Here is a 57,671-nt window from a genome sequence, read left to right on the forward strand (position 1 = left end):
GAGTTCCACTGTGTTCCAAATGAACAGTGCAATGAGGAGCCATATCGGAATACCCATGCCTGGGTGCTCCGTAACCCCTGTCTTTTTGAAACACCCCTTCCGTATGATCACCCAAAAGGCGCTGTCATTTGGGTTGATCTTTCTGAACATGAGGAGTTGAAGGATCTCTGTCTCCAAACATCCTGATGAAAGTAGCATACCTAAGATTCAAGTGGGGGTGTCCGAAACGAGACTTCGGACACCCCCTTTCCATTGGTCCAGCTTATGTCCAAGCAAAAAAACAGCCAGCACCTTATAAGGTATCGGCTTATACCATGTCACGCATCTTATTTCTGATAATTAAGGTTCCAGGTAATTCCGAAAGCGTCCTTGACAAGTGCATATCTCGCTCCCCAGAATGTATCCTGCAATTCCATCAAAATCGTCCCATTTTCCTTTAAACGATCATATAGACGTTGAAGTTCATCTTCATTTTCAGGTTCGATGACTACTGATACGTTGCTTTCCTTTGGAACACTTTGTCCTGGGAAAGTGTCAGACACCATGAAGACCATATCTCCTTTTTTGAAGTAAGCATGCATAATCCGATCATCCGCTTCAGGCGGAGTCTCGAACTCAGCATCTCCGAACGTCATCGATTCAACTACTTCTCCTCCAAACACATCCGTATAGAAATCCAGTGCTGATTTTCCATCCCCGTCGAACGTAAAATAAGGTGTAAGGTGTTTCAACGCAATCACTCTCCTGAAATTATCAATTTTTTACCACCAATCACATTATAATGCCTAAACATGAATAAAACAAGAACAATTGTTCGTGTTTTGCAATAAATTTACCAGTTGTCCACCTAAATCACCGATAATTTTGGAAATTGCACCGATATTTTTAAACTTTGCACTGATAAATCTTGATTTTGCTCTGATATATTTGAACTTTGCACCGATAAATATCGGATTTGCTCCGATATTAAACCTACTCACACCCTCTCAAAAAGAAAAAACTGCCACATTTGTAGCAGTTCATCGTAAATCATTTTATACTACTTCACGTTCCCAGTGGCGATGTTCAGCAATCGCTCCAAGGAATTCGTTTGTAAATTCGCTGATGTCTTTACCGAGTACGACACCTGGACTCTTGTCAAACTCCATTTTCTTAAGCCACTTCGTTCCTTCATGGGTCGCACCGATCGGTTTGAAATGCATGAATGCTTCGTTGATGAAGTAGGCTGCGTCATTATAGAATTTCTTACTTTCATTTTTCCCACCTACTGCATAAACCGCATCGAACAAGACAGAGTCAGCCGTCAGGAACGTGTGGTCAACTTCAAGCGTAGAACCATCCGACCCTTTCACCTCACCAAGCTTTGCACTGATGATTTCAGGCTGCGCGCCGTTATCCTTCAATCCATCCAGTACTGACTTAATTTCTTTCCCGTCAAACTCATCGGCAACAATGACAGCAACTTTACGTGTATCAGGTTTTTTCACGGTATTATCCATGCTTAGTGCAGGAGACGATTTCGTGACATTAGAATCCTCTCCTTGAGGTTTTTCCGCACCGATTGCTTCTGCTACCTCAGTGGCAAGTTCCATACTGACATTTGCGAACATATCAACCACTTGCTGTTGGACCGATTTACTTTCTACTTTTCCCAATTCAAAACTGAACGCTTGCTTGATATCCTCTTTTTCGTGATTGCTCATGCTGTTCCAGAACAAGGTTGCTTGTGAGAAGTGGTCCTTGAAGCTGTCACTTCTAGCGCGGATTTTGTGCCCTTCGACTTTTTCCTGGTAGTGTTTGAAGCCGCCTTCTTCTTCACTCGATGGTTCCGGAGTATTTTGAGCAAGGGAATTTTTATGATAGCTCACTTGTCCTTTGTTGATCGTATGACGTCCGTATCCATCACGCTGGTTGTTATGGAATGGACAGACAGGTTTATTGATAGGCAGCTCATGGAAATTCGGTCCGCCTAAACGGATCAACTGTGTATCGGTATATGAGAATAAACGTCCTTGCAGTAACGGATCGTTTGAAAAATCAATTCCTGGAACGACATGTCCGGGATGGAAAGCTACCTGCTCCGTTTCTGCAAATACATTATCCACATTGCGGTTCAATGTCATTTTACCAATCAACTTCACTGGCACATCTTCTTCAGGCCAGATTTTAGTTGGATCCAGGACGTCGAAATCGAACTTGAACTCGTCTTCTTCTTTAATGATTTGAACGCCTAATTCGTATTCAGGGAAGTCTCCATTTTCAATCGATTCATATAGGTCTCCGCGGTGGAAATCTGCATCCTTACCTGAGATTTTTTGTGCTTCATCCCATACAAGTGCGTGTGTTCCGAGTACGGGCTTCCAGTGGAACTTGATGAAATGTGCCTCACCTTTTTCGTTAACGAATCTGAATGTATGGACACCGAATCCTTCCATCATACGGAAACTCCGTGGAATTGCACGGCCAGACATCGCCCACATCACCATATGAGCGGATTCCTGGTTATTCGCGACGAAATCCCAAAACGTATCATGGGCAGAAGCTGCTTGCGGCATTTCATTATGGGGTTCTGGTTTCAGGGCATGTACGAGATCAGGGAATTTCATTGCGTCCTGAATGAAGAAAACCGGGATATTGTTCCCTACGAGATCGAAGTTTCCTTCATCTGTATAAAATTTCGTTGCAAAGCCACGTGCATCACGCACGGTCTCAGCTGAACCCTTGGATCCAGCAACGGTTGAAAAACGCACGAATACAGGCGTTTTCTTGGATGGATCCTGCAAGAAACCTGCTTTCGTATATTCCTTCATCGATTCATACACCTGAAATTCACCGTGTGCGGCAAATCCGCGCGCATGGACAATTCGTTCCGGGATGCGCTCATGATCAAAGTGCGTCATCTTTTCGCGGAAATGGAAGTCCTCCATCAAAGTCGGACCACGTTCACCTGCTTTCAGTGAGAATTCATCCTCTGAAACTTTGACACCTTGATTGGTCGTCATTTTTTTATCTTTATCATCAAAACGGTCTTTTTCAAGCTGTCGATTCTTTTTGTTTTCCTCACTCATCTCGCGATTCCTCCTTAGGACGTTTATTATGTAATAATCATTACATATAAGTGACGTACCCTACTGGAGTCATCACAAAACAAGTTTCAGTTATATGATTCAATGTTACTATGTTGAGAATTTTGACGGGTCTTGAAGTTGTTTGTAGGGGGGATTCATTGGGGGTGAGATGAAGGTTTATTTAATTCCCATTAACGTTTTGAGCCTGTTGATGTCCTTTTCATTATTCCATGTTTTAGAGGCTAAAAGGTCAATGTTACTTTCGATCTTATCCAACTTCTCGTTCGTTTCTTTTCTGAAGTCTTCAAAATCCTTCCTTAATCCGCCAACCCCTTTACCTAAATCGGATAAGTCATCTTTCATACCAAGCATGACGCTGAGAAGTTTGTCCAATTTTTCTTCTGACATGATCTCAACCACCTTTTTTAATAATTAGTTTCATTATAACAAGTTCCACCATAAAAAGGGAGAAAAGTATCAGACGCCTCCAACACTACATTTTGGACAAAAACCGATTTTTCTCATAATGTTGTTTAGTTCGGAGAGCCTCTGACACTTTTTTTGACAAGCTTCATCAAGCTGCCTTTTTCGATATGTTCCTATGTTTCTTACCTAACCCATTCACGACGATGACACCAGAAATTGCAACGAGACCACCGATCAAGGATAGTGTGCTCGGCCATTCGTTCAGCCAGAGCCATGCAACGAAAATCGCGATCACAGGCTCAACATAAAGCATACTCGTCACAGTGCTTGCGCGTCCTAATGAAAGTGCAGTCGCCCATGTGATATACGCAATAGCTGCAGGAAATATTCCTGTATAAAGCGCTGATAAGTTTGCTTCGAGCGTCGCCTGTTGAATCGATTCGAAAAGACCTGGTGTGAAAATGACAAACGGCAAAGTCCCTGTCCATGTAAAATAAGCAGTCAATTCAAGCGGTGTATATCTGTAGTGAAGAGACTTTTGAAAAACGAAAAAAACAGATGTCGCAACAGCTGCCATCAACACCAATAAAGCGCCCTGGGAAATACTGAAGGAGGATCCTGAAGTACCTAAAGTAATTAAAACGATGCCGAGGAAGCCGATGCTGAGTCCTATCCATCCAGCGGCTCCGGGACGTTCTTTTAAAACAAGGACGGCTATCAATGCGGTGAATACTGGCGTCGATCCGATCAGCATTCCAGCCGTTCCTGCAGATACAGTCAATTCCCCGAATGTTACACCAATATTGTAAAGGGTGATGCCTACGAATCCGAGCAGCATGATTTTGACCAGATCTCTTTTATCTGGGACACGAATCCGGATTCCTGGTAAAAGAGCCAGGATGAGGAAGATCATTGATGCAATAAAATAACGTGTGAACACTAGATGTCCGGCTGTATAGCCACCATGTAGACTTGCACGAATCGCAGCGAACGTCGATCCCCAGATGACGACAGTTGTAAGTGCCATCATGAATGCTTTTGCGTTCATGCCCCTCCCCCTAACATATGTAAATATCCCTCTTTAACTCGAAGGTATCACCAGTGGAGATGAAAAGCAATGAAAGAGATTTATGATATGCAACTTCCTTTACATAAAGGAGGAATAAGTTTTAGATTTAAGGTGATACCTATAAGCAGGTGAAACCATAATGGATATAAAACATTTACAATATTTCATTGAAGTGACCCGTTTGCGTAGTTTCAGCAAAGCTGCTGAGCATATGTATGTCACTCAACCGACCATCAGTAAAATGCTGAAAAACCTGGAAAACGAACTCGGTGTCCATCTTTTCGATCGAAAAAGCAAAAAGGTGGAATTGACCGATGCCGGAAAAGTGATTTATGAACAGGCGCTCGTTATTGATAAAGCTTTCAAAGATCTGCAATACCAATTGGATAACTTGCAAGAATTAAAAAAAGGGCATATCCGTATCGGTTTGCCTCCTATGATCGGGTCTCTTCATTTTCCAAATATAATCGGTCGATTCCAAGAACGATACCCTGAAATTTCGATTCAATTGGTTGAAAAAGGATCAAAAAGGATTGAGGAAGATATCGATAAAGGCGATCTCGATCTTGGGGTTGTCGTTCTACCGGTGAATGAAAACCTGTTTGAATTCTATTCTTTTGAACGTGAGAAACTGAAACTTGTCATTCCACCTGATCATCCTTTTTCAAAAAGTGAAAAGATCGAACTGGCCAAATTGAAGGATGAAAACTTCATTCTTTTCACTGAAGATTTTGCTCTACATAACCGGATCATATCATCGTGTGCTGTTGCTGGGTTTAAACCATCCATTGTTTCTGAAAGTTCCCAGTGGGATTTTATCGGAAAAATGGTTGCTTCCAAATTAGGTATTGCGTTTATGCCAGAGAGCATTTGTAAAGCTGTGCATAGTGATGTCGCCATTCTCGATGTGATTGATCCAAGTATTAGCTGGGAGCTCGCCATCATTTGGCGTAAAAAGGCGTACCTTTCTTTTGCTGCGAGAGAATGGTTGGACTTTACAATAGAAAAATTGAAAGCTTGAAAGGAGGAATCCACTTCACATTAGGAGTGGATTTTTTCATTGGTTCTATTTATAGCTGTAAGCATTTTCATAGCCGATATCTATACCACCTATGGAAATAATCAATTTTACTTCACGAATAATGAGGCTTACAATCACTTCTGTAAGAATTTTATAGAACAAACCAGGAATTCCTGTATTGATAAAATTCAGAAAGGTGATTGGATATGGAAATGAAAAAAGCACGACATAGCCGGATCATAAATACAGATCAAGTGATGACTTGTGATTTGAATAACTACAATACACTATTTGGCGGGGTATTGATGAAGAAATTGGATGGAGTCGCGACAATTTCCGCTCGCCGTCATTCCAGAGCTAAAGAATGTGTAACAGCTTCAATTGATTCAATCGATTTTTTGGCACCGATCCATCAAAGTGATTCGGTATGTATTGAATCTTATGTTTCTTTTACTGGAAAAACATCGATGGAGATTTTTTGTAAAGTAATCGCAGAGGACATGATGACTGGTGATCGCCGTATAGCAGCGACAGCTTTCTTGACATTCGTGGCTTTGGATGAAAACAAAAAACCGATGGAAGTTCCAGGGGTTATTCCTGAGACGGAAGAAGAGAAGACATTATTTGAGACTGGAGCTGATCGTGCTGAAGTCCGAAAAATAAGAAGAAAGAAAAGTAAAGAGTTAGCTGCGTCCATCTCTGTAAAAAAACCCTGGGATGAGGACATCGAGTCGATAGAAAGTGAGGGGCTGAAGATATGATTTCTTTATCAAGCCTTCAAGACTTGCAAAATATCAAGACTAGAATTGAACAATTCAAAAAAGAGATACCCGATTTATACAACAGGATGGTTCATTTGACCAGTTTGACAAGACAATTGCAATTCCGCTACTCCTATTTAGCATGCTTATTGACTAATGAAGATGCAACTGAGCATTATCCGAATTTTGCTAGTGAATCTGTAATGAATCTCTTCCACCAGGAAGTAAGTAAGATGAAGATGTCAGATGATATACATGTTGTGTCAGAATTACTTCAGTCACATAAACATTGTGGTTACGACAAAATTTGCTTATTGTTTCTAGGAATTTCGCCTGAGCATTTAAAGGGATTACAATAACAGAAAAGAAGCTTACTCAAAAGCACTCCTTTACGAGGCTTTTTGGGTAAGCTTCCTTTTTTATTACGTTTTAATTTTCACCGACGAGGTTTGCACTGATTGCTTGTTGCAGGTTTCCTCTCACTTCTGCTTTATCTCTGAACGATAGTCCTTCTTTCACCATCTTGCTGGCAATTTCAGCCCGCATTCCTGTAATGATCGCCTTACATCCCATCAATGAAATACCATCAATGACTTTAAGAAGATGGTGAGTCACATCAGCTTCCATCTGCGCAACCCCAGAAAGATCGATGATCAATGTCTCGATTCGCCCTCTGCTTACTTCTTCCAAAACCTTATCTTCTATCGTTTCCGAACGGGAATCATCAATTGCGCCAATCAATGGAAAAATAGCGGTGGAAATGTTGATCGGGATGATTTGGACAGAGAGATTTTCAACAAGACTCTTTTCTCTTTCAAGCAATTTATCTTTGAACGTAGAATAGCTGATAAAGAAATTGTTCAGGAAAAGATCGATATGTTCATTGACCGTTCTTTCCGTGGAATAGAATTCTTCTCGATTTTCCGATTTATTTAGAGATTTGTCATATTGATAGAGGAAACTCCACAATGTTCTACGGATTGCATGGACCCAGTCCAATTTGAACGTCAAAGTCATCGAATATTTGGCCCATACGATACCTTCTTGTTCCGCAAAAGCAATTAATTCTTCAGTTTCTTGATTGACGACATACCCGATGAGTCTATGAGCATTTTCCACAAGATTGATGTTCCCGATCACCTGGATCTCTGCAATCTTATCTCTTACTTTATCGGCTTCCGTGAGTAAGTTTTCCTCGACTTCTTCTTTATGTTTCTCAAGGAATTCTGTAATTTCCTTTCCTTCTTGTAAAACCAAACTCAAACCAATCACCCTTTCCAATGAGAGAAGTCTGTTTTATATACCAAGCATAGTGATGTGTAAAAAGGATTGAATATATGTATCACTATAATAATTTTTATCTTACCAAAGTCTGAGAATTTCGTAAATAAAGAAGACTTTTGAATACATGTTTTGAGGGTACAGTAGAAACACTAACTACGTAAACTACACATTCGGGAGGAATAGATTGTGCAAAATCAGATGAATCCAAATGGTTTCCAGCAACAGCAGGGAAACACAAAAATGCAGCAGAATGTTAAGCCATTTGCACCACCTGCTGGGAACATGCCACAAAACCAAACCCCGCCTCAATCAATGCAGCAGAATCCAGCTCAACAGCAGAATCGGATGGCGCCGAGTATGAATCATGGCGGCCATGAAATGTTCGACAGCCATGAAGTTCTTTCTTCTATCATCGGGATGTTGGATCAGTATCTTATTTATGATCAATTCGTTAAAGATCAAGAGCTGCGAACTATTTTATATCGTCAGCATAGTTTCATCACGGACCTGTACAACACCATCGTTGAAGCCTTTTCGACCGGACAAAAACCGACTCACTCTACTCGTGTTTATAAAATGCAGCAAAACAATGACACGATGTATGGTCTGAGTCCGGGCCAACCGAAAAAGCCCTTCACTTCAGCAAATCAGGTTAATGATGAAAGCGTTTCAGGATACATGCTCGGTCTGGCGAAGTCTACCTCTTCTTTATTAGCAATGACTGCTCTGGAAATGACGAACCCTGTATTAAGAAGAGTGATTGCGGACAGCGTTCCGAATTTTATTGAAATGTCCTATGAAATCTTCCTGTATCAGAACAAACATCACTACTACCAAGTTCCGCAGCTTGCACAACAAGATATGTCACAAATGCTCCAAAGCTATGCGCCCGCTCAAAATATGCAACCAAATCAGTACAGACAATAGTGTTTTCAATAAGGAAGCTGGCCATCTCGGCCAGCTTTTTTCATTTATTTGGGTGTTTGTGTGTGTTTTAGAAGTGGTTTGAGCAAAATTGGAGTCAATTTGAACAATTTCGATGCCATCTTGAGCAATTCGGTACGATCTTACTACGAGCAATAGCTCCACCTCTCAACAAATTCACCGCACCAACACAACAATCAAATCGCCTTTTCAGGTTCTTCCATGTCCATCGGTGTCGTGGAGTGGGTCAGGTGTTCTTCAAGTTCGACTTCATAAATCTGTCTCTCATCATCAGTCCAGTCCAATTGTGCTGCCATTGATTCGATGACTGGTGTTTTCCACTTGAAGACCCACTCAATATCGAAAAAGAGTGCTCCGGTCCTGCGGATGAAGAAGTCGATCGGTTTTGTCGCCATTTCTTCATCTATGCTGTATTGCAAAACAGCCCGTAAATACTTCGGCATTCCATCTCCATCTTCCAAACCTTTGTAGATTTCATAAATAGGATCAATGTTCGAGCCATAGCGTTGTACGAGGATTTCAGCCAGGTTTTCCTTCAATCCCAGATTCACACCTTGTTCAACCTTCTCTTTTTTAAATATTTCAAATCCAGTTGAACCGCCGACATCACCACCTGAAATCGGTAAGTGTTTCGTTTTGCATTCGGGATAAGTACCGACTCCCTCTTCACTTAACTGTTCTGCAACAAGGTTGACGATGCTGTCGGCCATTTTTCGATATCCTGTCAATTTCCCGCCGGCAATCGTGATCAAACCGGAATTTGAAATGAAGATTTCATCTTTACGTGAAATCTCTGACGGGTCTTTCCCTTCCTCATGGATAAGTGGTCGCAATCCTGCCCAGCTCGATTCCACATCATCAGCGGTTATTTTCAAGTCAGGGAACATGAAGTCGATCGCGCTTAACACATACTCGCGGTCTTCATTTGTCATTCTTGGTTTGGCGATATCTTCATCGTACGTCGTATCGGTCGTTCCTACATACGTCTTCCTATCTCTCGGAATCGCGAAAACCATCCGTCCATCCGGTGTATCAAAATAGATCGCCTGCCGCAAAGGGAAACGCTCCTGATCAAAGACGAGATGAATTCCTTTCGTCAAATGCAACGTTTTCCCTTCCTTCGACTTGTCACGATCTCTCAAAGTATCCACCCAGGGGCCAGCAGCATTGATGATTTTTTTCGTACGGACCTTGTACGTTCCCCCACCCAGTTGATCCTTCAAAACAACCCCCACGGCTCGACCGTTTTCATAGATGAAATCTTCCACTTTTACATAATTGGCTGCGTTTACACCATGTTCTACAGCTTTTTTATGAACTTCGATTGTAAGACGGGCATCGTCGGTCCGGTATTCGACGTAGTAGCCGCCGCCCTTCAAGCCTTCCTTTTTCAAAGTCGGTTCTTTCTCAAGCGTTTCTGCAGCACTCAGCATTTTCCTTCGTTCACTTCGTTTCACTCCTGCCAAAAAATCATATACACGCAGGCCGAGCGAGGTGCTGAATTTTCCGAACGTCCCGCCTTTATAAATCGGCAGCAGCATCCATTCCGGTGTTGTCACATGTGGTCCGTTCTCATAGACGATTGCACGTTCTTTACCGACTTCAGCCACCATCTTGATTTCAAATTGCTTTAGATACCGAAGCCCACCGTGAACCAATTTTGTTGAGCGGCTTGACGTTCCCGCGGCAAAATCCTGCATATCGACAAGGGCTGTTTTCATGCCCCGCGTTGCAGCGTCCAGAGCTACACCGGCACCTGTAATACCTCCTCCGACAATGAACACATCATATTCTTCTTGTTCCATGGCTTCCAGTTTCTCTATCCGGTTGCTGCTTGAAAATAAGGGTTTCATCCTCTGCACTCCTTTTTAGTCAGGTCTGATGATCTTTTATAAAGAAAACTTGGCATAGCCAAGCCTTTGGCGCCGGCTCTCGAATACTGAAGAAAGAATTTCATACTTTCTTCAAGTATAAAAATTCACGATACTCCTGTGGACCGTCCACGGAAAAAGGGTGAACTTCACAATCCTCAGGACGATTCAAATCTCGAATTCCATCTTTATTATAGGTATTGACGTTTTCTGGTTTTCATTTAAAGAAAACTTAACGAAGTCCAGCAGAAGGCGCAGACTAAGTTCTAGTTGCACTTATGCCAGGAGGTATAAAGAAAACTTAACGAAGTACAACCGAAGGCGCAGACTAAGTACTACTTGCCCTTATACTGAAGAAAGTATTTTCTTTAAGTGAAACAAAAAGAGACCACAACTCCCCTATAAGTACCATGATTTTGGCTTATAAGGTGTTGCGGTCTCTCCATTTCTCCGACCAGAAATATTAACTTGTTTTCATCGTATCATATTTTTCACTTGAATGCCATAGTCGCGTGGACTGCTTTTTTCCAGCCTTCATAAAGCGAGTCACGTTCTTCTTCACCCATTTTATTCGTGAAGGTGCGATCCACTTTCCATTGTTTCGCGATCTCAGAACGATCCTTCCAATACCCGACTGCAAGTCCTGCCAGATATGCCGCTCCGAGAGCTGTCGTTTCGTTCACGACTGGACGTTCAACAGGGACACCCAATACATCGCTTTGGAATTGGGCAAGGAAATTGTTCTTTACAGCGCCGCCGTCTACGCGTAATGCCTTCAACGAAATACTCGAATCAGCTTCCATCGCGGTCAGTACATCCTTTGTCTGATACGCAAGGGATTCAAGCGTAGCTCTGACAAAATGCTCTTTAGACGTCCCTCGAGTGATACCGAAGACAGCGCCTCTTACATCGCTGTCCCAATACGGTGTGCCAAGTCCGACGAAGGCAGGAACGACATAGACGCCATCTGTTGATTCCACTCGGTCAGCATATTTCTCACTGTCAGCCGCGTCCTTGAACATCCTCAACCCATCACGGAGCCATTGGACGGCTGATCCGGCAACAAAAATACTACCTTCAAGCGCATATTCGACCTTCCCATCGATTCCCCAAGCGATCGTCGTAAGCAGCCCGTGATCAGATGTGACAGCTTGTTCCCCAGTATTCATCAGCATGAAACACCCTGTACCGTAAGTGTTCTTGGCCATTCCTTCTTCATAACAGGCTTGTCCGAATAACGCCGCTTGCTGATCTCCTGCAACCCCTGCAATCGGAATCGATTGACCGAAGAAATGATGTTCCACCGTATGGCCGTAAATTTCAGACGAAGGCTTGACTTCTGGAAGCATCGACTTCGGCACTTCAAGAATGTCGAGCAATTCGTCATCCCATTTCAGTTCGTGGATGTTGAACATCAAGGTCCGCGATGCATTGGAATAATCCGTCACATGTGCTTTACCGCCTGTCATTTTCCAGATCAACCATGAATCGATCGTCCCGAACATCAAGTCGCCGGCTTCCGCTTTTTCACGTGCACCTTCAACGTTATCAAGGATCCACTTCACCTTAGTTCCGGAAAAATAGGCGTCGATCAAGAGGCCTGTCTTTTTTCTGAATGTCTCATTGTAGCCTTTTGATTTCAATTCATCACAAATGCCAGCGGTCTGGCGGGATTGCCAGACGATTGCGTTGTAGATCGGTTTTTCTGTGTTTCTATCCCAAACGACTGTCGTTTCCCGTTGGTTCGTGATACCGATGCCCGCAATCTGTTCAGGCTTCATATCGGTTTCGGATAAAAGTTGTGCGATGACAGCGAGGACCGATCCCCATATTTCGTTAGCATTATGTTCCACCCAGCCGGACTTTGGAAAGTGCTGTGTGAATTCTTTTTGAGAAGTGTGGACGATTTCGCCTTCTTTGTTGAAAAGGATGGCACGTGTACTTGTCGTTCCCTGGTCTAGTGATAGAATGTATTTTTCCATGTCATCTTTCCTCCCCTTATTGAATGGTTTCTTTAAGTCTTGCTGGAGACGCTTTCTCTTTCACTGGTACTTCTTTTTCACTTGTTACATAAGCAGCGGATAAGACTAATAAAATCAGTGTCCCTACGATCCAGAAGGCTGGCGAATCGATACCCAGGAACATCTTTTTATAAAACAGGGCTCCGAACACCCCTCCTAAGATCGGACCGACGACTGGGATCCATGCATACCCCCAATCTGAGGACCCTTTCCCGACAATCGGTAATACAAAGTGTGCGATTCTCGGTCCTAAGTCACGAGCTGGATTGATTGCATAACCCGTGGTACCCCCTAGTGACATTCCGATCGCGACGATCAAAAATCCGACAATCAGCGGGTTCAGACCTTCAGTGAATTCATTCGCTCCGATCGCGAGCAATCCTAGCAAAAGGACAAAAGTCCCGATGATCTCACTTAATAGATTCGAAAAAGTATGCCTGATTGCAGGATCTGTTGAAAAGACTGCCCGTTTCAATTCAGGTTCATCCGTTTCTCTCCAATGCGGCAGGTAATGGAAGTAAACGATTACCGCTCCAAGGAAGGCTCCGATCATCTGGGCTGTGATGTATATCGGTACTTGATCCCATGGAAACTCCCCGATTGATGCAAGACCGAGTGTAACTGCAGGGTTGATATGTGCGCCGCTGATGCCACCAACAGCGTAGACGGCAACTGCCACCGCAAGTCCCCATCCCATTGTAATGACGATCCATCCTGAATCTTGTGCCTTTGTCTTCTTTAATACGACACCACCAACTACGCCACCTCCTAAAATGATCAAAATCATCGTACCTATGATTTCTGCCATGAATGTTGACATACTCATTCCTCCTATGGTTGTGTTGAAAACATTTTAAACACAAAGAAAAAATCATTATGTTGATCGGGATCATCTGCGCAGAATGATCTTCATATGTTTCGTCATGGAAAGGAGAAATACATGACCTCCTTTACACTTTTTATCAGTGTAAAGAAAAAATCCACACGAATCTCCCCATTCATGAAATGGGTGATACGTGTGGATCTCCTATTCTCCGTCACATGACTATTAACTTGTACCCTAGGTTACACGATGCTGAAAACGCTGTCAATCATTGTTTTCATTACAATTACCTTACAAAATGCTTCCAAAGTTCCGCCCTTGAGGTCGTGACCGCTGTCGCACCAGCATCCAGAGCCCTTTCCACATCATCGATCGTCCGGATCAAGCCACCTGCAAAAATGGGGATTCCTGTATTTTCATGTACCTCCGTTATGATTGGAGGCATGATTCCCGGAAGGACTTCGATATAGTCCGGCTTTGTTTTTTCAAGCAATGAATAGCTCTTCTTCAAGGCACTTGAGTCGAGTAGAAACAACCTTTGGATCGCGAGAAGCCCTTTTTTCTTCGCCGCCAGAATGACACTCGCCCTTGTAGAAATGAGCCCGTCGACTTTGAATTCCTGGGCAAGGAATTCAGCAGCATGGTCGTCATTTTTCAGACCCTGGATCAGATCGACATGGACAAGCAGCTTCTTTCCATGATTCTTAGCAGTCGAAGAGAGACTCTTCAACTGCCCGATGTGACTGTCCAGCAACACAAGATATTCATAATTGCTTTCCAATAATTTCTCAAAATCCTTCATATTCCGGATTGCAGGAAGGATTTTTTGATTGATCGCCATGCGTTCCACCCCTTTTTTAGATGTTTCCATTTTAGACATTGGAACGGAAAAATACAATTGTGATAAAGCTCTCCTATTCCATTAGTAGTACACCACTGTAGGTCCTTCAAATAAAACTGATAGGCTGTTGTCAGTATTTGCAGGTATTTGTAAAGGAGACCATGATTCACTGGAGAAAAACCCTGTAAATACAATTTTCAGGGGAGGATTCATTTTGAAAAAGCGAAGTCTACTAACTGCGTTATGTCTAACATTACTCGCAGGACAGGTCCTTGTGACAAGTGGTGGAAATGCAGCACAATCCACTGGCTCGATAAATGAAACAGATGATCATCAACATTCGATAGTGGAAGATGTCCGTGATGCTGCGGACCGGGTTCTACCAACGGATGTCCAGCTCGATGCTGCTGATACTCTCGTTGAAGATGCCGGTGCCGGAACGAAGATCGAATGGAATAGCCTCTTCGGGACTCCTTCTACCATCATAAAAGAGAAGGGCTATCTCACGGAGGGTTCGAACGAGGATGCAGAAACCGTAGCACGCAACTGGCTGAAAGAAAATGCCACGCTTTTCGGTCTATCTGCAGAAGAAATTGATACGCTGAATGTGATCCGTGACTACGCGATGAAAGGAACCGGCCTCCACCCGGTGACATTCCAGCAGACGTTTGACGGAATCGAATCGGTTTATGGCGGACGGATCATCGTCGCTGTCAATAAAGACGGGAAAATTTTATCGGTCACAGGCAATGCGAGCCGCTCGAAATCGGTTGCGGGAGACTTCATTCTTTCTGCTGCAGATGCATTGAATAAAGCAGTTCAACTTGAAGCCGGAGATCTCGAATACACACCTGAATCTCTTGGCACTCAACATGGCTGGGACGTTTTCGATGGCGGGGATGTGTTACCGGCAGAGCAACGTGTGAAAAAGGCTACTTTCATAACTGAAAACGGTGTCCGTCCAGCATACCGTGTCCTTTTCATTGAAGAGCTGAATGAAGGGTATGAACTTGTGATTGATGCGGAAACAGGCAAAGAGTTATATAAACGTTCACTCGTAGATGATTTACTCGAGCCAGAAGGGTTGATATTCGAAAATTATCCTGGCGCTGCGAAGGGCGGGAGCCAAACAGCCAGGTCTTTCAAAGGCGATCCTGATGCTTCACCGCAAGGGTGGCTTTTACCAGGGACTGATTTAGGGGTGACAACCTTCGGAAATAACGCAAATTCATATGCGAACTGGAGCAACTTCTTAGTCCCGGCTGATCAAGCTGTAAGACCTGTTGCACCTACTGGCGAATTCAGTTATTTGTTTAAAAACTCTTGGCAGGAAACCGAGGGACAGACGGTACCGCCATCTTATGCTGACGATATCAACAGTGCAGCGACCAACCTGTTTTACCATCACAATCTGTTCCATGATTACTACTACAACTTAGGCTGGGTTGAAGAAGCAGGTAACTTGCAGCTATCGAACTTTGGAAAAGGCGGTCTTGACGGAGATGCAATCCTCGGACTCGTGCAGGCTGGGGCTGCCTCTGGCGGTGCACCGACTTATACCGGACGTGACAATGCTTATATGCTGACATTGCCTGATGGCATTCCAGCTTGGAGCGGAATGTTCCTATGGGAACCGATTGCGGGAGCTTTTGAAGGCGAATATGCCGATGGGGACTTTGATGCAGGGATCATCTATCACGAATACTCCCACGCATTATCTAACCGACTGGTGGCAGGTGGTGAAGCACTCGGAAGCCATCAATCCGGGTCCATGGGTGAAGGCTGGGGCGACTGGTACGGCATGCACTATCTCGTCAAAAATGGCTTGCAAGAGAAACCTGTTGTCGGCGCTTATGTGACTGGCAACGATAAGCGCGGGATCCGCAGCTACTCCCTTGACGAAGCTCCTTACAATTACGGAGATGTCGGGTACGACATCGTCGGTCCTGAGGTCCACTCTGACGGGGACATTTGGGCAGCGATATTATGGCATATGAGAGAAGAATTGATTGAACGATTTGGAAAAGAGAAAGGGGAAAAGGTCGCGGAACATCTCGTAATCGATGCAATGCCGATTTCAGTGCCTGATCCATCGATGGAAGACATGAGGACAGCGATCATCGCGGCAGAATTCGAACGGTATGGCGGTGAGCATTATGATGCATTGTGGACATCTTTCGCCCAACGCGGATTAGGTGCTAATGCCTATTCGAACAGCGGAGATGACACAGATCCGGTACCGGCCTTCAATCATCCTGATGGCGAGCGAAACGGACAACTTGTCGGGAAAGTGATCAATGAATCTACGAATCAACCAATCTCAGACGCCCGTATCATGATCGGGGAGTTCGAGGCACGTACGACTCCTGTTTCCGTCACAGGTGGAAAAGGAGGATTCGCAACCTATATGGTGGAAGGGACCTATGACATCACGATCCAGGCAAAAGGATTCGGTTCCCGTACAATCCGAGATGTAGAAATCAAACCAGGCAAAAAGAACCGCTTAGCGTTCAAATTATCGCCGAATGTCGCTTCTTCCTTCAATGGCGCTGTCATCGAGAGCGTATCTGGCGAATCCGACAGCAATCCTGTCAAACTTGCAATCGACGATACAGAAGCAAGTGTCTATGCGTCCGACACACAAGAAAATGGTTTCAAAGGTTCGGAGTTCGTGGTCGATTTAGCAGGAGATAAAGCCGTAGACGTTTCTCATATTCAGGTGAGCGCTGCTAAGGATGTCTCTGCAAACCGTTTTGCGACGCTTAAAAACTTCAGCATCCAGACCTCCCTTGACGGTGAAAACTGGATAACTGTCGTACGGGATGAATTTGACGCGCAAAAACCGAGACCGACCATCGCAGACCTTCATTACCGGGGATTCGATCTTGAAGAACCAGTCCAAGCTAAATACCTTAAGTTCGTGGCTCATAGTGCTCAGGATATTTCCAAAGGATATGTCCAGGTAGCAGAGCTTCAAGCATTTTCAGAAGGTAAAGCGAAACTCGAGCCGATCGTCGGAGAACCGACAGAACCATTTGTGGCAGAAGGAACGGTCCAGGCTGGTAATGCCGGGACAGGAATCGGAAACCTTGCAGGTGTTCCTGCGACCTTGGCTGTTACAGAAAATGAATTCGTGGCTACTCAGAATCCTGAACCTGCCTCCCAAGGAGCAGACGGTTATGTCGTCACACTACCAGAGGAATATGGCGATGGCATCCACAATTTCATGCTGGAAGGATCAAGTGAGAGTGATTACGATTTTGATGTATATTTCTACAATAAAGACTTCGAAGTGATCGGTGGAGTCGCAACTTCAGCAGCTAACGAAAGCGGCGTCATACCTGGGGGCACAAAGTACGTCTATGCAGGGCTCTGGAGCGGTATGAACGTACCATTCACTTTTACAGCCACAAGCCCGTACTAAAAGCGTTGAAAAAAGCGGCTTCCGAAGAATGAACTCTTCGGACCGCTTTTTCCTTTTTAAGATGATTTTTTGTTTTTAAGCTTGCCTATGGTCTTTAAACACATGAATCTTTGCCTAACACTCAGGTTGATATTCTTCTTTTAACAACCCCATCACAACGCTATCATAATACTTTCCGTCTATATATTCATCGTTACGCATCCGACCTTCAACAACAAAACCATTTTTTTCATAGGAGCGAATAGCACGTACATTTCCGCTCCAAGTATAGAGTTGTATACGGTTCAGATTCATCGTTTGAAACAAGTAGTGGATAAACGCCTTCATAGCATCCGATCCATAGCCGTTGTCCCAGTAGTCTTTCCCAATTCCTATGCCTACCGTACAACGCCGGGAGACAATGTCTAGTTCACTGTAATTAATAGTACCAATATGCTTGGGATTTTCCCCGCGAGTATAAATGGAAAATACCCCTGCTTCACGTTTATCGATCTTTTTTATATTTTCATAATCATCTTCCAGCTTTTCTAGTGGAATGTGACTATGACGAAATAAGCCAGATCCTACGCCCCATATTGAGGTTTCCTCATCGTTGATCCATTCGTAAGTTCTTTTAAAATCTTCGAGCGACACAGGTCGTAGCTCGACTTTGTTTCCTGTTATCATGAATGTAATGCCATCCTTTCATTTGTTTTTCAATTTTTATGCTATGCATGATTGACAAGTCTCACTTCCAATCCCAATTTCGAAAAGATTGAATGGGAATGCTGAAACATCCATACAATGTTTAGCTTACAATCCTCCTAATAATTTCGAACACAAAAAACTCCTATACTCATTTTCCGAGATAGGAGGTAGTGTGATTTATAGGACAGACTTAAAAAAGCTTGCTAATTCAAGGCTATTTTTAGTCTTAATAAAGCACATTACAATAATCCTATCCCAGAAAACAATCGATAAAACGAATATTTTTGATCAGATTGGCAAATAAGCCCTTTCTGAGCAAATATAGATTAGTATCGATTTTTCTTTAAGTCAGGATTATTGAATCATGTGCTTTCTTCACCCTTCCGTCTTTTAGTAGCTATACTATAAACGATTAATTCAGAATAGTCAATTATTTTTACGGATTATTCTCCTATGTTTCCTTCCGATTAAGGAATCCAATATAAGAAGTTCATTCCACAATCTGGTCCGTTTGTGGATTTTACTTATTCCCATAGACGGTCCAGCTTGTGGTCATTTTCTTCAAATGAAACTAGGTATACATCTGGGTTGCTGAGCTGTTTCCATTCCTCAAAACCGTATGTATCATCGAAATCATTCAGAAGCAAAGTCATCAGATTCCCGTGCGTGACGAGGATGATATTTTGTTCTGGCCGTTCTTTCAGTTCAGCGATCAAACTTTCTGCCCGATTCTTCTCCTCTTGACTCGATTCCCCTCCAGTCAATTTCAGTGACAAATCATCAAAAGAATGGCGTAATTTTTCAAGCCAATCCTCATGATTTTCTGTGCTCAAAATCCGCTCAGATAGACGGTCATCCGTTTCCACTCGTATCTTCAAGGCATTTGCTGTCGGTTCAATAGATTGTTGCGCTCGTGTAAAAGGACTGGAGATGATCCGGTCAATCTGGATCGTTGAGAAGAATTCCGCTAGTTCCTCTGCCTGGTTGCACCCTTCTTCCGTTAATGGCGATTCAGGTGGCTGTCCTTCAGCTTTGCAATGTCTTACGAGATATAGATTTTTCATAAGACTAGTCGTCCCCTTTCATTTCCTGCTCAGGAGGCGGTGCATTCGGGTCGCCCACTTCAACTTCAGTTTTGTCCCCAGGTCCGCTGCACCCGGAAATAATGATCAAAACGAGTAAAATCTTACTGATACTTCGCAAAGTCTTCACTCCTTATCAACGAGTTTAACAGAAACTTCCGCTTGTCGTAATTAATCCGGCCACTTTTACGACGATTCCGGCCAAAACCGATAGTAATCCGGCGGGTTTAGAGCATAATCCGGCGGAAGGATACATTTTTACACGAATAGACACTTATTTCACCACCACAAACTATCAACACACATCGCCGATTCAACTTAAAAAGCTTCTCTTTCACTAAAAAGAGAAGCCTCCACTCAAGGTAATGGTACTAGTTGGTTTTGGACAGCATAGATGACGGCCTGGGACCTGCTTTTTACGTTGATTTTTTTGAAAATCTTGCTGACATGGATTTTCACAGTTTTGTCGCTGATGAACAACCTCTCTCCAATCTCTTTGTTGCTTAAACCATCAACAAGGCACATCAACACTTCTTTTTCCCGTTCTGTCAGCTCGGATTTATCAGTTGACTCACTTTTCTGGTTGTAATAGCCGAGGAGCTTTTTCGTTAAAGACGGATCGATGATGGATTCACCTTTCGCTACCGTCCGGATCGCCTCGACGACTTGGACAGAAGGTGCGTCCTTCAACAAGTAGCCATCAGCCCCTTCACGGATCGCGGCCATGAAATATTCGTCCATACTGTGCATCGTCAGAATCAATACTTTGATATTGGGATAATTTCTTTTAAAAATCGCAGTCAGTTCTACACCGTTCTTATCTGGAAGATTGATGTCGAGCAGTACGACATCCGGTTTCTTATCCTTTAGCACTTCAAGGGCTTCGCTACCGTTGACCGCTTCCCCGACGACCTGGATATCATCTTCCATTTCGAAAATATTTTTCAAGCCATCCCGTAAAACGGCGTGATCATCCACTAGCATGACGTTGATCATCTTCCATTCCTCCTTCGAACCCGAGCTTCGGGATCGTTAAATTGATTTCTGTACCTTTTCCTTCTTTACTATCAATCTGTAAAACAGCTTCGATTTTATCCGCCTGCTGGTTCATGCTCAGAATTCCGAAATGCGGGTCGTTTTTCGCCTTCACCATCGCATCGAGCAATGAAAAACCGACTCCATTATCTGTCACTTTCAAGAGTACGTGTTCCTTCTGATAACTGAGCAGCACATTGACTCTGGTAGCCTTTGCATGTTTGATGATATTCTGGAGACTCTCCTGGAAGATATCGAACATGACCTTTTCCACCATTGGACTAAGATAAATCGGGTTCCCTCTTTCTTCATAGGTGATATCAAGCCCAGTCTCCTGTTTGATGACATCGATCCTTTTCAAAACCGCTTGCGTCAACCCGACCCTTTCAGTTTCATAGGGTCTCAGCGCGTAAATCGATTGCCGGATTTCTTTGAGGCTATGCCGCAGCTTGCTGAGACTATCTTTGACAAGATGGTGGGATTCAGGTGGTTTCTGTAAGAATTTCCGATCAGCCGTTTCGAGCTTCATGACAGCTCCTGCAAGGGATTGTGCAACTCCGTCATGGATTTCGCGTGCTATCCGGTTCCGCTCCTCCAAGACTGTCCGCTTTTCTTGTTCCATGATCAGCATTCTCGTTTTTATGACAACTGCAAGCTGGTTTGCCAGAGTCGCGATCGATTGGACATCCTCTTTACGGAAGCTGTTGTTTCGGGTCCTGCCAACAGCAAGCATACCGAGCAAATTACCTTCAAGGACAATCGGTGCATAAACGATTGCTTTTATTGCATGATCGAAACAAGCTGGAGTCAGCCCAGGATCTTTTTTCCGATTTTGAAAAACCATTGGTTCTTTAACGCCATCAAAATGGCGGACTTCCTCTGTACAATCTGTCTTCCCTTTGGCTACTTGTCCGTGTTGAAATCGGACTTTCCATTGTCCATCTTCTTTTACCCATAAAATGCTCGCATCCGCTTCCACAAACTCATTCAAGCTTGTCCTGATGGATTCGACCCATTCCTTGGATGGCAGTAACCGGTTCAATTCGGTTGAAATGTTGAATAGTGCACTCAAGCGATTCCGTTCCGATTGAATCCGGGCGATGAACGAGCTTAGCAGAGCAAGACCGATCAGAGGTGAGAAAAAGAAGAAATAGGAATAGATATCGACTACACTACCCCGGTTCTGATTTCCGAGATATAGCATTACACCGATATAACTGAGCGAGATGACCGCACTGATCGACTCTGATTTGAACTTCTTCATCCATAATCGGAAAGGATATACTTGTGGTCTGATGAGCAAAACGAGATCTACTAGAATATTGTTGATGACAAAATAGAGAACGGTGATCATTACCATTGAAAGCAAAGCAAAGGGTATGAACGGTTCGTCCGAGATGAAAGTTCCATGTATGAAACGGGATAAATATATCGCTCCTATGAAGCTCAATACCAACTGGGAAGGGTTGAAAAACAAAATCCTCATTGGTCGTTTTTGGACGAAATTCACTATCATTACGATTAGTGCATAGGTGATTACGAGTGTTGGCAAGCCATACACGAGAAAAAATGTGAAGATGAGTGGAAAGCTAAGGGAGCTATGCCCTTTCCAAACAGCCATTGGAAAGAATTCTGTTAGAAAGAGGAACAGCACGAATAGCAGTAAGACCATAAAATTCTCCGGCAGTTCAGCCGTATAGAAGGAGAATCCGATTGCAGCCAGACCAAGAATCGAAATGAATGACATGAACAGATTCGCATATGTTTCCTTTTTTTGAAGCTGTGAATCGATCCCCATCTCATCCCCCCCTCGTTTATCGTAATTTTCTGTCACTTTTTATTTTACATTGAAACTATCAAACAATAAAGAATAACCATTTTTTTACAAGTCTGGACAATAAGAATCCATTAAAATACCCGGAACTAGTAAAATGGTATTCCACTAACCAATTCCGGGTCCTATCCCACCAATAAGGGATTCGGTATGACCCATTATCTCAAATCCGATGCACATAACCAATTCAACCAAGGATATAAATCCAACTAGTACATTTGATATATGGAAGAATTTACTTGGTTTGACTGGTAGATTGTCTGGGTACATATGAATCAAAGCAGTTCAAAGATAGAGAAAATGCTTCACTCAAAGCATCGTATAGTATGATGACCTCCCCCTCCCCTTGTCTGACCCACAAGGGGCTTTTTTTGTTTTTTTAGGCTGTTTTCGCAAACTTTGTTGCTCTTGCAGTTAAAAAAAGAGGCAGGCTACATCAGACTAATGCGGCGCCACCTCTGGAGATTTGCAATCAAGCAGGTACAGCTTTTGTTTCGAAATAGGCATTGATGATCATCTTGATTGCCTCATCTGATAGATTCAAGTGTTCGATATCAGAACCTGCAATCAACTTTTGTGTATTTTCATCTTCAAAGGTAATCGAACTCTTCAAGTATGCTGCAAAAACTTCGATCATGCCATTGAGACGCAGTTCTTCTTCGCTAAGATCATGCTCCTCATCTCCGTCTACGATCGATAGATTATTGATTTCTAATGCCTGCTGAATCCAGGTCAAAATCGCTGCATTCGTCGGTGGATCCGGATTGGTTATGTTATAGACTTTATCGGGCTCCGCCGTATCAAGTGCGTGACCTAAAAGATCCGCTACATAATCCACCGGGACGAAGTTCGAAGTACCTTCCATCGCTCCTACGAGTCTGTAAAGTTGATTGCTCCGTCCTGCACGGATCGTCCTTCTTTTAAAAATTTCAAGCGCACGCATGAAACCATACAGTGTAAAAGCAGAGTCCGCTTCACCTGTCTTCGAGTCCCCAACGATGATCGCTGGCCTGAAAATCGAAACATCCATCCGGTCCCTATACGAGTTTACGAGATGCTCGGATAGGACTTTACTTTCTTCATACGGGTTATTGTACTCATCATTAGAATCATAAAGCGCTTCTATTCCGAGCGTTCTTTTCCCTACTGTATAAGCGGTACTTACATAGAGAAACTTTCTCGCTCCCATTTTGACAGCTAGATCGAGAATGTTCTTCGTGCCTTCATAATTGATTTTAAACAAGTCATCCCTTAACTCCTCTTCGAACTTGACGAGAGCTGCAAGATGATAGACGACATCCATTTTACCCGACAAAGACTCTATATCCTTTGCAGCCAGCCCACATGCAGGTGTGGTGATGTCTCCTTGTACAAGGTGGATCCTTTTCCTTTGTCCCTTCGTAAAGCCTGCTGTAACTTTTTCAGCTCTCTTCATGTTTCGAAATAACAGATAAAGATGATGATCCGTGTCTTCAATCAAGTTACGGATAAGTTTTCCCCCTAAAAAGCCTGTCGAACCAGTTAAAAATATGTTCAATCAATCTCACTCCTATGTTGGTTCACTTACATCGATGCTGCCTTGTCCATGTTTTTATCGAGAAAATCCAAAGACAGCTTGTTGAATTCTTTCGGTTTTTCTATATTACACACATGCCCGCAATGATCGATGATGGATAACGAGGCATTCCGATCGCCAGCGATATCTTTACGTAAAAAGTTGATGAAAAAGTAATCTTCCTCTCCAGAAATATAAAGCTTTGGCACATCCTTTGCGATTTGTTGTACGAACTGATACGAGTGGCCGACCTTATCGTTCAATGCAAAGTACGCCAGCAGATTTTTCCTGGTCATCTTTTTCGCCTCATTTATGAAAATCGAGCGCGACTGTTTGTGGTTCTTATGGGGCATGAGAATTTTTGCAAATAGCGTATACAGCCACATGTGTGGAATGAACCCTTTTATGATTTCCCCTGTTGTAATCAATAGCTTTGACATGAAATTGAAACGTGTGATCGCTCCAGCTAAAACGGCACTGCTCATCCGTTTCGGGTTCTTTTTCATAAGGTGATGGATGATGATCGCCCCTAGGGACACCCCTACAAAATGCGCCTTTTTAATATGTAAATGGTCCATCACTTTAAAGATTTCATCCGTAATGAGGTCGAATGACAATTCTGGTTCATATTCATGGACATCAGGTGAATTCCCGTGTCCAGGTAAGTGGATCGCAACCACGTTATAACGTTTCCGGTAATCCTTAAGCTGTTTATAGAAGACATTGGAGTTCCCGCCGATGCCATGGATCAATACTACATGCTCTGCTCCCGCCTTCTTGAAAAGTTTATATTCTAGCAATAGCCCTAGTCCCCTTCTATTTCTGCATATTCATCCATTATAGTCGAAATCGATCGATAATTGTTGTAGTTCATCAAATTATCAAAACTACCATCCCATCCAAGTTTTTACTGCTGATGAAAAGCACCAGCCTCCAACTGAGAACTGGTGCTTCATTTACAATCATTTATTCAAATAGTGAGGAAAAATCATCTACAAAACAAAAAAGATGACCCACTGAGGATCATCTTTCAAACTTAACGATATCGCTTAACGCCTATGTAACGGTACTGCCAGTAAGAGTTGTCAAGATCACTTTCTGTTACACCTTCCGATGATGAAGCGTGCATGAATTTATCATTACCGATGTAGACGCCTGCATGGCTCGGTCCATCGCCTTCCAGCTCAAAGAACACGATATCGCCAATGGCTGGAGTACTGACTTCTTTTCCATCCTCATACATTTGAGCGACGGTACGGTCGAGTTCGACACCTACACCCTCGTCAAAGATGTATTGAAGATAACCGCTGCAGTCGAATCCATCCGGTGATTCGCCGCCCCACTCATAAGATGTACCTTCATATTTTTTCGCTGTATCGACAATTGCTTCTTTACTGAAGAGCCCCAGAGCTTTGTACGTCTCTTTTCCAGTGATCCCATCAGCCGCAAGTCCCTTTTCGCTTTGGAACTCCTTCACGGCTTCTGTCGTGTAATCGCCATAATACTCCGTTGTTTTACTGTAATCAAAGTACCCTTTTTCATCCAAAATTTCCTGAAGTTCTTGTACGTCTGAATGCTCCATTGTAGGTTTCAATGTCTGGTCTCCAAGTGCTGCATGTCCGACAATCGGATTGAATGCCACAACTCCTGCCAATGTTAACCCTGCTGCTAATTTTTTCAACCTTACATCTCCCTTAATTCAAGTTTCGTACTTGACCAATATTACCAGTTGAATATGACACAGCGATTTTAAAAAAATTACATCAGAATAACAATTTGTAGGAAAGGAGTTGGATTCCTCCGACGAGAAGTCTATATTGAGGTTGTATCCCACTCATACATAAGACTCAGATAGGAGATCGATCATGAAACGAAAACACGCTATCGTCACAGGGACCTCAAGCGGGTTCGGCATGCTGATTGCAATCGAACTGGCAAAGGCTGGCTTCGCGGTCATAAGTACAATGAGAAATTTAGAGAAAGCTGAACCTCTTTTAAAATTGGCAGCGGATCATCAAGTGGCGGATTTGATTCATGCAAGCCAACTTGATGTCACATCTGCTGAATCCATCCGCCGATTCAAAGATTCACTTTCAACGTTTGAGTGTATCGATGTACTGGTGAATAATGCTGGATTTGCAGCAGGCGGTTTTTGTGAAGAACTGTCCATAGAGGACTATCGATTGCAGTTTGAAACGAACGTCTTCGGTTTGATCGAGGTCATACAAGCGGTACTGCCTACTATGCGGAAAAACCAGAGCGGACGTATCATCAATATCAGCAGCATCAGCGGAAGATTCGGCTTTCCTGGCCTTTCCCCTTATACATCATCAAAGCATGCTCTCGAAGGATTCAGCGAAAGTCTGCGTCTTGAACTGAAGCCCAACGGCATCGATGTCGTGCTCATTGAACCTGGCTCCTATAAAACGAATATTTGGGCAGCACTCGATAACATACCGCTAGATCCAGGATCTCCCTATCATTCGTATTTGGAAGCGATCATGGAGAACATCAACCACGATAAGGATGCACACGGAAATCCGCTTGAAGTCGCTGAGCTGGTTTCACGTCTCGCAAGCCAAAAGAAAACACCGAAACTCCGATATCCAATTGGTAAAGGTGTGAAAATCAATCTGTTTATTAAGACGATCATGCCGTGGAAAACATTGGAGCGAATCATTTTAAACAAGTTGTTGAAGTAGATTTATTGTTTACTAGAACTCGTACAGATTTCGTCCTGCATCATCTTCTGCTGCTGGACTAATTCGATGAACAATTCTACGTCCTTTTTCGTCCTGAGGATGATCACTTGTTTCTCACGTTCACATCTCTCAAGCTTTTTTAACAATTGTGGTCGGCGTGACCTTGTGAAATTCCAAACATACCGTAAGAATTCCAGGTCCAGTTTCTCAGGGCACCCCTCACCCATATCCACTCTCGTTTTCTTGTGATTTATGATTCTTCTTTTTATGACCCGATAAAAGCATGTCACCCGAGGCATATCCAGAAACACAATCGTGTCTGCCGCCTGAAGCCGTACATCCATCGTCGCCCCGTAATTTCCGTCAAAAATCCAGCGATCCTTTTTCACAAGTTGTTCCTGCTTTTTCTTCAGCTCTTCTCGAGGTGTTTCAACCCACCCTGGCTGCCAATTCAAGCGATCCAAATGGATGACTTCAATAGAAAGGATTTCCCCGACCTTTCTCGATAACGTTGATTTTCCGGCACCACCACAGCCAACAATCGCAATTCTTTTCACTTGTACGACCTCCTTCACCCCAGTAAGTTACGACAATAATGGAATTTAATGTTAATATAATAGTAGATAAACTGCAACATATTTTATTTGCGTGTATGAAAATATATGACTTTGTAGGGAGGGAGAAACTCATGGGTTGGTTTTTTGGTTTTCTTGCTGCTTTGCTTGCCTTTGCGGGTATCATAGATTGGAGACGGAAGAAAAATAAAAATACATCGCAGCATTCAATGAATCCACATGCAAAATCGGGTGAGAGTTCGAACTACGTCATGGGGGATAACCGTTACTCCAGCGGCAGCGGTGGTGGACTTGGCGGCGGAGACAACTAGATGCACGTTTTTTCTTTAGCCCGGATCTCCAGGTGTTTTTGTTGCAAGGAAAATCCTGCGGCATATTTAAATCCCACTCTTATCGACCAAATAAGAACTCCTATGTTTGTTAGCCGTAATCCAATAGGAAGTACCTTAAAAAATGGATTGATCAAGGAGGGATAAGGTGTTTGAAACGTTTTTAATTTTACATATCATATCGGGGATTATTTGCCTGATTCTGGGCCTGATATCTGGTTTAGCTAGAAAGAGAAAAGGGCTGCATACTCTAACAGGCGAGGTTTATCACTGGTCTTATGTTGGTGTATTCATTACAGCGATCGTCTTGTCCATCATGCATTGGGAAGCCAGTGCTTACCTTTTTTACATCGCCATCTTCTCCTATTCATTTGCCTTCATCGGCTATATTTCAAGAAAAAGGCGATGGCGCAATTGGCTGATGATCCATATCGGTGGCATGTTAGGTTCATATATTGGTATTGTGACAGCTGTGCTTGTGGTGAACGTGAGCAGAATCCCTCTCTTGAATGGACTGCCTACTCTTACGTTCTGGTTCCTCCCTACGATCATCGGGACACCAATAATTGCTACGATCTCTAAAAAATACAAAAAAAGATCATTCTCATCAAAAACGGTATAAAATGAATGTAGCGGCTGTCCCAGGCAGCCGTTTTCTTATGCTTATTAACAAAACAATGCACATGATCATAAACTTTTTGAAACTTATTTCACCCCTGCCCGCTCTAATGTGGTGAAAGGAGGCAGCACATGCTACATATCCAACTCGTAAAAAAAGCGATAAAAGGCGATGATAAAGCCTTTGAGTCTCTGATCCAGCAAGATAGCGATAAACTCTATCGGACAGCTTTCCTTTATGTACGAAACAAGGAGGATGCACTTGATCTCCTTCAGGAAACAGTTTGCAAAGCTTACGTGGCAATCAACAAACTCAAGAATCCGGAGTATTTCAGCACCTGGATCACCAAAATCCTAATGAATACCGCTTACGAATTCTTAAATAAGAAAAAGAGGATCCTCCTGACCGGTGATGCGTTTTTTGAGGCTATAGCTAATCAAAGTCCATCCAATGTTGAAGATCATATCGACCTGGTCAAAGCAATCTCAGAACTAAAGGAAGACTATCAATCTGTCATCATCCTATTTTATTATCAAGATCGGTCCATCCACGATATCGCGAAAATCATGGACCGCCCGGAAGGTACGATCAAAACCTACCTTCATCGCGCAAAATTCGAGCTGAATAAGGCCTTGAAAGGAGTACCCATTCATGAACAAAGATTGGTTTGAAAAAGAGACAAAGAAAATAGACGTACCAAAAGATGAGGTTCATGCTGCCATTTCTAAAGGAATCGGTGATGGGAAAAAGGAAAAACGGCTTCACAAACGTAAAAAATCCATCAAAGCCAGTGCAATTTTATCTAGTACCGCTGCTTCTATTGTACTTGCATCAGGATTTCTTTTTGCACCGGTGACGGAAGTTCTCGCTAAGGTGCCCTTCTTAAGTGCTGTCTATGAACATGCCCCATCAGTCGGAAATGAACTGTTCAATAGTAATCTCGTCACAGAGCTCAATCAGAAAGCGTCCGATAATGGTGTTGATGTAACCATTACAAGCGCTTACTATGATGGCAACATCATCGGAGTAACGTTCGAGGCACAGGGTGACCAATTGACCACTGAACATATGGATGAAGGAAACCGTCCTGTCGGCGGCCTTGCTTACGAAACATTTGATGGGAAAGAACTGAACCAATGGGGATCAGGCAGCTCGGGACTTCAAAAGGATGGCGATCACTTTGTCGGATCGATTGAGTTCTACAACCCTGAAGAACGTATTGCTGATAATTTTACTCTCCCGCTCACATTCACTCATTTAGGTGATGTAAACGGTAAATGGCGATTTGATATCCCAGTCGAGCGTATTCCTACTGAGGAAATCCAGGTGAACAAAAGCATTCGTTCAGAGGATGGTGTGTTCCAACTCCATGTGGAATCGATCATAAAGGGAAAAGCAACCACGATGATTGAGTATACCTATACGGTTCCTGAAAAAGAGGATACTTTGAATGTGTCAGTGTTTGATAATAATGAAAAAAGATTAGGTAAGTCCCATGCTGATGTTCTTCGTGTAGAAGAAAAAGATGTGTTCGTCCAGAAAACAGTACGTGAGTTATTTCCTAATAAGATAGACGAAAATGCTGATTCTCTGATCATCTATGCTGAAACTGAACTTTATGATCAGGAGGTCCACCAGACATTAGATATGAATGCGCCGATAAAAATAAAGAGCAATCGATTTGATTATCAAATTACTGTAGAAAATTTCAAACAAGAAAATGGTGAAGTAACAATAGATTTCAAGATCGATAATCTTGAAAATGGCCAGATCCGCGATGATCTCCTATTGAATTTTGCTGAATTTGTTCAACTGATTCCAACAGAACAGGTCCTTAAAAACAAGGACGGTAAACTCGACATCGAAAAAATGTTAAAGTATGAAATCCGTAGCTATAATATCAAAGTCCGTAATAAAGATGATATGCGTTACCAATCAACCTTCCATATTGGTGAGAATACCGATATCCGGGAATACTCTCTGCTCGTTCCGTTCCCTACTTTGAGTCTGAACGACAAACCAGTCACTCTGGACCCACTAAAAATAGATCTAAAGTAAGGAATAGGCTGAAGCGATAGGGCTTCAGCCTTCTTTATCACTGAGTCGGCATGAACAGAATAAAATTAGAATCACTTTATCAATTCCAGAGCTAGTGATTCAATCTCGTCTACGATACTACTAATATCCTTGGTAGTATCAATCGTTCTTGTAGAACTTGCCTCAATGATATCTCCGAACTGTTCATAATCATCAATGATTTCTTTTCTTTCGGAATCAGACTTACCGTATTCATTTGTCGTTCTTTTTCGAATTCTTTCTAAAAGAATATCTAAAGGCGCTGATAAGAATATGATTTCATTAAAATATGGATAAAACTTTCCTTGATTAGAAACCGTTCCAGAAACGAATAGGATTCCTTCATTATGTTCATTTACTACTTTTTTCATCTTATCCTCATCCCAGATCCATTCAGTTTCCAGTCGTTCATGATTAAATACTTCTATTGATAATTGATTATAATCAGTATCAATTGTGTGATATCCTCTATTAGATAATTGCGCCAAAATAGTAGATTTTCCTGTTCCAGACAACCCAGTAATAAAGATTATAACCTTATTCATCCCCTCATCCTTTCACATAACTTCGTCAGTCGTATATCTTCCTCCACTTTCCATCCGTCTTTTATTATGTTATATGGGTGTTCCATGTTCAGCAATCGTAAACTCAGTGCTGCTGACAGGTATTTTCCAAGTAAAGGATTTAAAAAGACGCAAAGTCAATAATTTGCGCCTTTTCTCGGATGGATATATTTTTACTGAACTTCCTTACTATTGCCCTGCTTTAGTCTCTCAGGTGAAACGTTGTGTAAAAAGGGGCTTGGAGCGCCTACTGTGTATAAATGCAGTTCATGCATAGCCCGCGTACAAGCCGTATAGAACAATCTGCGCAGACTTTCCTCTCCGTATACATGCTTTGAAGCGTCATAAATGATGACAGCATCGAATTCGATGCCTTTAGCTAAATACGCTGGAATGACAACGACACCTTGTTCATATTCAATCGACCCGCTTTTCACCAGTTTGAGACCCTTTATACTGCTAAGGGCATCAAAGGCTGTATCGCATTCTGAAGCAGACTTGCATATAATCGCGATGGTATTGTATTGACGCCGCTGCAAGTCATCAACTTTTGAAACGATATCATGGTGCAACTCAACGTGATCCGGCAGTCTGGTCAACTGCGGCTTTTCACCATCACGTTCAAAAGCATGAACCTGTTCACCATTCGGGATAAGTTCTCTTGTGAATTCTACGATCGGTTTTGTGGATCGGTAACTGCGAGTCAGGTTGATTGAATCTGTTTCTTCTGGTCCATATAAACTGGTGAGCGTGTTGAAATCGACTCTTTCACTAGCATGCGCGAATATCGCCTGATTGAAGTCTCCGAGCACTGTCATCCTTGCAAAAGGAAACAATCGTTTCAAAAATTCGAATTGAAATGGTGAATAGTCTTGTGCTTCGTCGACCAGCACATGTTTAATCGAACTGTTCGTCTGGAAGCCTTGAATCAGTTCTTTCAAAAGCAAAAATGGGGTTGCATCTTCATAAAACAATTTACGTTCATCCAGCATCTTTACAGTCAATGAACAAATATCCGCCCATTCATCAGGTATGACCTCCTGAATCCCCAGTTTGCTGCTTGTATGCTCGCTGAAAAGCCGTTTATAGATTTCAATGATGTCGATATAACCCAGACTTCGGATCCGTTTCTTAAGAGGCTTGAATTTCTTTCGGATAATCATTTTTCCAAGTGCTTTTCTCTCCATATCATAGTCATCAAACTCAAATCCATCTTTTTCCTGTAACTGATTGTAAACTTTTTGATATTCATCGTTACTAAGCAATTCAATTTCATCTTCCACCCATGGCTTTTTCCGTTCGAGCTTTTCCGCTTGCTCCACCTTCTTCATCATCCACTCTGTCAACTTTTCCACTCTATTGTGAAACCGGAGTGAGGTATCGACACTATAAAACCGTTCTGTTATTTCTTCGGCAGAGATCAATCTTCTACCTCTGAAGTCAATTCCTATGAAAACCATTCCGGATGATTCAAGTGACTGTCTGTATGCCTTGAGCATTTCGAAAAAATGAGTAGATGCCTTAAAACGGATGTTTTCCATTCTAGATTGATAAGAAGGGGATTCTGCCTCTGTCAATACATATTCAAGCTGTTCGTAAGGATCCTCGACTTGAAATGTACGGCTTAACCTGTAATCAAGATATTCCTGGAAAGTGACCTGCTGCATATTTTCTTCGCCAAGTTCCGGCAAGACTGTGGATACATAGTTATTAAACATCGCATTAGGTGAAAACAGGACGATTTGATCAGCTTTCAGCCACTCACGATATTTATAAAGTAAATAGGCGATTCGCTGCAAAGCGGCTGATGTCTTGCCACTCCCCGCTGCACCCTGAACGATCAGAAGCCTCCCAAGATCATGCCGGATGATCTTGTTTTGTTCTTGTTGAATGGTAGCCACTATGCTGTGCATATATTTGTCAGTGCCTTTGCCAAGGACTTGCTGTAAAATCTCATCCCCAATCGTGAGACTGGTATCAAACATCGAATCTATGACTCCATCACGGATGATATACTGCCATTTCCTCTCTAGCATACCTTTGATTTTCCCTCCCGGTGTATCGTATACCGCAGGACCAGGCGGGAAATCATAGTACACACTTGAAATCGGGGCTCTCCAATCGTAAACCAGGAAGTTTTCACCACTTTTATCCGTTAGGGTGGAAACACCAATATATATATGTTCTGTATCAGAAATGCCTTCTTCAGTGAAATCAATTCTACCGAAGTATGGTGTCTCCTTCATGCGGCGCAATGAAGATAATCGCTTTACTGCTTGTTTATGAGTGCTTTGCCTGACAGACAGGTTCTGGGCTTGCTGCCTTAAGCTGATGATCGTTTCGAGATAATCATCAAACGTATCGGTATTAACCTTTACGTCTTCCCAGAAGTGCTTCCGAATATCGATCACTTCTTCCTGACGCTGGGCTTTTTCATCTTCAAGCCCACCGATCTGTTCCGTAATCGTCTCCATGACACTTGCCAATCTTTCTTGTTCCTTCTGTAGTCCTTTGTTCATATAAGCACTCCTTTTACAATGGCTTGGTTAAAGACTGATGTTGATTTTCTGGAAATTCAACTTCGTTGTTGGATTGCGGGTAATTTCACTTGAACCTGAAAAAATTAGTAATCGGGGTTGACGGGAGATTTCCTATGGTGTAAAATTAAAATAGGGATACTATGCACTTATTCATAATATGAATGTGCATCTATATTAAATTACCACACTTTTCCCTTCTTATCAAGACCTTCAACAATTTCTCTCCGTACCAATTTCAAACAAAATATAGCGTAGGCTAACTATCTTTTGTTGAAATTAGTCTTTTCCTGCTGTTAAACGAATGTACAACTCTCTTCAAATGACTGCCTTTTATTTCAAATGATCAAATCTGATCAACCCATCATTGTCATTTTATAATAAAGAGACATATCCTATTCCGGACATGCCCCTTTAACGAACAATGAACGCTATCCGATCTTCTTGAATGGCGTCCAATTATTTAATAATAAAAATGTAAACAGTGTTTCTTCGTTTATATTTATTATTTCCTCAAAATCTTCTCCATCGCTTTTCCCTTTGCTAACTCATCGATCAGCTTATCCAAATAGCGTATTTCCTGCATCGTTGGTTCTTCGATATCCTCTACTCGGACTCCGCAGACTACACCTTTGATCAAAGCCCGTGAGGGATTCAATTGCGGAGCTTCGGCAAAGAAGGTCTCAAAGTCTGTCTGCTTTTCTAGTTGTACTTCTAACTCTTCCTGGCTATATCCAGTCAACCAACGAGTGATTTCATCGACTTCTGATTTCGTACGCCCTTTTTTCTCTGCTTTCGCAATATAATGGGGATAGACACTTGCGACACTCATTGTATAAATCTTATGTTTAGTCATAATACACCTCCCTTGATTTCCAATGATGAATAACATAACAGTCAGCTTTCATCCCACTATGCCCTTTTTTATAGTCATCCGGAGGAACCCTGGTAACGCAGGAAGGTAGCCTAGGTACCGAGATCGTCAGACCGTCCGGCAGCCAGGCGGGACCACTGGGCGGTCGGGCGGCCGTCCATCTGAAACTGACCACCTTTTGAGCCCCAACGCTGCGGCCAGCCCTCGGGTGAATCCTCCCAAAACTCCTGACGGCCGTAAATAGTCAGGTCGAGCAGTCCGTATGACGGTGCCATCCGTTCGTTGCCGCGGCCTGTTGTCCAGTAGGTCTCGTAAACCTTATCGCCATCCCGGAGATAACTGACCAGGATGCCGAAGTGCCGGTCAACGATCAACTGGTCCGCGGTGTCCTGGGGCACCGAGTACCAGGGAACCGTCCAGCCCATGAAATCGCGATACCGCGAGCTCTCCTCATACGGCCCCTGACAGAAAGTCGCGTAGCTGACGTCCCGCGAGTTCAGATAGGACAGCTCGTTGATATGAGTCGTGGAGAAGGTGCAGCCCTCGCACTGCTCCGCGGCGGGTTTGCCTGTGTGCCACATGTGAAAGTAGGCGATCAGCTGGTGGCGTCCCTCGAAAGTCTCCAGCAGCGTGACCGGGCCATCCGGGCCGATCAGCAGGATGGACGAGTCCACCTCGACCATCGGCAGCCGCCGACGGGCTGCCGCAATTGCGTCACCTTCTCGGGTATGCACCTTTTCCCGGATCCGCAACTCATCCAGTTTGGACTGCCAGGTGGCCCGGTCGACCACTGGTGGCCGCGTAGAAGTGTTGAAATATTGATTCATGTAATCATCCCCTCTCGCTATTGTTCATTTACACAATCAAAGTTTATCCACATACATACAAAGGACTTCTTCTCAAGTGCTTATAATTCCCTCACTATTGCCGTGTCATCATTCTTTCTTATTCAATTAAATGGTCCTATTGTGGATTGATATAGGAAGTTATTATTCCAGAAATGATGCCCCTTTCTTGAATATCTTCAACTTTCAATGACGAAATCGGCTTTTTTAAGAGGTACGACGGTTCTTAAATAAAAATCTTCTGCTTTCCAATATCTATTGTAGAACTTTTCAATGTTCTCTTGAGATGTGTCACTTTCCCTCTGGAACCGGTCATTTCTTGAACAATGCAAATAGGCGATAAAATCAAAGTGCTTCACCCACTCATTTCTTTGCAGAAAAACCCCTTCTATTATGATCAGAGCTTGCTCAGGCAGATTTATGCATTTGGTGATGTGACGATCTTGTTCATCTTGATAAAACGGCAATTTCAAACTGTTAGAGCTTTTTATCTTATTGAACAAGTTCTCCTTCAACCATTGCACATCCCATTGAAGCTGATAATGTTCATACCATTCCTCATTTCCTGTATCATAGCGATCCATACGTGCCGTGATATGATCATCGATATGTATGATCCGATGAGGAATTTTCCTATCGATTAATGACTGGTTAAGTTTCTTTACGAAGGTTGTCTTTCCTGAGCGGCTCAAGCCGTCAATGCCGATGATGTAACGGCCTTCAGGGTACTGCGGAATCTTATCCAGTATTGTTTCTATATCATCTTCCATCTTCCTTCTCCCTATTTTCCGTCTTCCTTATAATCGATTTCGATAAGATCCCAGGCTGTCACAACACCAAGCGGGGTTTCATCCTTTTTACCGTTTTCTGTTATAATCACGGCTTCAAGGTCATCTCCGTTTTGATGGTAACTTTCATATAAATCTTCTATTTCAAAAATGTTGATGGATTTCCGTGCAAAGGCGACTGGATGATTCTTTTCATATTCAAGAATGTTTTTAACCTGATAGTTTGAGAGATCGACAATGCTGTTGACCACGTGATCTGCCATCCAATTTACAAGTGCACTTGCTGATAAAAGACCAATGCATGCTTTGTTATGATAGATAGGGTATTGAGCGTAGGAGTAGTCACGCATCTGCTGGACCACATATTCAATGCTGTCTTCATAATCAAAACAGATGACATTTTTTGTTGCGATTGTAAGGGCGTAATTGGGTTTTGAGAGGATCTCAGCAATCTTTTCAATCCGTACGACGACTTCCGGATGCGGCTCAGCAATGTAGAATCCCAGTTTTGTTTTATCGTGTACTAAAGCATTTCTGAGCTTGCTATATTGATAGAGCTCTTCATGGAATGTTGAAATTACTTTATGCTTACTTCCATGTCGGACAAGGGCAGAAAATTTATCCGTATTGATCTTGATCATTTTCTTCAGAGACTCATGGATTTGATTGAATGCAACTTCAAACCGCTCTGACAATGTATACTCTTTAGCGACTTTCATCAATTCGTTTTCCTTCCACAATAGGGTGTTTTTATAGGTTTACTTAACAAGATTTCATCCCTGATTGGAATCCCATTGTCAGCAAACAGCGATATTTCTGGTTTGATTTTTCTGCATTCATCAACTGCATTCACAAAAATTTCTGTGAGCCGGTATCCCCTCTTCTGATAAAATCCTAATGCATGCAGATTATCATTCGTTGTGATGAGTTTGACACGATCGCAATCTTTTTCTTTTGCGTAAGTCTCAAGCTTATGTAATAACGTACTTCCGATTCCTTGATTGTCTTGGAGACTATCCAATGATATGATTTCACATTCGTTATTTTCGATGATATATGTAATTAGTCCCAAAAGTGCTCCATCATCCTCAATGACCGCAAAACCATCGAGTTGATCACAATGATAGACGCCTGTAGACAGGACCATCATCATGCTTCCCCACTGTTCTATGAAAAAGTTTATTATTTTCTCTTTGTCCAATATATTTGTTGAAATGACGTCCATGTTGAGATCCCCTTTATAATCGAAACGAACAGATGATGAGGAATGCTAATGTCAAAAACAGAATGCCCAGGGTGACAGGTAAATCCCACCATGGGAGGTTTACATGGCTACCTTTTGCAACCTGAACAGTCCGCCATGTTAGTAAAATAAAGAAAATCAACAATTCATTTTTGATGACGTTGATCATCATACTAGCATTCTTGTATTGTTTTTCAGCATTTTCTTCTGTCAAATTGATATAGTTATACACATGTGGATATTTCTCCAGAACGGACAAACCAATCCACATGCTGATGCCAATAAAAAGCAGGAGCCAAATCAGGCCTTTATGCCCCCAATTATCCGGCTCGCCTGCAAAATTAAAATGAACAGGAACATTATCCGGTAATGAGGACCATTGCATCAAAAGATACACAATGACCCATCCGGATAAAAACATTCCCATGTTATCTAATATCCTTTCAAATCTTGTCTTTTCTATCTTTATGATCGGACGGTGTTGCTCCATTGTACCCCTTCCCTATGTAATCTGATACTTCTCTTTGAATTCCGGGCTCAGCTCGCTCCATACGTCGAATTTGTTGCCATCAAGATCATAAAAGACGAAGTTGTTTCCGGAGTGCCCTCGGTCCTCGATTTCTCCCACTCTCACATCCTGTTTCAGAAACTCTCCATGGAGTTCTTCCAGTGCATGCAGCCCGTTCACTTCGAATGTCAGGGAAAAGCGTTCATTCCCCTCTGCATCTTTAAAATTGGCAGACTGGTCGGTATCTGATTTCACTAGGAAGAAACTCTGATTCGCCAGGTTGATGATCGCCTTGTTTTCATCAAGATAATTCGTCTCTGCACCAAGCTTCAGTTCGTACCATTCTGCTGCTCTCGCTACATTACTTACTGGGATATAGGTGGTACCGACCCGTAATAGTTTTTCTTTCATTTTTAAAACTCCTTTCCAGTTGCACTTAGATCTTCAAACAACCCGATTAGATTTCCGTCTGAGTCCTCGAATGTCAACCAGGCTGCCGGAACACCTTCGCGCGTATTGACTTGTTCAAGTTCAATAGCTAATTCATCCATGAGTCGTTGTCTTTCTGCTTTTATATCCGTTACACCAAGTCGAATCGGTCCATTTCCGATTGCTGGATTTCCTTCAGCTACTTGAATCCATGTACCTTGAAGCAATTCCCATTCTGCAAAACCTTCATGCGGTATGAAGTCCGGCTGCCGGTTGAATAATACGCCATACCATTTCATACCTTTTTCAAAATCAGTTACTCTGACTTGAAAGGTAACCCCAGTCAAAATTCCCATACGTTAACTCCTTTATCTTTTCATCAGTATGTAGTTCAATAATTTACTGATATTCCCTTCATTTTCACTGAAGAAATATCAGGTTTAAATCAACTTTCCAATGTTTTTGTTTTTTTCAGGAACTTCTTAACGAACAAAGATATTATGAACAGCGTTCCTAGAAGTACAGAGCATGTTAAAACCAATTGCGGACCTGTCAGGGGTAGCAACTGTGCTAAATGAACTGAATAAGCTAGGAGTGAGGAAGTGAAGAACTTGGCAATGGAAGCGATGACGAAGAACTTTTTGAAGCTGACAGCTCCGATTGCAGCCCCGACACAGATAATCTCATCGGGCAGGATGGGAATAATGAAAAGGAGGACTAATATTGCCGTTTCATTTTTTCCGACATATGCCCTGTATTTGTCCAGATGTTTTTCTTTCACCAATTTAGAAATGACCTTTTGTCCTCCATATCGTACGATGGAGAACATAGCGATGAGTCCAATGATTGTACCAAGGAAACCTAGAATTGCAGCAGAAAACAGACCGAAGACAGCACTTCCGGCTCCAATGGTAACCGCTTCCGGAATCGGGAGAACGATCGGTTGTACCAGACAGATCAAGAAGAAAATCAGTTTAGCAGACGATTCATGCGCCCTCAGTACATTTTCAATACCATGAGCATCCGTCAACGCAGCAAATTTTGTCAAATGATAAATTAGCAGTAAAATGAATACAAAAGAACTCAAAGAAATCAACGCAACCTTTGTAATCTTCAACAACTGCCATCTTTTCAATAAAACAATCAATGCATCAAACAAGAGAAGCATCAGCAATATACTTATAAGACTCCATTTATATACGGAGAGCATAGTAGGCATGGTGCTGATTAGCAGATACGTGATCAGTACCCCCATTATCAGGTGCATAAAGATTTCAACAGATAATTTTTGTTTTAGTTCAATCAACTGATTCCTCTCCCTCGAAAAGATAAGCTGGAACATCATTATATAGGATCCAATTCGATTTAGAATTGTACTATTCTTGTATTTTTTCTTAAGACTTGGGACCCAGTTGAAAGCTTTATTAAATAAATTTAAACACCCGTATCTTTTTACCTTCTTTAATCGTTAAAAGTGTAGAGAGGAGCTGAAGGAGTGAGGAAAATGTACGCCAGGCCTGGCATTCATGTACAAAGTGAAAATTTGCAATCGGAAGAGCTGCAAGAACTATATTCGAAACTGAACCGCTATTGTCATTTCCTTTCCCAAAACAAGTGGGATGGCGAGGATCTTGCACAGGAAACGCTGTTCAAAGCACTACACCATTATGGTAAGCAGAAAATTGAACTGAATGTAGCGTTATTGAAAAAGATAGCCCACAATTTGTGGACGGATCAACTGCGGAAACGGAATCGTGAAGTGATTGGTTTCACACCTGAAGACACCGATGAAGAGAACATGTTCAAGGAAAGAACTATAGACCTAATAGAGCATTTGATCTCTGGGCTTACACCAAAGCAAGCGGTCATATTTACTTTAAAAGACGCATTCCGCTATCAAATCACTGAGATCGCTGAAATTTTCGGAATGACAGAAACAGCAGTCAAAGCGGCATTGAATCGAGCCAGAAAAAGACTCGCAAAGCTGGCTCCGGAAGAGGACCTGCATCCTATCCACGAACATGGTGACGATAATGAGAGAGAAATGTTGAGGACCACACTTACCGAAGCAATTCAGTCTGACGATCCTACTGTACTGATCCGTATCATACCGGCACTCTTCCCTGCACAGACACAACCGAAGTTGAAGCTGATGAACTTCACCTCTCCTTCAAGCTCCCTCTCGATGGCAGCTTAAGCTTTAGACGAAGGAGGAAAAAAGTATGGCAACCATTCCTTATGTCATTGAACAATCAAATCACGGAGAACGTTCCTACGATATCTATTCACGATTACTGAAAGACCGGATCATCATGGTAAGTGATGAAATCAATGATCATATGGCGAACAGCATCGTCGCCCAATTGTTGTTTCTTGCCGCTGATGATTCAGATAAAGATATTTCGCTTTACATCAACAGTCCCGGCGGCTCCACTTCAGCGGGGTTTGCGATCTTCGATACAATGCAATATATCAAGCCCGACATCAGCACGATCTGTACCGGAATGGCAGCATCATTCGGCGCAATGCTCTTGTTAGCAGGTACGAAAGGAAAAAGATATGCCCTACCGAACAGTGAAATCATGCTCCATCAACCGCTTGGAGGTGCACGCGGTCAAGCCACCGATATCGAAATTTCAGCTAAACGAATTTTGAAATTACGTGAACATATGAATCACATCATTGCTGAACGTACCGGTCAACCAGTTGAAAAAGTCGCTATCGATACAGACCGGGACTATTTCTTAAGTGCTGAAGAATCCAAAGAGTACGGGATCATTGATGAGATCATCCAATCGAAAAAGTAATAAGAAAACCTGGCAAAGGCAAGCCTAATCGCAGGCTGAGCCTTAGTTGCCCTGATATTGAAGAAAATATTTCTAAAAATGCAAGCAATGAAACGGCAGTCATCTGGCTGCCGTTTTCCATTGTGGGTCATTTCTTTTTTTGAGCTGCTTCAAATGCGAGTCCAAGCGCTATGCCGATTCCGATACCAATCGCAATATTATCGAAAATCACACCGATTACCACACCGATGACTGTTCCAATCACTATTCCATTGCTGAATTTTGTGGTTTTTCTAGACAAAACACACCATCCTTTATGTCATCCGTTCTAGTAATTGTTTAAGTGTCTCAAGATCTTGTTGAACTTGATCGAGATCCTCATTGAATTGCCCTTCAGACATCATTGGTTGCTGGAAGACAGTGAATATGACTTCACACCCTGTACTGTTCGGGATGACGCGCATCGGCATCATGATCGATTCGTCTGGAGAAGGCGTGACAAAGTGATCAACGATACCGAATTCATTCTGATCGACAAACCTGATATTCACTGGTCCATCACCCGTTTCAGCAATCCACTGGTCATTCACTTTTTTCACCGATTTGAAAAAAGACCACTGTGGTAAATTTTCAGGGTTCGAAATGAAATCATAAGCTTTGTTAACACTGCAATCGATCGATATGGATAACGTTTTGGAATTCAACAAAGACACATTGTCACGTCCTTCTGTTAAATTTTTTTTTCAACCGGAAGCTACCCACCCTCTATTCTAGATGAAGCCGAATTTCACATACGCTTTAACTTCAAGAGCAACAACGTTTGTGAAAACAGCCTTAATTAAAACAACAACACTTTTGAAATCGTCAAAAATCAATGCTTATAAAACTTTATCTGTTTCTTGCAGACCTGATGCTTTCAAAGCTTTTTCAAGGTCATCAAAGCGGGAAATATATACTACTTTACCATCTTTCACTTTAATGACTGAAGCAACATTTGCCTCACCCGCACTTCGTCCTTCTTGCCCTTTCCATGTCGCAAGTTGTTCATAAACTAAAGAACCCTTTCTTCCATAGATCGATAATGTTTCAAGATTCAGACCTGTTCGCTCCAACCATTCCACCAACAGGACTTTTCCATAACCAGAACCTCTAGGCCCTGATATTTCAATTGTTGGTGATGTCATTTCCAATAGTGCATCGACATCTTGCTCATTGCATAGATCAATCCATTTATCAGCGACATTGATTTCTTCTTCGATATATTTATCTTCCTCTTCTTCTTTTTCCCTTAAGAAAATAGCCATCTCTTCATCAAAGGAGTAGTTGAAGGTGATTGAAAATGCATCCGATTCACTTGATTCCACATTGATGACACCATCGATCCCTTTAAGGTCGCCAGTTCCTGATTGCGGAATCACTTTCTGGGTAGAAGTGAGGACGCCATCTTCAAAGGTGCCATCATGTTCTAATACAAAGCTGCCAATTCTATTCCCGATACTACCTGTGAAGCGCTCTAGTCCATAAACTGTGGCAGATGTTTCAGTAAAATAACATTTCAATTCTTCCAAAATACCTTCGCCTTGAAGATCGCCTTCATAGCTCATTTCAAAATGACCTTTCGTCAGCTTAGGTCCGCCTTTCAAGTCACTGTATGGGATTTCACTTCCCCGTTTTATTTTTATAATCGATGTAGCTTGTCCATCCATAGTCAAAAACCTCCCCTTTGATATTAAAAAACTTACACGTAATCGACGATTTGATAAATAGGATAAGAGGCAGGATGTAATCTCTGCTTTTTCGCCTCCTTATAGTAATTCGGAGAGACTGAAAGCATTTCGGCATAACTATGGTAATTTTTTTGAAAAAATCGTCGCCCCTTTGAATTATTCGATTTCTGAAAGGATTTTCCTTTCCTTTTGAAATAAAAAGAACGTCATCTCTTGTCGGATGACGCCCTTTCGTATCAATTGTCCGAATAGGCTTTTTGGAAAAGCTGCAAGTAATTTTCTTTGCTGATTTCCCTTGCATTGCTCGGTGTAGATCCATTGTTATACGCTGATTCAGCTAAGTAATCGAAGTCTTCTTCGTTCACTTCAGATAGTGATGCGAAGGAAGGAATGGAAATATCCTCAGCCAGCTGTTTCATCTCCTTCACCAATAGATCTGCCGCTGCTTGATCTGGATCAGATTCTTCGGCAATACCGATTATTCTTGCAATCGTTGCATGTTTCTCGATTTCCGCTTCTGCATTATACTCAACAATATAAGGGAGGAACATCGAATTTGCCACCCCATGGGGTGTATCGTATAATCCGCCGATTGCTTCAGCCATACAATGGACGGAGGCCACATCCGCATGTGAAAACGCCATCCCAGCAATTGTAGATCCAATCATCATGTTATATCTTGCTTCCTGGTCCTCTCCATTTTCCACAGCCCGTCGTAAATAAGGATAGATATGCTTCATTGCTTGTTGGGCAAGTCCATCAGCAATCGGATTCGAAAGCTTACATGTATATGCCTCGATAGCATGTACGAGAGCATCCATTCCAGTCGAAGCTGTCAAATGCGGCGGTAGTTTATATGTAAGTTCAGGATCGACAATCGCCAATACTGGTGCGATTTGCACTGACTTGATGGTGAATTTTATTTTACGATTCGTATCAGTTATGACAGAAGAACGCGTCACTTCCGCTCCTGTTCCAGCAGTAGTCGGGATGACGATAAGCGGTGTTACCCCATCTGGAACGTTATCGCGTCCTGCATACTCCTGCGGGCTCCCTCCATGGGTTTTAAGAATCGCAATCGCTTTGGCTGAATCGATGACTGAACCGCCGCCTATAGCTAAAATTGCATCAGCCCGGAAATCCATTGCAGCTTTACCGCCAACGATACAATCCGCATCCTTCGGGTTCGGTTTCACCTGGGTGAAGACCTTGGTTTCATAACCTTCTACACTTAAAATCTGTTCAAGCTTCTCAACAAAACCGACTTGTTCGATACCAGGATCGGTGACGATGAAAAGCCTTTTCCCTTTCAGTGTACCTTTCAAGTATGCCCCTGTATCAGAAAAGACGCCATTACCAGCCTGGATTTTCGTCGGAAGATTGAATTCCACAGTTTTCATCCAGCATTCCCCCTATCTTATTTATATCCTTTTATGATAATTGAAAATTCGATCAAATAATAATAAAGTGCTTGCAAAAAAATACCGGCAATCTTAGTGACTGCCGGCGGATTATTTACAACTGCTTTTTACTTTTTCAAACTCTTCTTCAAAATAAAAAGTGCTTGGATGTTCCTCAACAATATAGGAGAATCTCTTCATGTTTTTCACATATTGCCATTTTCTTATGGTCACGGTTTCGCCAGTCTTTTGGACTTTGACAACTTCACCAGTTTTGAACAGATTGTTTGAATGTTTCAAACGGTCACTTCCCTTCATTTCTATTATAACATAGCGGTAAGGCATTGAGCGCTCCCTTCGTCCTGTTCGATAAGTTAACAGGAAGTTCAACATTTTTTCTCTGACCGGCATTTGATCTATGCTATAATGAATTTACCATTTAATTTTTCCTGAACATACGGGCTGGCACAATTGTGTCAGCCCCTTTTATTTGTGTTTCACATATATGAACGATAACAACTTTTGAAAAAGGAGAAGGTTTAAACGAAAGTCGCGACACTTCCGGGGGAATAGCGAACCGGGCGGACCATGTTTTTACCTGACGGACATGAGAGCCGTTTATGTGGACAATATCAGTGTTTCTGAATTTCAACGGAACCACAGCCGTAATTTGGGAACAAAAAAGCTGATTCACCATGATAATTGCGAAATAAGACCCCTGGTGTCCGTTAAGTTTATAAAATCACATTGTTTTGGACGAATAAGGTCTTCTGTTTCCGTTAACGGATGGCCCGGATGAAGAGGCTTGCGATACCCCCAGTGAATTTCGTAAATTCCATATACTTCAAAACAAATCCTTAAAAGTACAAAAAAACAGACCCTGTTAAGGATCTGTTTTGAGTTCAACTTTTTATTTAGACTTTTTGTACGTTTGAAGCTTGAGGTCCACGTTGGCCTTCTTCAACTTCAAAAGTAACTTCTTGACCTTCGTCTAAAGATTTGAATCCGTCTGCTTGGATAGCTGAAAAGTGAACGAATACGTCGTCTGCACCTTCACGCTCGATGAATCCAAAACCTTTTTCTGCGTTAAACCATTTTACTTTACCATGTTCCATGTTTGTTGCCTCCTAGTGCTCATTGCACAATGTTTTTCATATTCTTGCTCAGAACCAGACGTAAAGTGTAACACTTTTAACTATCCAATGATCGAACAAAAATAACTGTTTTTAATAATAGCAGTTTGTACATAAATACGCAAGTCATTTACTAAAGTACCCATGATTTGTAATGTTTGTAATCTTTGTGTTACGAAACTTCGTACTTCATCAATGGAAGCTTTCTGTCAGCAAAAACGGTTGAAGGCGTTTCTCCGATTTTGACGGCACCCATTTTTTCATAAAATCCAATTGCATGAGGGTCGCTGTCAATCGTGAAGCTCCTGATGTCCAATTCATTCGCTCGGTGGACGACATGAGCCCAAAGCTGCTTCCCATACCCTTCTCCTATGAATCCAGGATTGAGATACATGAAATCCAGGGCAGCCTGTCCATTTTTGATGACAAAAGCAAAGAATCCCAGAACCTTGCTGTCGTCCTCAAGCACGTATACCTCGTTCTTTTCGATATATTTTTCACTTAACGTCAGTGCATCGCGACAGGCTAGAATGAACTCTTCCGAATAGTCCCACTGGGCTTTTGAAAGTAAGGCAAGATCGCTTAAAAGCTGTGCTTCTTCAGGTATTGCCTTTCTGATCGAGGCCATAAGGATGGCTCCTTTCATGGTTTTTCTAGATACTTTCCGGATCGTGTTCGGGATTCCTTTTTTTATCCTACTGATTGTTTTAACCCCTGTAGCTTGAAGATGGGATTCCTTTTACATCCTCCATAGTGACTTTGAATAATCCTCCTGCCATTGGGAAATCTGACAATTGTTCTTCATTCATGCCCTTTCTGGCTGTCGTGATATAAAGGTCATTCAGATCTTTTCCTCCAAAGGCACATGAGGTGATATTGAGTGCAGGAACGGCAATCTCTCGTATCTGATCACCAGTCGACGGATTCCATCTTGACACTTTCGATCCTCCCCAGTGGGCTATCCAAAGCATGCCGTCTGCGTCGATCGTCATGCCATCAGGTTTCCCTTGCTCATCCGGGACTACGATGATATCCATTGGATTCTTGATTGCACCCGTTTTCATCTCATAATCATAGCGTACAACTTTCTGTGTCGGAGTATCAATGTAGTAAAAGTAGTCGTGATCAAATGACCAGATAAGTCCATTGGAATTAGTGACATCGTCGATTTTCTCATTGACGCTTAAGTCAGTATCCAAACAATATAGAGCAGCATTCTTGTCTCTGCTTTCATCAATTGTCCCAGCCCAGAACCTGCCCGCGGGATCACATTTCCCATCATTGAAACGGTTAGTTGGTATTTGTTCTTCTGGATCGTGGATCAGATGATTTTTTTCCGTGTCAAGATCGATAAAATGAAATCCGTTATCAAGTGCGGCGACGAGACCACCGCCTTCACGGGGTACCACTGCTCCGGGCATATGATCCAGTTGGATTGTCCGGTTATATTTGGACTCGGGGTCATAAATGAAAATTTGCTTTTCTAAAATATCGACCCAGTATAATACTTGTTTTTCATGATCCCATGACGGTCCTTCACCCAAAGTTGCCTTTGCATCGATGACAAGTTCAATTTGAGTCATTCATTCAGCCTCCCTCATTTCGTTGAATCTTGATTGTTGCGTCTATAGGTGTATACCCGTCCTCTTCATCGTTTAACAGATCACCATTTTGACGGGAAATTTCCGCATAATAAACTGTTTGATCTTCATCGACAAGCACGAGTAAATTAATATCGTCCCTATGACTCATATTCCTTGCATTATCAAGGGAAAAGCCCACTTGCTCCTCAATCATGTTGTGAGAACTATACGGATAGAATATGTATGCTTTTTCCCAATTGAAGTTGGTTAGTGTTTGAAGATTGATTTCTGTCGCTGCAGTCGGCCAATTTAGCTTCAATTGCTTCTTCCAACTCTTTGCTATATATCAAACTAGATGAACTGCAGGCAACGAGAAAGAGCAGTAGTATACGCGAGATCGTCTGTTTGAAAATCTTCATCCTCCTCATGAAAAAGAGGCTGATCCGACTGTCTGTACCCCGTCCTCTTCCCAACATGTTGAGGTGGACTTTTCTGATACGTTCTTTTTGGTCCAGCCCCGATTTCCTATACACTTTCGATAAGGATCTTTCTCTCTCCTTTAATCTTTTCGAGCTCATGCCGTTTTAGCTCTGCCTGTCTCTTCAGATCAGATAGCAGACTGGATATTTTTCGGTGCTGGGTCTGTGTCTGTTGCAAGGAGTCATTGATTCGTCCTTGTACCATCCAATCAGCGATGAGACCATCGAAGAAGAAATCAGCGAATTTCAATAGACCCGGAATATCGATATGCATGTCCACTTCGTCGTTGATATCTGCTAGTTCCTTTTGAAATTGTCGCATACGGGTTTGCGCTTGATGGATATACTCGGTAGCTTGGTCGATATGATTATGTTTAATTGCACCTGAAATGACACCACCACCAAACATATCCAACGTACCCCATCCTTCAGCTTTTTCGAGGTAATCGATTGCTCGCTCAAGGGCTTGATTCACTGCGTTCCCCGCAGAAACTGCTTCCTCCAACTCATTAAGAAAAGCTTTCATATCTCCTTCTAATTCGGTAAGTTTATCAAGTTGGATGGAAGTTGGTAAATGGTTGGCTTTGATGTACATTTCCTTCTTGGCGAGAGTGTCGTGATAATCCCTTTTAATATTTCTAAGTCGCCCTAACCTTTTGTTCAGGTCGTTTATGGATTCGTCTATTTCATCCTTTGATCTTGTTGCCTCTTCTAATTTCAATTGAACAGCCGCTACCTCTTGTTTTTCCTTGTCCAGACGCTCTGCCACCGTCCCTTTCATGGTTAGGAACCATTTCGTAACGCTGAATCCTTCCAGCTTATCGACATCGGACTGCTCGGATGCCAGTTTCTCCTTCAGGTCATAAATTTTACCCTGTGTTTCTGTCAGTTCTTGCTTATAATCAGCCAGTTGTTGTTCCCATTTCCGTTTCTTTCTCAGTTCTCCTTTAATCTCAATAAGTTGTTCATTCAGCTCATCAATCATGTGATCCCCCTATTTTCGTTTGCCATTACTTACGTTTCACGAGCGGAAAAGTTTCAATGAGGGAGTGAGCCCCATCAGTCATTCGCCGACTTCATATAAATGTTGGTCGGTTCACCTGTAACACTGTAACCTTCCGTCAATAATTCCCACCCATATTTCTCATAGTACCCTTCAAGGTCGGTGGAAAGATAAAGGGATGTATATCCTTTTTCCCTGGCTTCTTCAGCCGCATGCTCCAACATTCTGGAGCCGAGCCCGCTTCCTCTTGATTCTGGTGCGACAAATAGGCAGGCGAACCATGGGGTCAAATCCTGCCGACTGACTAAATCATTCCGTAATAGCGCATAGAACCCGATGATCTTTTCGTTCTTCACCGCTATATAGAACCGTGGCAGTTCACTTTCTGTATCACAGGAATGGATCATGCTTTCATAATAGAACTTGTAGTTTCCTTGCGTACCCCATTGCTTCCAAAAGATCTCCACCGCTTTGTTGAACAAATCCTGCCTTTCCTTCAATTCATATATCTCTTCCATCCGCTCTTTCCTTCCTGGTTTCTTTTTCTACTACATACCTATAAAACCTAGGCTCAGTTCTATAACTGGTTCTGATATTCATTCGAGTATAGTTTCACTAGAGGCTTATTATTCTTATTCATTTTCCACCGCCGATAATCAATTACTGTAGAGGTCTTTCCACAGAACGTTGCATATTTATTTCCATTTTCATCTTGTAATCCCCTTTAAAAAGTGTAAAATTACACTATATGTAATTATTTACTCTTTTGGTAGCTTGGGGGGAGAAGATGAAAAAAATGGTTATTGTCTTATTATCTCTGTGTGTTTATGCTTCACTTTTACTATTCTCTGTGCATAAACCATCATCCGGTGTGTCGGAAGAATATATGACAGACGTAGGGAAATTGATGCCTGTCAAAGTGAAGAAGGTCGTGAAAGGTACAGCATTATCAAGTATCCAGGAAGTGATTGAGGAAGCCGCCAAAAAGGATCTTAAAATTTCGATTGCCGGAAAACGCCATAGCATGGGTGGACACACATATTACCATGACTCGGTTGTACTTGATATGACGGGTTACAATAAGATTCTCGATTTCGATAAGGAACAAAAGACGATCACTGTCCAGAGCGGAGCTACCTGGGACGATATCCAGCAATACATAAACAAACATGGGCTTGCAATCAAAGTGATGCAATCGCAAAACATTTTTACAGTCGGCGGTTCTATCAGCGTCAATGCCCATGGACGTGACATACGGGAGGGATCGCTGATCAGTACGGTCAATTCATTCCGGCTCTTGAATGCGGATGGAGATATCATAAACGTGAGCCGCGAGAAAAACAAAGAGCTTTTTTACCTGGCGCTCGGCGGATATGGATTGTTCGGTGTGATTTTGGATGTCGAGCTCCAATTGACTGACGACGAGCTATATGAAATGAATACAGAAACACTGGATTACAAGGAATATAACGATTACTTCAAGGAGAACGTCATCCACGATCCGAATGTAAAAATGCATCTTGCTCGGATTTCGACGGCTCCGGATTCCTTTTTGACCGAGATGTACGTAACAAACTATGAACGTGCATCTGGTGTAGCATCCTTACAAGAATATAATGAATTGAAAGATGAACGTTTGACTGCTGTTTCGAAATTCGCTTTAGGAATGGCGCGCGATTTTGATTGGGCGAAGAACACGTTCTGGAAGCTGCAGAAGAACTATTTTTTACAAACCGATGGTGAATTGATTTCACGGAACAACGTGATGCGAAGCGAATCGAAGTTTCTTGAATATGAGGATGAAAACGACAATGACGTTCTTCAGGAATATTTCGTCCCAGTCGATGCATTTGCAGATTACATCGATGATTTGCGAAGCGTTTTGTCTGAGGAAGAGCTCAACCTTTTGAACATAACAATACGGTATGTGAACCATGATGAAGGACCGGTATTGTCTTATTCCGATGAGGAGATGTTCGCGCTCGTCCTGCTGATCAACCAGGGATTATCTAAAGAGGATCAGATGAAAACGGAAGCGATTGTGCAGAAGATGATCGATGTGACGTTGGGGCATGAGGGAAGCTACTACTTGCCTTACATGCCGTATCCGACAAAAGCGCAAATGCTCCGTGCATACCCACGTACAGAAGAATTTTTTGAGAAGAAAAAACAGTACGATCCAGATGAAAGGTTCACCAACTTTTTCTACGAGGAGTATGAACAATGAATGAAGAGAAATTAAAAGGGTTGGTCATTTCACAGAGCAGCGTGTTTTTTGCGAGCAGTCTGATTTTCCCGTTCTATATCCTTTTCATTAAAAATGTCGGATCGAGCTTTGCCCAATTTGGACTTTCATACGGGCTGTTCGGGTTAAGCTCCGCCCTTCTTCATCCTGTCATCGGCAAACTGTCCTCACGGATCGATCACCGCTTGTTTTTACTCGTGAATGCCTGGGGGATGGCAACCGTTCTCTTGTTTTTCCCGCACGTCTCCAGTATCGGTCAGGTTTATGTCATCCAGCTCTTTCTCGGGATGTGCGGTGCCCTCCAAAAACACGGTGAGAAAATCATGATCGCGGAGTTCACTGATGGAACTGAACGCGGGGTGAAGATCGGAAACTACCATTTCTGGACGTCGATCTTCTCAGCATTTGCCATCATCGCTGGCGGTTATCTTGCAGACTACCTGACCATCAATATCATCTTTTATATGAGTTCCGTGCTCTATTTCGGGAGTGGTATGGTCGTGATTAGCATAAAGAAAACTATTCGAGTGAAAAATAATGAAGAAAAAGTAGTTTAAGTGACCTTGACTAAAGGTCACTTTCTCCTTTTTTTCTGTTTTTGTAGTTATTTTTTCATTTTTGTAGTTATTTCCTTGTTTTTGTAGTTATTTTCAAATTTTTCACTTTTTCTCTTCATTTTTGTAGTTATTGGTGCCGAGAGGGCTGAAATGACGTTGTTGGTCCTCATAATCCCAAAAAATCCACGATTCAACGGCTTTCCATTCGTCTTACAGCACAAAAAAGGAAGACAATTTTCAAAATTGTCTTCCACTCTATCATTTTACAACGCTTTTACCATGCCGCCGTCGACGAGGAAGGATTGGCCTGTGACGTAGGTGTTGGCGCCGGACCCTAGAAAGACGACCATCCTCGCAAATTCTTCTGGAGTTCCATAGCGTTGAAGCGGGATTTTCTTTTCCGTATTCTCCACATGCTCCTCGTATGGAATCTCAAGCTGTCCCGCCCGGATTTTGTCAAGCTCAGCGACCCGATCCGTACCGATACGTCCAGGTCCCACCGTATTGATGAGGATCTGATGCTCAGCAAGCTCTTGTGAAAGACTTTTTGCAAGCCCAACGATCCCCGCTCGGAACGTGTTCGAGAGGATCAAGTTATCAAGCGGCTGTTTAATGGATGATGAAGCAAAATTGATGATGCGACCGCTATGTTGCTTTTGCATGTACGGAAGCACCTCCCGGATCAGCCGGATGAAACTTAACAGGTTGAGCTCGAACGATTTCTGCCAGTCTTCATCCCGCATGTCTTCAAAACGGCCTGCCGGTGGACCGCCGGCGTTGTTGATCAGTATATCCACCGTCCCATTCTTTTCAACAGCGGTATTCACTAGATTTTTGATCTGATCATAATCCGTGATATCACAAATGGCATAATCGACATTTTCATTGCGTGTTTCCTGGAAAATTTCTTTCTTCGCCAGTTGGAGCTGTTCTTCATTCCGACTTGCGATGAGGACATGTGCCCCTTCTCTAGCATATTCCAACGCCGTTGCTTTACCCAATCCCTTGCTTCCGGCGGTTACGATCACACTTTTACCTTTCAATTGTAGATCCATGTTCGCTTTCTTCCTTTCTTCCTTTTAAGTCTTTGACTGGATTGATGAGCGGCCGGAAACCCTCGATATGGCATTCGACGATATCTCCATCCTGGATGACGACCGCTCCAGGGGTTCCGGTTGAAATGATATCTCCTGGAAGGAGAGTCATCACATTCGAATGGAAACTGACAAGTTGAAGCGGGTTGAACGTCATGTTCTTCACCTTGTTTTTACGGTGGAGATTTCCATTGATCACCGTCGATACTTCCAACTCAGACAGTTCCTCAATTTCATCAGCGGTGACGAACTCAGGTCCGAAACTGAAAAACGTATCGAAGCTTTTCGAACGGGTCAAGTACCTCGGGTTTACCTGTAAAATATCTTCCGCTGTCATGTCGATGATGGTTGTATAGCCGGCGATATAGGGCTCCGCCTCATCCTCAGATACATCTTTGCACGTTTTACCGATGATGACGCCCAACTCCGCTTCTGCTGTCGTCCGCTCGGATTGCTTCGGAATTTCAATAAGATCCCGAGGACCGATAATCGTCGTATCAGGCTTCATAAAACTGGCCGGCTCTGACGAAGGTGCTTTTTCATGAAGGTCTGAAGCATGTTCGACATAGTTGAGTCCGATTCCCCAGATCTTTCGCGGGTGACGGTAAAGCGGACCAAACTCCACGCCCTCGATCGGATGACCGAGATCAGCAGCCAGCCGCTCTACATCGACGGAACCCCACCAGTTACCGAATGTCGCCAGTGGTTCTGGCTGGATCAATTCAAACAAGGTTTCAGGATGATCAAGATTCAGGTAACGGTTGATGTCTGATAATACGATCACCTTATCATCTACGATGACGGCAGCCCTTTCTTTATCCCCTAGCAAGATTGTTGCCAAACGCATTTTTCCACCTCCTGTTCATTTTGCTGAAAGCGGCGATTCAGACGAAGTCGTTTTTTTCAAAAAGACATTGACGATGAGCAGGATCAGGACACCAAGTCCAATCAGGTCGGTGACCACACCAGGATAGATCAACAGCAATGCTCCGACACATGTAATGATCCGCAGCCATCCGGGTACTCGTTCATTGATGTACCCTTCTACTGTGACCGATAACAGGAATACACCGAGTAACGATGTGACTGTAATGAGTAGAACGGTTGTGATATTTGCTTCTATCATCAACATTTCCGGTGAAAAGACGAACATGAACGGTACGATGAAGCCTGCAATCGCAAGGACCATCGCTTGTACACCTGTCTTGTTCGGATTCCCTCCACTGATGCCAGCACCGGCAAATGCGGCGAGCGCAACAGGAGGTGTGATATTCGCAAAAATTCCGAAATAGAACACGAACATATGCGCAACGAATACAGCATTCGCAGTGTTTCCGGTCAATTCCTGGAATAGCGGTAATTGCAAAAGGATCGGTGCCGCCATCGTACTTGTGATGATATACGTCGGGATACTCGGCAATCCCATTCCTAAGATGATCGATGTGACCATTGTCAAGGCGAGCGTGATCAGCAACTGGATAAGCGGACTATTGACTGCTGCCCCAATGCTGACGATGCTGTTTGCGATTTCAAGTGCAACACCTGTTAACGAAGCGATTCCGACTACGATCCCGACAGCACCACATGCAAGTGCAACCGGGATTGTCGTCCTTGCCCCATTTTCAAGCGCTTCGACACAATCCTTGATTCCGACTTCGTCTGCTTTGATTTTCAAAAACTTCCGCCACACGTTGATCGCAGCAGGAATCGCAATGATGAGCACAAGTTCCCACCAGTCGCCGCGCAACGATCCTCCCGATAACGCAGGACCGAAAATCAATCCGAGAGAAACAGCTGACATGACTGCAAGCATCCGTGAAGATCCAGCGATGATGACAGTGGCGATGATCGACCAGAATGCTGCGAAAAATGGAGTCTTTCCTGAGAATAGCAGGTATAAGAGAATGAACATCGGAATCAAGAGATGCCCACGTTCAACCAGGACTTCTTTCACACGTGGGAGTTCTGCCTTCGGGATTCCTTTCAATCCCCTTTTCGAAGCTCGGAAATGGACTTGCAACAGAATACCGATGTAATAAAGCAACGCAGGGATGATCCCAGCCAGGATGACCTTCGTATAAGGGATGTTGAGGTTTTCAGCCATGATGAAAGCTGCAGCCCCCATGATCGGTGGAAGGATTTGTCCACCGACACTGGCAGCTGCTTCCACAGCCCCGGCAAACTCTCTTTTATACCCGATTTTTTTCATGAGCGGAATGGTAAACGTTCCGGTCGTCACCACGTTCGCAATTGCTGAGCCATTGATTGACCCGAGGAATCCGCTCGCAAGGACAGCCACTTTCGCCGGCCCGCCCTTCGTGTGACCCGCTACAGCTAAGGCGAGGTCGTTGAACAGCTGACCCATTCCAGACTTTCCAAGGAAAGCGCCGAACAAGATGAAAAGAATGATATAAGAAGCCGAGACGCCGATTGCAGTTCCTAACACACCCTCGGTAATATAGACGAGTTGGGCGATGATCTGTTTGGACACGCTCAAAACGACAGGACTGGTCAGCTCTGGATAGATCGACAGCTTGACGTGGAATCCATAGGCCAGGAAGCCAAGTCCTAATATGACGAGTCCCCATCCAGTCACACGGCGCGTCAACTCCAGCAATAGGATGAGCGCCAATACCCCGACATAAAAATCGGTATCATTGATGCGGCCGCCGGTCTGGATGATCCGTTCTGCTGTCATGATCATATAGATTCCGACAAACATAGAAAGGCCAGCCGTAATATAATCAAAAATCGGAACGGTTCCTTTTCCTTTCTTCTTCAAGATCGGATATAAGAGGAACCCGATGGTCATCAATGTATAAAGATGGATGCTACGTTGTTTTACGTCAACAAGTGCACCTGCGTAGGACGTGTACAAATGGAAAATGGAAAGTGTAGCGGCTGCTATTGTAATGAACCATAACACCGGTTTTGCGATAGAGGTCCTGATGTTGCTTTCCCGATCGTATTTTTCTACGACATCTTTCATTTCTTCTGCCATGATCTCACCTCACAACGAGTAAAAGTTTTTGTGACCATGCTTGTACAACCGGCATGGTTCTTGTTTCAATGATGTAGGATGCACCGGGTTCAGCCATGTCGATGCTTTTTTCACCTGCGAGGAACTTATGTGCTGTCGTTTTTCCGGTACGTACCCGAAGTTCGTCGCCGATTTTACGATCGATGCCGACCATATGCACCCACCCATCTTTTATATACGTATCATTGCCTGCGCTGCTGGGAACTCCAGCGCCGAAGGTTTTGAATCGAGTTCCATCAATGTAAATTTCATCTTCTTTCACTTTAAAAAATTCTTCCCACATTTCCTTTTCAACCGAGTGCTGCCATCTGATCGTAAACGAGCTTTCTGCTGCAGCTGGCAGTATTGCTTTGATATCGGTATCTGTTTTGAGGATCAGGTATGTCTTGGGCGTACATGACAAGGCGATTCCGATGATAATCGCCGCCATCAGAAAGGATCGAATCCTCATTGTTAAAAAAGGGCACCTCTTTGATGCCCTTTCTTCCCGTCCTATTCAGTGATGCCTTGTTCTTCATAGAATTTCTTCGCTCCAGGGTGAAGGTCGATGATCAACCCTTTCGCAATTTCATCCCGGTCTAGCTGCTTCAATGCACCAACTGCAACTCCATCGGTACCGAGATATTCATAATAGCGTTTCGTCAAATCATAAACGACGTCTTCACTCAAATCCGGTGGAACGATGATCATGTTCTGGATCCCGACTGTATTCACTTCTTCTTCCAGACCATATGCTGCTTCATCACCGGCTTCAATTGTATATTCTTTATAGAACGGATATTTTTCCATAAGTTTGGATGCGAGATCGTCTTTTATCTCGACAAAATTCACGTCTGTCTGCTGCATAAGATCCGTAATGTTGCTGTTCGGAACTCCCGATGTAAAGAAAGCTGCATCAAGGCTTCCGTTCTTCATCTCCTGAACGCTGTCCGCATAACCTGTATGTGTCACCTTCGAAAGGTCATCGTATGTCAGCCCTGCGGCTTCAAGCACTTTCTTCGCACTTTGTTCAACACCCGAACCGACCTGACCAACACCGACCTTTTTACCTTTAAGGTCCTCTATCGATTCAATGTTGCTTCCTTTCAAAGCAACCACCTGGACGACGTTCTGGTACATGCCAGCCATTGCAGTGATTTCGACCTTATTCCCATCGAATTGCCCTTCCCCATTGATCGCATCATAAGCTACATCACTCATGACGATTGACATCTGGTTAAGTCCATCCTGGATATTCTGGATGTTTGCTACCGATGCACCTGTCGATTCGACTGTGACGTTGGCCACATTGTCGCTTTCTTCAAAGATCGGCTTCAAGGCTCCACCGATCGGGTAATAGACACCAGAAGTACCACCAGTTCCAAAGACGATTGATTGAGCATCACCCGAACCACCGTCGGATCCACCATCCCCTCCGGAATCGTTGCTGCATGCTGCTATCAACATGGATAAGGCTAGTATGAGTGTAAAAATGAGTTTTCTTTTCAAATGTTTTCCCTCCCATAAGTTCATTGTCCTAATGGTAGCGTTTTCACAAACATTTTTGAATATTTAGAACATATTGGACATTTTGGTCATTTTGGTCACAACGTGCTCGGGAGCAGATTTTGTTTTCTTTTTATTCGACCCTTGATTTTTTGTAGATTATCCTAGGGCGGACTTCATTTAATCGGAAAAACTTATCGAAGGAGTTTTTACCTGAGTAAAGCATGTATGTTTTTGATAAGCTATAATAATGGTAAATCGTTACATAAGAAAGGGGCTGGCATGATGTTGACGTTGATCCAGAACGGGGAGGTTTACGCTCCAGACTATCTCGGAAAAAAGGATCTTTTGATTGTCGATGAAAGAATCGGGTTCATTAACGACCAAATTGAAGTACCGGATGGCTTTTTTTCACAAAATACGACGGTAATCGATGCTGAAGGAAAGATTGTCGTTCCTGGATTCATCGATTCCCACGTCCATATCATCGGCGGCGGTGGTGAAGGAAGCTATAAAACACGGACCCCTGAAATCAAGTTGACTGATGCAACCCTGGCTGGAATAACAACATTGATCGGGGTGATCGGGACGGACGGGACGACGCGTACGATGGCCAGCCTGGTCGCGAAGGCAAGAGCTCTTGATGAAGAAGGACTCAGCTGTTACGTTCAGACCGGGTCATATCAAGTCCCCGTCAAAACATTGACTGGAAAAATCGAAGACGACATCATCCTCGTTGATAAAATCATCGGGGCCGGTGAAATCGCGATTTCAGATCATCGTTCATCACAACCTACTGTTGAGGAATTAGCCCGGATCGCCTCTCAAGCGAGGAACGGCGGAATTTTATCAGGGAAAGCAGGCATCGTCAACGTCCATGTCGGTGATAGCCATGATTGTCTGAAAATCCTTGAAAAAGTGATTGAGACGACGGAGCTTCCAATCAAACAGTTTTACCCTACCCATATCAATCGGAATAAACATCTATTCAAGGCCGGAATCGACTATGCCAAAAAAGGCGGTTATGTGGATTTTACAACAAGCACGATCCCACAATTTCATAAGGAAGGAGAAATCCGATGCAGTAAAGGCCTGAAACGTATGCTTGAAGCAGGCGTGCCGATCGAACAGATCACTTTCACGTCCGATGCCCAGGGGAGTTTACCTGACTTCAGTCCTGACGGAGAGCTGAAAGGCCTTAAAGTCGGAAAAGTTTCAAGTTTGTTTGCTGCGGTTAAAGAGGCGGTCCAGAAAGAAGACGTACCATTACAGACTGCGCTGAGAGTGATCACTTCAAATCCTGC

The 57,671-nt window shown here is 43.0% G+C and carries 60 protein-coding genes and 1 pseudogene (2 of these 61 running past the window's edge); 16 read left to right on the forward strand and 45 right to left on the reverse strand.

Annotated features, from left to right (window positions below; all coding sequences use genetic code 11):
* Positions 1-186: the final stretch of an ASCH domain-containing protein gene (locus N8M93_RS03825; RefSeq protein WP_261129814.1), read on the forward strand. It extends 195 nt beyond the left edge of the window; the window shows 186 of its 381 coding nt (coding positions 196-381); its start codon lies off the left edge, out of view; it ends in the stop codon at positions 184-186.
* Between the two features lie 140 nt (positions 187-326).
* On the opposite strand, the gene N8M93_RS03830 is transcribed toward N8M93_RS03825, so the two are convergent.
* The 4 genes from N8M93_RS03830 to N8M93_RS03845 all read right to left on the reverse strand — a co-directional run bounded on the left by N8M93_RS03830 (position 327) and on the right by N8M93_RS03845 (position 4,542).
* Positions 327-740, reverse strand: a complete 414-nt coding sequence (locus N8M93_RS03830) for a VOC family protein (protein WP_314728258.1) — start codon at positions 738-740, stop codon at positions 327-329.
* A gap of 294 nt (positions 741-1,034) precedes the next feature.
* The gene (locus N8M93_RS03835; RefSeq protein ID WP_261129816.1) at positions 1,035-3,068 is read right to left on the reverse strand and encodes a catalase; all 2,034 of its coding nucleotides are present in this window, start codon (positions 3,066-3,068) and stop codon (positions 1,035-1,037) included.
* Between the two features lie 177 nt (positions 3,069-3,245).
* Positions 3,246-3,476: a hypothetical protein gene (locus N8M93_RS03840; RefSeq protein WP_261129817.1), complete on the reverse strand. Its 231-nt coding sequence runs from the start codon at positions 3,474-3,476 to the stop codon at positions 3,246-3,248.
* Between the two features lie 166 nt (positions 3,477-3,642).
* Positions 3,643-4,542 carry a DMT family transporter gene (locus N8M93_RS03845; protein ID WP_261129818.1) on the reverse strand — a complete coding sequence of 300 codons (900 nt, stop codon included), beginning with the start codon at positions 4,540-4,542 and terminating at the stop codon, positions 3,643-3,645.
* A 160-nt stretch (positions 4,543-4,702) separates the two neighbouring features.
* On the opposite strand from N8M93_RS03845, the gene cidR reads away from it, so the two are divergent.
* From cidR to N8M93_RS03860, 3 genes are all read left to right on the forward strand, one after another.
* Positions 4,703-5,584: a cidABC operon transcriptional activator CidR gene (cidR, locus tag N8M93_RS03850; RefSeq protein WP_261129819.1), complete on the forward strand. Its 882-nt coding sequence runs from the start codon at positions 4,703-4,705 to the stop codon at positions 5,582-5,584.
* 206 nt (positions 5,585-5,790) lie between these two features.
* Complete coding sequence (locus N8M93_RS03855) at positions 5,791-6,345, forward strand: acyl-CoA thioesterase (RefSeq protein WP_261129820.1); 555 nt, start codon at positions 5,791-5,793, stop codon at positions 6,343-6,345.
* A complete protein-coding gene (locus N8M93_RS03860) occupies positions 6,342-6,704 on the forward strand; it encodes a hypothetical protein (protein ID WP_261129822.1) in 363 nt (120 codons plus the stop codon). The genes N8M93_RS03855 and N8M93_RS03860 overlap by 4 nt, the downstream gene beginning before the upstream one ends.
* Before the next feature lie 70 nt (positions 6,705-6,774).
* On the opposite strand, the gene N8M93_RS03865 is transcribed toward N8M93_RS03860, so the two are convergent.
* A complete protein-coding gene (locus N8M93_RS03865; protein WP_396125372.1) occupies positions 6,775-7,617 on the reverse strand; it encodes an STAS domain-containing protein in 843 nt (280 codons plus the stop codon).
* Between the two features lie 324 nt (positions 7,618-7,941).
* On the opposite strand from N8M93_RS03865, the gene N8M93_RS03870 reads away from it, so the two are divergent.
* Entirely contained in the window at positions 7,942-8,556 is a 615-nt protein-coding gene (locus N8M93_RS03870; RefSeq protein WP_261130272.1) for a spore coat protein, read from the forward strand.
* Between the two features lie 194 nt (positions 8,557-8,750).
* Here N8M93_RS03870 and N8M93_RS03875 read toward each other — a convergent pair whose 3' ends face one another.
* From N8M93_RS03875 to N8M93_RS03890, 4 genes are all read right to left on the reverse strand, one after another.
* Positions 8,751-10,427 (reverse strand): glycerol-3-phosphate dehydrogenase/oxidase, encoded by a 1,677-nt coding sequence (locus N8M93_RS03875; RefSeq protein ID WP_261129825.1) that lies wholly within the window; start codon positions 10,425-10,427, stop codon positions 8,751-8,753.
* Positions 10,428-10,936: 509 nt separating this feature from the next.
* Positions 10,937-12,427, reverse strand: coding sequence for a glycerol kinase GlpK (gene glpK / locus N8M93_RS03880; protein ID WP_261129826.1), 1,491 nt, complete (start codon positions 12,425-12,427; stop codon positions 10,937-10,939).
* Between the two features lie 16 nt (positions 12,428-12,443).
* Complete coding sequence (locus tag N8M93_RS03885; protein WP_261129828.1) at positions 12,444-13,286, reverse strand: MIP/aquaporin family protein; 843 nt, start codon at positions 13,284-13,286, stop codon at positions 12,444-12,446.
* A 289-nt stretch (positions 13,287-13,575) separates the two neighbouring features.
* Positions 13,576-14,130: a glycerol-3-phosphate responsive antiterminator gene (locus N8M93_RS03890; protein ID WP_261129830.1), complete on the reverse strand. Its 555-nt coding sequence runs from the start codon at positions 14,128-14,130 to the stop codon at positions 13,576-13,578.
* Between the two features lie 214 nt (positions 14,131-14,344).
* Between N8M93_RS03890 and N8M93_RS03895 the strand changes: the two genes are divergently transcribed.
* A complete protein-coding gene (locus N8M93_RS03895; RefSeq protein WP_261129831.1) occupies positions 14,345-17,554 on the forward strand; it encodes a M36 family metallopeptidase in 3,210 nt (1,069 codons plus the stop codon).
* A 114-nt stretch (positions 17,555-17,668) separates the two neighbouring features.
* Here N8M93_RS03895 and N8M93_RS03900 read toward each other — a convergent pair whose 3' ends face one another.
* The 8 genes from N8M93_RS03900 to N8M93_RS03935 all read right to left on the reverse strand — a co-directional run bounded on the left by N8M93_RS03900 (position 17,669) and on the right by N8M93_RS03935 (position 25,428).
* A complete protein-coding gene (locus tag N8M93_RS03900) occupies positions 17,669-18,220 on the reverse strand; it encodes a GNAT family N-acetyltransferase (protein WP_261129833.1) in 552 nt (183 codons plus the stop codon).
* Positions 18,221-18,765: 545 nt separating this feature from the next.
* Positions 18,766-19,305, reverse strand: coding sequence for a histidine phosphatase family protein (locus tag N8M93_RS03905; protein WP_261129835.1), 540 nt, complete (start codon positions 19,303-19,305; stop codon positions 18,766-18,768).
* Positions 19,306-19,309: 4 nt separating this feature from the next.
* Positions 19,310-19,444 carry a hypothetical protein gene (locus tag N8M93_RS03910; protein ID WP_261129837.1) on the reverse strand — a complete coding sequence of 45 codons (135 nt, stop codon included), beginning with the start codon at positions 19,442-19,444 and terminating at the stop codon, positions 19,310-19,312.
* Between the two features lie 236 nt (positions 19,445-19,680).
* Complete coding sequence (locus tag N8M93_RS03915; RefSeq protein ID WP_261129839.1) at positions 19,681-20,319, reverse strand: response regulator transcription factor; 639 nt, start codon at positions 20,317-20,319, stop codon at positions 19,681-19,683.
* Complete coding sequence (locus N8M93_RS03920; RefSeq protein ID WP_261129840.1) at positions 20,294-22,156, reverse strand: GAF domain-containing sensor histidine kinase; 1,863 nt, start codon at positions 22,154-22,156, stop codon at positions 20,294-20,296. Before N8M93_RS03920 ends, N8M93_RS03915 begins: the two co-directional genes overlap by 26 nt.
* A 508-nt stretch (positions 22,157-22,664) precedes the next feature.
* On the reverse strand, positions 22,665-23,729 hold the full coding sequence (locus N8M93_RS03925) for an SDR family oxidoreductase (RefSeq protein ID WP_261129842.1): 1,065 nt from the start codon (positions 23,727-23,729) through the stop codon (positions 22,665-22,667).
* 26 nt (positions 23,730-23,755) lie between these two features.
* Positions 23,756-24,547 carry an alpha/beta fold hydrolase gene (locus tag N8M93_RS03930; protein ID WP_261129843.1) on the reverse strand — a complete coding sequence of 264 codons (792 nt, stop codon included), beginning with the start codon at positions 24,545-24,547 and terminating at the stop codon, positions 23,756-23,758.
* A 236-nt stretch (positions 24,548-24,783) separates the two neighbouring features.
* A complete protein-coding gene (locus tag N8M93_RS03935; protein ID WP_261129844.1) occupies positions 24,784-25,428 on the reverse strand; it encodes a C40 family peptidase in 645 nt (214 codons plus the stop codon).
* Positions 25,429-25,612: 184 nt separating this feature from the next.
* On the opposite strand from N8M93_RS03935, the gene N8M93_RS03940 reads away from it, so the two are divergent.
* Positions 25,613-26,449, forward strand: a complete 837-nt coding sequence (locus N8M93_RS03940; protein WP_261129845.1) for an oxidoreductase — start codon at positions 25,613-25,615, stop codon at positions 26,447-26,449.
* Between the two features lie 2 nt (positions 26,450-26,451).
* On the opposite strand, the gene N8M93_RS03945 is transcribed toward N8M93_RS03940, so the two are convergent.
* Entirely contained in the window at positions 26,452-27,006 is a 555-nt protein-coding gene (locus tag N8M93_RS03945; protein WP_261129847.1) for a DNA topology modulation protein, read from the reverse strand.
* 131 nt (positions 27,007-27,137) lie between these two features.
* Between N8M93_RS03945 and N8M93_RS03950 the strand changes: the two genes are divergently transcribed.
* The 4 genes from N8M93_RS03950 (at position 27,138) to N8M93_RS03965 (ending at position 30,030) form a co-directional block, all read left to right on the forward strand.
* Positions 27,138-27,335, forward strand: a complete 198-nt coding sequence (locus N8M93_RS03950) for a hypothetical protein (protein WP_261129848.1) — start codon at positions 27,138-27,140, stop codon at positions 27,333-27,335.
* Between the two features lie 166 nt (positions 27,336-27,501).
* Positions 27,502-27,975, forward strand: a complete 474-nt coding sequence (locus tag N8M93_RS03955) for a DUF2306 domain-containing protein (protein WP_261129850.1) — start codon at positions 27,502-27,504, stop codon at positions 27,973-27,975.
* Positions 27,976-28,103: 128 nt separating this feature from the next.
* On the forward strand, positions 28,104-28,643 hold the full coding sequence (locus N8M93_RS03960; RefSeq protein WP_261129851.1) for a sigma-70 family RNA polymerase sigma factor: 540 nt from the start codon (positions 28,104-28,106) through the stop codon (positions 28,641-28,643).
* The gene (locus tag N8M93_RS03965) at positions 28,624-30,030 is read left to right on the forward strand and encodes a DUF4179 domain-containing protein (RefSeq protein ID WP_261129853.1); all 1,407 of its coding nucleotides are present in this window, start codon (positions 28,624-28,626) and stop codon (positions 30,028-30,030) included. Before N8M93_RS03960 ends, N8M93_RS03965 begins: the two co-directional genes overlap by 20 nt.
* Before the next feature lie 71 nt (positions 30,031-30,101).
* Here the strand turns inward: N8M93_RS03965 and N8M93_RS03970 are convergent, their stop codons facing one another.
* The 11 genes from N8M93_RS03970 to N8M93_RS04020 form a co-directional block, all read right to left on the reverse strand.
* On the reverse strand, positions 30,102-30,593 hold the full coding sequence (locus N8M93_RS03970; protein ID WP_261129854.1) for an AAA family ATPase: 492 nt from the start codon (positions 30,591-30,593) through the stop codon (positions 30,102-30,104).
* A gap of 191 nt (positions 30,594-30,784) precedes the next feature.
* The gene (gene helD / locus N8M93_RS03975) at positions 30,785-33,130 is read right to left on the reverse strand and encodes an RNA polymerase recycling motor HelD (RefSeq protein ID WP_261129855.1); all 2,346 of its coding nucleotides are present in this window, start codon (positions 33,128-33,130) and stop codon (positions 30,785-30,787) included.
* Between the two features lie 523 nt (positions 33,131-33,653).
* On the reverse strand, positions 33,654-34,004 hold the full coding sequence (locus N8M93_RS03980; protein WP_261129856.1) for a DUF2200 domain-containing protein: 351 nt from the start codon (positions 34,002-34,004) through the stop codon (positions 33,654-33,656).
* A gap of 110 nt (positions 34,005-34,114) precedes the next feature.
* A complete protein-coding gene (locus N8M93_RS03985) occupies positions 34,115-34,849 on the reverse strand; it encodes a DUF899 domain-containing protein (RefSeq protein ID WP_261129857.1) in 735 nt (244 codons plus the stop codon).
* Positions 34,850-35,046: 197 nt separating this feature from the next.
* Entirely contained in the window at positions 35,047-35,637 is a 591-nt protein-coding gene (locus tag N8M93_RS03990; protein ID WP_261129858.1) for a kinase, read from the reverse strand.
* Positions 35,638-35,648: 11 nt separating this feature from the next.
* Positions 35,649-36,374 (reverse strand): CBS domain-containing protein, encoded by a 726-nt coding sequence (locus N8M93_RS03995; RefSeq protein WP_261129859.1) that lies wholly within the window; start codon positions 36,372-36,374, stop codon positions 35,649-35,651.
* Positions 36,374-36,880, reverse strand: coding sequence for a GNAT family N-acetyltransferase (locus tag N8M93_RS04000; protein ID WP_261129860.1), 507 nt, complete (start codon positions 36,878-36,880; stop codon positions 36,374-36,376). The genes N8M93_RS03995 and N8M93_RS04000 overlap by 1 nt, the downstream gene beginning before the upstream one ends.
* Positions 36,881-36,893: 13 nt before the next feature.
* On the reverse strand, positions 36,894-37,388 hold the full coding sequence (locus tag N8M93_RS04005; RefSeq protein WP_261129861.1) for a DUF1648 domain-containing protein: 495 nt from the start codon (positions 37,386-37,388) through the stop codon (positions 36,894-36,896).
* A gap of 12 nt (positions 37,389-37,400) precedes the next feature.
* Entirely contained in the window at positions 37,401-37,817 is a 417-nt protein-coding gene (locus N8M93_RS04010; RefSeq protein WP_261129862.1) for a VOC family protein, read from the reverse strand.
* A gap of 2 nt (positions 37,818-37,819) precedes the next feature.
* Complete coding sequence (locus N8M93_RS04015; RefSeq protein ID WP_261130274.1) at positions 37,820-38,185, reverse strand: VOC family protein; 366 nt, start codon at positions 38,183-38,185, stop codon at positions 37,820-37,822.
* Between the two features lie 95 nt (positions 38,186-38,280).
* Positions 38,281-39,141, reverse strand: coding sequence for a TVP38/TMEM64 family protein (locus tag N8M93_RS04020; protein WP_261129863.1), 861 nt, complete (start codon positions 39,139-39,141; stop codon positions 38,281-38,283).
* A gap of 198 nt (positions 39,142-39,339) precedes the next feature.
* Here N8M93_RS04020 and N8M93_RS04025 point away from each other — a divergent pair, with 198 nt between their 5' ends.
* Both N8M93_RS04025 and clpP read left to right on the forward strand, forming a co-directional pair.
* Positions 39,340-40,032, forward strand: a complete 693-nt coding sequence (locus N8M93_RS04025) for a sigma-70 family RNA polymerase sigma factor (RefSeq protein ID WP_261129864.1) — start codon at positions 39,340-39,342, stop codon at positions 40,030-40,032.
* Positions 40,033-40,054: 22 nt separating this feature from the next.
* Positions 40,055-40,642 (forward strand): annotated as a pseudogene (gene clpP / locus N8M93_RS04030) (ATP-dependent Clp endopeptidase proteolytic subunit ClpP); the annotation flags it as partial.
* Between the two features lie 127 nt (positions 40,643-40,769).
* Here the strand turns inward: clpP and N8M93_RS04035 are convergent.
* The 11 genes from N8M93_RS04035 to N8M93_RS04085 form a co-directional block, all read right to left on the reverse strand.
* The gene (locus tag N8M93_RS04035; RefSeq protein WP_261129866.1) at positions 40,770-40,922 is read right to left on the reverse strand and encodes a hypothetical protein; all 153 of its coding nucleotides are present in this window, start codon (positions 40,920-40,922) and stop codon (positions 40,770-40,772) included.
* A gap of 13 nt (positions 40,923-40,935) precedes the next feature.
* Positions 40,936-41,334 carry a hypothetical protein gene (locus tag N8M93_RS04040; RefSeq protein WP_261129867.1) on the reverse strand — a complete coding sequence of 133 codons (399 nt, stop codon included), beginning with the start codon at positions 41,332-41,334 and terminating at the stop codon, positions 40,936-40,938.
* Positions 41,335-41,499: 165 nt separating this feature from the next.
* Positions 41,500-42,327, reverse strand: a complete 828-nt coding sequence (locus tag N8M93_RS04045) for a DUF3224 domain-containing protein (protein WP_261129868.1) — start codon at positions 42,325-42,327, stop codon at positions 41,500-41,502.
* 257 nt (positions 42,328-42,584) lie between these two features.
* A complete protein-coding gene (locus N8M93_RS04050; protein WP_261129869.1) occupies positions 42,585-43,748 on the reverse strand; it encodes an iron-containing alcohol dehydrogenase in 1,164 nt (387 codons plus the stop codon).
* 111 nt (positions 43,749-43,859) lie between these two features.
* Positions 43,860-44,093, reverse strand: a complete 234-nt coding sequence (locus N8M93_RS04055) for a hypothetical protein (RefSeq protein ID WP_314728260.1) — start codon at positions 44,091-44,093, stop codon at positions 43,860-43,862.
* Positions 44,094-44,662: 569 nt separating this feature from the next.
* The gene (locus N8M93_RS04060) at positions 44,663-44,863 is read right to left on the reverse strand and encodes a cold-shock protein (RefSeq protein WP_261129870.1); all 201 of its coding nucleotides are present in this window, start codon (positions 44,861-44,863) and stop codon (positions 44,663-44,665) included.
* 190 nt (positions 44,864-45,053) lie between these two features.
* Positions 45,054-45,509 carry a GNAT family N-acetyltransferase gene (locus tag N8M93_RS04065; protein ID WP_261129871.1) on the reverse strand — a complete coding sequence of 152 codons (456 nt, stop codon included), beginning with the start codon at positions 45,507-45,509 and terminating at the stop codon, positions 45,054-45,056.
* Positions 45,510-45,588: 79 nt separating this feature from the next.
* The gene (locus tag N8M93_RS04070) at positions 45,589-46,464 is read right to left on the reverse strand and encodes an SMP-30/gluconolactonase/LRE family protein (RefSeq protein ID WP_261129873.1); all 876 of its coding nucleotides are present in this window, start codon (positions 46,462-46,464) and stop codon (positions 45,589-45,591) included.
* A gap of 4 nt (positions 46,465-46,468) precedes the next feature.
* Positions 46,469-46,783, reverse strand: a complete 315-nt coding sequence (locus tag N8M93_RS04075; RefSeq protein WP_261129874.1) for a hypothetical protein — start codon at positions 46,781-46,783, stop codon at positions 46,469-46,471.
* Between the two features lie 206 nt (positions 46,784-46,989).
* Positions 46,990-47,928 (reverse strand): hypothetical protein, encoded by a 939-nt coding sequence (locus N8M93_RS04080; RefSeq protein WP_261129875.1) that lies wholly within the window; start codon positions 47,926-47,928, stop codon positions 46,990-46,992.
* A gap of 74 nt (positions 47,929-48,002) precedes the next feature.
* Positions 48,003-48,464: a GNAT family N-acetyltransferase gene (locus tag N8M93_RS04085; RefSeq protein WP_261129876.1), complete on the reverse strand. Its 462-nt coding sequence runs from the start codon at positions 48,462-48,464 to the stop codon at positions 48,003-48,005.
* Between the two features lie 269 nt (positions 48,465-48,733).
* Between N8M93_RS04085 and N8M93_RS04090 the strand changes: the two genes are divergently transcribed.
* Complete coding sequence (locus N8M93_RS04090; RefSeq protein WP_261129877.1) at positions 48,734-50,173, forward strand: FAD-binding oxidoreductase; 1,440 nt, start codon at positions 48,734-48,736, stop codon at positions 50,171-50,173.
* Positions 50,170-50,748 carry an MFS transporter gene (locus N8M93_RS04095; RefSeq protein ID WP_261129878.1) on the forward strand — a complete coding sequence of 193 codons (579 nt, stop codon included), beginning with the start codon at positions 50,170-50,172 and terminating at the stop codon, positions 50,746-50,748. Before N8M93_RS04090 ends, N8M93_RS04095 begins: the two co-directional genes overlap by 4 nt.
* Positions 50,749-51,011: 263 nt before the next feature.
* Here the strand turns inward: N8M93_RS04095 and N8M93_RS04100 are convergent, their stop codons facing one another.
* The 5 genes from N8M93_RS04100 to N8M93_RS04120 are packed head-to-tail and all read right to left on the reverse strand — an operon-like array spanning position 51,012 to position 56,370.
* Complete coding sequence (locus tag N8M93_RS04100) at positions 51,012-51,803, reverse strand: SDR family oxidoreductase (protein ID WP_261129879.1); 792 nt, start codon at positions 51,801-51,803, stop codon at positions 51,012-51,014.
* Positions 51,781-52,689: a fumarylacetoacetate hydrolase family protein gene (locus N8M93_RS04105; RefSeq protein WP_261129881.1), complete on the reverse strand. Its 909-nt coding sequence runs from the start codon at positions 52,687-52,689 to the stop codon at positions 51,781-51,783. Before N8M93_RS04105 ends, N8M93_RS04100 begins: the two co-directional genes overlap by 23 nt.
* Positions 52,690-52,704: 15 nt before the next feature.
* A complete protein-coding gene (locus N8M93_RS04110) occupies positions 52,705-54,843 on the reverse strand; it encodes a TRAP transporter permease (protein WP_261129882.1) in 2,139 nt (712 codons plus the stop codon).
* A gap of 4 nt (positions 54,844-54,847) precedes the next feature.
* Complete coding sequence (locus N8M93_RS04115; RefSeq protein ID WP_261129884.1) at positions 54,848-55,333, reverse strand: DUF1850 domain-containing protein; 486 nt, start codon at positions 55,331-55,333, stop codon at positions 54,848-54,850.
* A 41-nt stretch (positions 55,334-55,374) separates the two neighbouring features.
* Complete coding sequence (locus N8M93_RS04120; RefSeq protein WP_261129886.1) at positions 55,375-56,370, reverse strand: TAXI family TRAP transporter solute-binding subunit; 996 nt, start codon at positions 56,368-56,370, stop codon at positions 55,375-55,377.
* 282 nt (positions 56,371-56,652) lie between these two features.
* Here N8M93_RS04120 and iadA point away from each other — a divergent pair, with 282 nt between their 5' ends.
* Positions 56,653-57,671, forward strand: partial view of a beta-aspartyl-peptidase gene (iadA, locus tag N8M93_RS04125; RefSeq protein ID WP_261129887.1) — the 5' portion only. 160 nt of this gene lie beyond the right edge of the window; 1,019 of the gene's 1,179 nt are visible here — the first part of the coding sequence; it begins with the start codon at positions 56,653-56,655; its stop codon lies off the right edge, out of view.

Origin of the sequence: Bacillus sp. Marseille-Q3570, from assembly GCF_946151055.1 — a bacterium.
Lineage (GTDB): Bacteria > Bacillota > Bacilli > Bacillales > Fictibacillaceae > Pseudalkalibacillus.

What these genes read in the sequence shown, in the direction of transcription:
- N8M93_RS04065 (WP_261129871.1), bottom strand. Translation starts at nt 45,509, where the DNA reads ATGGCCTCGATCAGAAAGGCAATACCTGAAGAAGCACAGCTTTTAAGC.
- N8M93_RS03890 (WP_261129830.1), bottom strand. Translation starts at nt 14,130, where the DNA reads ATGGCGATCAATCAAAAAATCCTTCCTGCAATCCGGAATATGAAGGAT.
- N8M93_RS03940 (WP_261129845.1), top strand. Translation starts at nt 25,613, where the DNA reads ATGAAACGAAAACACGCTATCGTCACAGGGACCTCAAGCGGGTTCGGC.
- N8M93_RS03980 (WP_261129856.1), bottom strand. Translation starts at nt 34,004, where the DNA reads ATGACTAAACATAAGATTTATACAATGAGTGTCGCAAGTGTCTATCCC.
- N8M93_RS03845 (WP_261129818.1), bottom strand. Translation starts at nt 4,542, where the DNA reads ATGAACGCAAAAGCATTCATGATGGCACTTACAACTGTCGTCATCTGG.
- N8M93_RS04025 (WP_261129864.1), top strand. Translation starts at nt 39,340, where the DNA reads ATGTACGCCAGGCCTGGCATTCATGTACAAAGTGAAAATTTGCAATCG.
- N8M93_RS03965 (WP_261129853.1), top strand. Translation starts at nt 28,624, where the DNA reads ATGAACAAAGATTGGTTTGAAAAAGAGACAAAGAAAATAGACGTACCA.
- N8M93_RS04010 (WP_261129862.1), bottom strand. Translation starts at nt 37,817, where the DNA reads ATGAAAGAAAAACTATTACGGGTCGGTACCACCTATATCCCAGTAAGT.
- N8M93_RS04050 (WP_261129869.1), bottom strand. Translation starts at nt 43,748, where the DNA reads ATGAAAACTGTGGAATTCAATCTTCCGACGAAAATCCAGGCTGGTAAT.
- N8M93_RS03920 (WP_261129840.1), bottom strand. Translation starts at nt 22,156, where the DNA reads ATGGGGATCGATTCACAGCTTCAAAAAAAGGAAACATATGCGAATCTG.
- N8M93_RS04100 (WP_261129879.1), bottom strand. Translation starts at nt 51,803, where the DNA reads ATGGATCTACAATTGAAAGGTAAAAGTGTGATCGTAACCGCCGGAAGC.
- helD (WP_261129855.1), bottom strand. Translation starts at nt 33,130, where the DNA reads ATGAACAAAGGACTACAGAAGGAACAAGAAAGATTGGCAAGTGTCATG.
- N8M93_RS03870 (WP_261130272.1), top strand. Translation starts at nt 7,942, where the DNA reads ATGCAGCAGAATCCAGCTCAACAGCAGAATCGGATGGCGCCGAGTATG.
- N8M93_RS03990 (WP_261129858.1), bottom strand. Translation starts at nt 35,637, where the DNA reads ATGGAAGATGATATAGAAACAATACTGGATAAGATTCCGCAGTACCCT.
- N8M93_RS04000 (WP_261129860.1), bottom strand. Translation starts at nt 36,880, where the DNA reads ATGGACGTCATTTCAACAAATATATTGGACAAAGAGAAAATAATAAAC.
- N8M93_RS03835 (WP_261129816.1), bottom strand. Translation starts at nt 3,068, where the DNA reads ATGAGTGAGGAAAACAAAAAGAATCGACAGCTTGAAAAAGACCGTTTT.
- N8M93_RS04110 (WP_261129882.1), bottom strand. Translation starts at nt 54,843, where the DNA reads ATGGCAGAAGAAATGAAAGATGTCGTAGAAAAATACGATCGGGAAAGC.
- N8M93_RS04055 (WP_314728260.1), bottom strand. Translation starts at nt 44,093, where the DNA reads ATGCCTTACCGCTATGTTATAATAGAAATGAAGGGAAGTGACCGTTTG.
- N8M93_RS03915 (WP_261129839.1), bottom strand. Translation starts at nt 20,319, where the DNA reads ATGATCAACGTCATGCTAGTGGATGATCACGCCGTTTTACGGGATGGC.
- N8M93_RS03985 (WP_261129857.1), bottom strand. Translation starts at nt 34,849, where the DNA reads ATGAATCAATATTTCAACACTTCTACGCGGCCACCAGTGGTCGACCGG.
- N8M93_RS03970 (WP_261129854.1), bottom strand. Translation starts at nt 30,593, where the DNA reads ATGAATAAGGTTATAATCTTTATTACTGGGTTGTCTGGAACAGGAAAA.
- N8M93_RS04005 (WP_261129861.1), bottom strand. Translation starts at nt 37,388, where the DNA reads ATGGAGCAACACCGTCCGATCATAAAGATAGAAAAGACAAGATTTGAA.
- N8M93_RS04045 (WP_261129868.1), bottom strand. Translation starts at nt 42,327, where the DNA reads ATGGATGGACAAGCTACATCGATTATAAAAATAAAACGGGGAAGTGAA.
- N8M93_RS04095 (WP_261129878.1), top strand. Translation starts at nt 50,170, where the DNA reads ATGAATGAAGAGAAATTAAAAGGGTTGGTCATTTCACAGAGCAGCGTG.
- N8M93_RS04105 (WP_261129881.1), bottom strand. Translation starts at nt 52,689, where the DNA reads ATGCGTTTGGCAACAATCTTGCTAGGGGATAAAGAAAGGGCTGCCGTC.
- cidR (WP_261129819.1), top strand. Translation starts at nt 4,703, where the DNA reads ATGGATATAAAACATTTACAATATTTCATTGAAGTGACCCGTTTGCGT.
- N8M93_RS04085 (WP_261129876.1), bottom strand. Translation starts at nt 48,464, where the DNA reads ATGGAAGAGATATATGAATTGAAGGAAAGGCAGGATTTGTTCAACAAA.
- N8M93_RS03885 (WP_261129828.1), bottom strand. Translation starts at nt 13,286, where the DNA reads ATGTCAACATTCATGGCAGAAATCATAGGTACGATGATTTTGATCATT.
- N8M93_RS04115 (WP_261129884.1), bottom strand. Translation starts at nt 55,333, where the DNA reads ATGAGGATTCGATCCTTTCTGATGGCGGCGATTATCATCGGAATCGCC.
- N8M93_RS04090 (WP_261129877.1), top strand. Translation starts at nt 48,734, where the DNA reads ATGAAAAAAATGGTTATTGTCTTATTATCTCTGTGTGTTTATGCTTCA.
- N8M93_RS03905 (WP_261129835.1), bottom strand. Translation starts at nt 19,305, where the DNA reads ATGAAAAATCTATATCTCGTAAGACATTGCAAAGCTGAAGGACAGCCA.
- N8M93_RS03950 (WP_261129848.1), top strand. Translation starts at nt 27,138, where the DNA reads ATGGGTTGGTTTTTTGGTTTTCTTGCTGCTTTGCTTGCCTTTGCGGGT.
- N8M93_RS03840 (WP_261129817.1), bottom strand. Translation starts at nt 3,476, where the DNA reads ATGTCAGAAGAAAAATTGGACAAACTTCTCAGCGTCATGCTTGGTATG.
- N8M93_RS04070 (WP_261129873.1), bottom strand. Translation starts at nt 46,464, where the DNA reads ATGACTCAAATTGAACTTGTCATCGATGCAAAGGCAACTTTGGGTGAA.
- N8M93_RS03995 (WP_261129859.1), bottom strand. Translation starts at nt 36,374, where the DNA reads ATGAAAGTCGCTAAAGAGTATACATTGTCAGAGCGGTTTGAAGTTGCA.
- N8M93_RS04060 (WP_261129870.1), bottom strand. Translation starts at nt 44,863, where the DNA reads ATGGAACATGGTAAAGTAAAATGGTTTAACGCAGAAAAAGGTTTTGGA.
- N8M93_RS03855 (WP_261129820.1), top strand. Translation starts at nt 5,791, where the DNA reads ATGGAAATGAAAAAAGCACGACATAGCCGGATCATAAATACAGATCAA.
- N8M93_RS03960 (WP_261129851.1), top strand. Translation starts at nt 28,104, where the DNA reads ATGCTACATATCCAACTCGTAAAAAAAGCGATAAAAGGCGATGATAAA.
- N8M93_RS04080 (WP_261129875.1), bottom strand. Translation starts at nt 47,928, where the DNA reads ATGATTGATGAGCTGAATGAACAACTTATTGAGATTAAAGGAGAACTG.
- N8M93_RS03875 (WP_261129825.1), bottom strand. Translation starts at nt 10,427, where the DNA reads ATGAAACCCTTATTTTCAAGCAGCAACCGGATAGAGAAACTGGAAGCC.
- N8M93_RS03860 (WP_261129822.1), top strand. Translation starts at nt 6,342, where the DNA reads ATGATTTCTTTATCAAGCCTTCAAGACTTGCAAAATATCAAGACTAGA.
- N8M93_RS03900 (WP_261129833.1), bottom strand. Translation starts at nt 18,220, where the DNA reads ATGATAACAGGAAACAAAGTCGAGCTACGACCTGTGTCGCTCGAAGAT.
- glpK (WP_261129826.1), bottom strand. Translation starts at nt 12,427, where the DNA reads ATGGAAAAATACATTCTATCACTAGACCAGGGAACGACAAGTACACGT.